Raw genomic sequence first — 57,671 nt, forward strand, 5'->3', positions numbered from 1 at the left:
GACGGAGCATTTCCTGTCCCAACGGTCCAGCAGCCGCCGCCGGTATCCCGACTGGTTGACGCGTGCCTTGATGAGCGCCAGCTTTTCAGTCGCCGAGATGTGCAGGCATTCGATTGCGGCGATCGCCTGCTCGTCCAGCTCCCATTCGCGCTGTTCCGCCGCTTCGCTTTCCTGTGCGGTGAATACTTCCGTTTCTGGGGAAAGCATCTGGCGGTGGCAGGCAATCGCATAGTCGCAGAACTGTCCGAACAAGTTTTCCAGAACTTGGTTGCCGGGGCTGCCTAGCGCGGCGAGTTCGACGCTGTACCACACGCCAGTCACCGAAACTTGTTGGCGCTTCAGGTCCGCTTCGAAGCCGCGTGAAGGTTGCGCAGCGACCGTCGCGGGCGTGGCCGCCCTATCCAGCGCAAACCGTGGCCCGCGGGAAAAACGCTTGTAGACCTCGGGGTACTCGTCATCTACCCAGACGCGCAAAAGAACCTTGGTTCGGATATCAGTCTTGTCAAGTTTGAACGCTATCAGATGGACGCCCGGCAACGGGCGGCTGATCTTGATCCAGTATGCGGAGCCCTCGTCTTGAATAGTCTCGCTGCGGACCCTTCGAGACCCCTCTTCACGGGGGAAGCGCTCCGCCAGCCCCCGTCCGGCCATCTGCCAGTCCGGATATGAAATCTCCGCAGCTTGTACCCAATCGTGCCAGGTGGATGGACGAGCTCCGTTCGCTACGGCTGCGCCGGTCCGCTGATTGCTAACGCCTGCTGGGCTGCCACCCGCATCCCGGTCTGAGTAGCGACTGATCATCTCGGCGGCGGACTCGGTCTTTTGGCAGAGCGCGGCGGTCCACTGGACTGAATGCCCTTTGCTGACCTTGCTGCCAGAAGCCTCCCACAGTGCACGGGCATCGAGATCAGTCAGTTGCGCCCGCCGCACATGAGCATATCCAAATACCGTGCTGTCGCCGTCCCGGTACTCATAGGGGCCTGTGATCTGAAAAACGCCGCGAAAACGGCCCAGGCCACTCGCGATGACGTAGTCACCTTCTTCCATCTCGGCATAGAAGTTCCATAAGCTGGGACCGCCCGTTTGTGAATTCGTCAGCATCGGGTGATCCTCACGAATCCAACGACCGATCTCGGATGCCTGGACAGGGCGCCGCAGCATCAGATCGCCCACGTTGTTCCATCCAATAGCGATGAGTCCCTGCACCACATTGGCCGCGAAGGCGGTCGCGGGGTCTTCATGGTGGGAAATTAACTTCCAGACTTGCATGGAAACTTCTTTATTCTGTCTGTCTATATGGGAAACCGCGACACGGGTGGCGCCCGTCGTATTACCGAAGCCTTGCCATGTATGGATGTTACGAGCGATTCTCGGGACAGTCGGAGGCCTAGCGAAGCGAACCCGTTCTTGCAGAATCCGCGCGTGCCAGGATCGACTTCGCGGGCCGAAAACGCCGCTTCACACAAGAGGTGCGGGATGACATGCACGTGGCCCAGGGGAGGCTGAGCGCGGCCTATAGATGAAGTGCTGGTGACCGTCATAGCGAGGCAACCACGAGCGGCCACCCCTAGGGCGATTTGCAGGTCCAGGGCACACCCGTCAAGGTAGTCGCCGGGGAGACCTTGCTTTTGCTTTTAACGGCGGCGTCGGTGAGCAGATTGCGGCGCATACATAAAGCCGCACTGCGCGAACCCGATCTTCGTATGAATACATGAACTACCTCCGGGTAGTCCAATTTCATGCCGCATCCCCGTTAGCTCTTAGAGCCGTGCTTTGGCCGCTAACTCGGCCACGGAAACACCGATGCCTGCGGCGATCTGAACAACGGTCATAACGCCAGGGTTTTGCATCCCTCTTTCGATGCTGCTCATGTAAGAGCGATCGATGTGACTGCGATGCGCGAGTTCTTCTTGCGAGATTCCATGCGCTTTGCGCAATGCCTTGATGGCGGTACCAAGCGCCAACAGCGCTGGGTCGAGCGCGTGTTTGGGCGAGGCAATTGGCATAGACAAAATGCTCTCGCCTTGTGTACGATCACACCACGGACGATCTTCCACATATTGATCTACTCTCCGCATGCATTGCGTTGCTTCCAGACCGGTTCTCGAGCTCAAAGGCAGCTTTGTTGCCCTATGACTCGCAGACACGCCGCCTCGCCTCTGCCAACGGCTCGACCTCTGCGGCTGCCGGTCTCGGTGACGCGCGCCCGATCGCGGCAACCCGCACCGGTCGTGCGCAGCCTGCCCGCGTCGCGCATCGGTGCGCAGGTGAGGGCACTTCGCGTGGCGGCCGATATGTCTGGCGGCGAGCTCGCGCAGGTGTCAGGGATTTCTGCCTCAATGCTCTCGCGCATCGAGCGGGGGCTGGTCTCGCCTTCGGTGGAGACTTTGGAGCGTCTCGCGCAAGGCTTACATGTGCCGATGTCGCGCCTCTTCGGCGACCAAGCGCGCCGCACGGATTTCTGCCACGTGCGAGCTGGACGTGGTGTTCTTGTCGACCGTATCGGCGCGGTGGCGGACTACCGCTACGAATTGCTGGGCCATCTGCTCTCAGGCAATCTGTTCGTCGAGCCGTACTTGGTCACGCTGCTGCCCGGTGCCGATCCCTATGTCACCTTTCAGCACCCGGGTTTGAAGTTCCTGTACTTCCTCTCCGGGGAGGTCAGCTACCGCTACGGCGCCAAGGTGGTCGAGGTGAGTGCAAGGGATTCGCTGTTGTTCGATGCGACGGCGCTGCATGGCATCGAGAACATCCATTTGGGGCCTGTTTCATATCTCTCGTTGGTTTTCACGTTTCGTCAGTAGGCTGCTCGCGGCGGTACTGGCATGCGGCGGAGCGAGGCGACTGCTAGCTCGCGTATTCGCTATGCGCCGCTTTCCCCATTTCTTCCGCCTTGCCCCGGTGTTCGACATGCCGAACACTGAGGATGCATGGAATGGTTTCGGCAATCGATGCTTTCTTGTTCGATGAAAGGGCTCGGAAATTTTGGAGATGACCATGCGAGACGCTCTGCTTAAGCGGGATGGATGACCCACACCGGCAGTCGGGAAGTAGCGGTACAGGACGACGTTGAACTTTGAGGGCAGAGTTCTTGCGCGGTGTTGAGGGCAGGATAGACTGCCGTCAGACATTGTTTACCGCAACGGCGTTGCAATGACCAAGACCTCTCGATCCAGCACCGTGATCAGCGCTCGTGTGTCGTCCGACACGAGGGCGCATTTCGCCGCGCTGGCCGCACGCCATCATCTCAGCGCGTCGCGTCTGCTTGCGAAGATGGTCGATGAAGTGCTCGAGACCAACGGCGCGATTGCGCGTGAATCGAGCGGGCCACGATCTGCAGGTGATTCAGATGGCGGCGTTGGCGCAACGGATCGCATCGCGCTGCGGCTTCGCCGCGGCGACCGAGCGCTCGCGGCGCAGCGAGCCAGTGCCCGAGGGATGAAGACCGGCAGCTACCTGTCCATGCTGATTCACAACCATGTCCGCGCGTCGGCGGTGCCGCCGCCGGACGAACTGGACCAGATCAGGGCAGTGGTCGGCCAGCTGGCGGCGCTTGGTCGACAGCTTCGCTTGTTCGGCATGCCGAACACTCCGACAGGGGCGACGACCTCTGAACTGGGCGATGCGATCACGCTGGTTCGTCGCGAGGTCGAACTGGCACGCGACGTCACGGCGGCCGTCGTGCGTCGCAATCTCATCAGCTGGGAGACTGGTCATGCCTAAGCAGGTCGTGCACGTAGGCCGAAGCAGCCGCGGCTCGGCGGGTGCATCGCGCGACATGGCGCTGGACATCGTGAGCTATGGCCGGCGGGGTCCGGGCGGCAGGCTGCGCCTCGGAACCGGCGATATCGCCCAAATCCAGCGCACGGTGGGCCGTACGCCCGAAGTGATGGTGAAAGTGTCCGGTGGGGGGCGTGACGTCGGCGGTGTCGAGGCCCATCTGCGCTACATCGGGCGGCACGGCAAGCTGCCACTGGAAACCGATGAGGGGCTGACGCAACAGGGCCGAGGCGCGGCCAGGGAGATCGCGACCGACTGGCAGCTTGCGCTTTGCAGAAGCCAGTACAAGCCGAAACCCGCTCAGGGGCAGAAAGACACACGCGCGAAGCTTGTCCACAACATCGTCCTGTCGATGCCCGCCGGCACGCCTGCGGACAAGGTGCTGGCTGCGGCGCGGGTGTTCGCGCGCGAGAACTTCGCGCTGCAGCATCGCTATGCCCTGGTACTGCACACGGACCAGCCGCACCCGCACGTGCATCTGGTCGTCAAGTGCGAGCACGAGTTCGAGCCGGGCAAGCGCCTGTACATCCGCAAGGACACGCTGCGCCAATGGCGCGAGCAGTTCGCCGCGCTGATGCGCGAGCAGGGTGTGGCGGCCAACGCGACGCCGCGACAGGTGCGAGGGCAGGTCCGCAAGCCGTACAGAGATGTGATCCATCATCGGCTCCGTGCGCTTCGAACGTTCGGGCAACTGCCGCCCAGCGATCGGGCCAAGCATCAGTCGCCGAAGACCTCGGCCTTCATGCGCGCCAAGCTGGAGCGCGTGCTCCAGTTACGCGTGCGGGGGCAGGGCGCCTTGGAGGATGGCCAGGAGGCGATGCAGAGCACCCGGCGCGACGTCGCGGCGGACTGGCGTGCAACAGCGGACGCACTTCGAAGACAGGGCGAAGGTGATCTCGCCGCCCAGGTGGATCACTTCGTCGCGTGCATGCCGCCCGTCCGGACCGATGCGCGACGCATGGCCGATCGTTGGCGGGAAGCGGAGAGACGTCGTGCGCTGGGGCGCGCAGATGCTAAATCGCCTGAGCCGCATGTCCGATGATCGTAGAGATCGTCGAGGCCAAGTGCGGTGGCAGTGGTTCGTGTGGTGGCGTAGCTTTACGCTGATCACCGCTGCCGTTCATTGGCAGCTCGCCCTTGGGTTCGGCGCAGTCATCCGTCGTGTGAGAGCAGCCACTGCTTCATTTGTCTCAATTGCTCTTCACGGGCTGCGACTGCCAGATCCAATGCTCGCTGGCCATGCCGGCTGACACTGAACGACTTGCTCACATTCTGACCATTGATGCGGGTTTGGGCTCGCCACATGGCGGGTTGACCATCCGATGTCCATCGAATGCACGTCACGCCGGCGATGCCAATGGGTGAGTCGACCCGTGGCTTGGCTGCCTGTACATAGCGCGGCGTTTGCAACTTCTCGGCTTCGATCTCATCGCGCCACTGCTTGGCGGTCTTCAGCGAAGCGCGAACTCCACCGTGCGTGCTGAACAGGAATACGCGGCGATGGCGTTGGCCCTGCCGAACGAGCGTGACTTCCCAGCGGTCGTCCATGCGCCAGATGCCGCGCATCGAAGGTGGGTTGGGTATTCCCTTGGGCATGGTCATACGCCTCCAATGGGCCGGTAGCAACTCGCGCCAAGCGAATGCGCGTAATTCAGAATCGAGGAACTGCCGGAGGATACTTTTTGCGCATCTCCTCGGGCGTGATAAATCTGGCGCTCGGTAATGCCGTACATCTTGGCCGGCTTGCGAATCAGTCCGGACATGGGGATGGTTAGCGACGGTGCTTGGCCGGCAGAAAGACCGAATCTGTTGTTCCCGGAATTCCAGGTAAGTTCGTGAATTCGCTCACACGCAATCCGGGCGTAGGCTGCTCCAGTACAGCCGTCAACGTGCAGACGATGTGCGGGATCGAGAGGTTCACTGAGGCACCGTCGCCGAGCGTCAGGCCCTCCTCTTCAACGACCACGTCATCCTGCTGCATCTCATCGAAGTACAAGCTCTTTGCCCCTGCAATGATCCGATCGCCGCGCGACCCAACACGCCAGCTGGCCTTCTCGGAAAAGAACACCTTGATCGTTGCACCCTCGACCCGAAAGTCATGAATGTCACAAGGCAGATCGGCTGCGTTGACCATATTGCAGAAGCAAACTGCACTCAAGACGGACAACTTCAGCGTCTGATTGCAAAGCCGTACTTTCAGCATTAGGGCTCTATCCTCCATTCGCCAGATGCCGCGCATCGCAACGAGGTTGGGTATGCCTTTGAGCATAGGAGTCAGGCTCGGAGCTTGTGTCAATGTACGTTGTGCTCAACGACCGCATGTGGCCCGTTCGCATCGCCAGATCAGATCACTTGCGGTCAGCGCCGCGCGTCGAATCGGGCTTGAGCATGACCAACGCCTCGCCGCCTTGCCGGTCATGCTGAAAAATGAACGGCTGACCGCCAACGACAATGGCCACCGGAAACCGGCTGGGCGCATGACCGCTGGAGAAGCGCGCGATGGCCGCTCCGAATTGCGACGAGAGCGTGCGATCGGCCTGCGAAGGCGTGGTGATCACGCACTCGACACGGGGCTTGATCTGAACACCCAAGCTGTTATCCCGGGTCATGCCCAAGCGGGCGGAGCCCAGATCGGAGAATTCAGTGATGCCGAAGGACTTTGCCGCGTCGGCCGCCCCACCAAAGCTTGGCGCCGTCTTCAGGCAGACGGTCTCGAACGCAATGACGGCTTGCGCAGAGGTTGCCGCGGTCGCCGACGCATCTGCAGTCGGCGGGCGCGAGGCGCAACCGACCAAAGCCAGCGTGGCGGCGATCAGGGCGCAATAGGAATTGGAATGTCTCATGGTGTTGCGTCAAAGATTCGCGGGTTCAGACGTCGAGTCACCGAGCGCCATTCACAGCGTGGCAGCAGGTGCAGCAGGTGGGGTTGCCGGCGTTGTCGGCACGGCACGCTTGATGCGCGGTGCCAGTTTCTGCAGCACGTCCACCGTCTTGAAGACGCCGTCACCCTCTGCATCGGGGTCGGTGCGCAACTCGATCAGGATCGAGCGGTCGGGCAGCACAGGCGCCACGTAGTAGCCCGGCGTGTAGATATAGACCGGTGGTTGGTACTTGGGCAGTGCCGGAGTCGGCATGCGAAACATCGGCGTGGCGCCGGCGGTGCGGTGCATGCTCGCGTCACGATTTGCGCTGCCGACCACGACATCGCCTTCCGGCGCTGGGCGGCTGGACACTGCGACGACTGTCAACTCCGTATTCAGGTCAACTCCGCCGAAGATGTCTTCTCCGGAAAGCACCGTGGCATCCACCTTGCCTTCGATGATCTTGAACGCGGGTGCCCCGGCGTCCTGGGCGACTTCAGCACCGCGGTAGAGCAAGAAGGCGTCTACCCAGCGGTGGGACGTGCGGTTGTTGCCCATGAATCGCACGCGGTAGACCTGGTCTGACAGTTTGCTGCTGGTGTAGCCGAAGGCTTTGCCGTCAGTGCCGGCCGCACGGTACGACGTGGGGCTGACGCAGCCGGCCAGCAGCGCAGCTGCGGCGAAGGTGACAAAGAGTTTGAGCATTGGGGTCTCGCTTTACCGATGGATTTCAAAAGCTCGCATTGAGATTGAAGCCGAGCGTGACCTTCGCAGTGCGATAGCCCTCGGGCTTGCTGATCGGCGCACCGACAAAGAAGTCGTAGCTCAGCTTGGTCCACTGGCCGCGCACGCCGATGACGGCACCGGCCAGATGGCGACCGAGCAAGTCCACAGTAGAGCGACCGCCGACCTGGCCATAGTCGGCGCCGACATAGAGCTCGGCACCGCTCTGCCCCACAGCCCAGCCGATGTCGTTGCGGATCAGCATGCCGCGTTCGCCCAACAGGCTGGTCTCGCCATCAAAGCCGCGCACCGTGTAGCGCCCGCCGATGGCGAAGCGGTCTTGCGGCGTGAGTGGCGTGCGGTTCCATTGAGCGCGGATCAGGCCGGAGTACCGCAGCTTCTGTTCACCGAGCTTGAATGGGGCGTTCAGGCTGATGTCGGCGGTGTAGAGCTTCAGGCGTGAGGTGCCCTCGCCGAACTCCTCTTCGGGCGCGATACGGGAACCGAAGCCGCCGGTACCACGCTTGTAGGCCAGCGTGCCCTCGAGCGTCGCTTCGCCGATGAACTCCTTGTGGTTCAGGCTGAACTCCCAGCCGCTGACCACGCGGTGCTGCACCTCGACTTCGGTGTCGTCCACGAAGTTGCGCGATTCACGGCGCCAGCCCTTGACGGCCACCGTGGTTTTGCGGCTCTGGTCGCGGTAGACCAGGCGCGAGAGCTTGATCTCGGCGTTGTTGGACTTGCCGGCGTACACGTAGTCCTGGTTCAGGCCGGCCACGCTCTGGTGGTACTGGCTGTTGGAGGCAGTGACGCCCAGGAGCCAGTAGCCGTACGGCAGCGAGTAGTGAACGGTCTGGCCTTCGGTGCCCTTGGCCGGGTCGCTGAAGACGTGGTTGTTGATGTTGTGGTTGGCGCTGACGTAGAACAGGTCGTTCAGGCCGAAGGGGTTGTCCAGGGACAGGGTCGTGCCGGCCTGGTAGCGGCCTGTGGCTTCGGTGCCGCTGTCGTCGAGGTTGAAGGTGACGCGCCACTTCTTGGATTGGACGTACTTGACGACGAGGTCGCTGTCGCCGGGTTTGGCGTTGGGGGCGGTCGAGGGCTCGATCTGGATGTCGGCTTCGGCGGTGGGTGCGCGCTTGAGGTTCTCCAGGCCCTGCTCGATGTCGCGTAGGTTCAGGAGATCGCCAGGACGTGCGGGAATGGCCGTGGCCAGCAAGGCCGAACTGCCGAGCAACGTCGAAGACGAATCAGGTGTCGTCCGAATGGCTGCGATGCGGCCGGGCACGAGCGACAGCGTCAAGGTGCCGGTTGAAAGATCCTGAGGTGCGGCGAGAACGCGAGTCGTGACGTAGCCGCGGGCGATAGCGGCTTGCTGTGCACGTGCAAGGACCATGTTGACGCCGGCCGTGCCGAGGCAGCGGCCGATGGGCGAGTCGTTGCCATCGGGGCCTGAAAGATCGGCGACGGCCCATTGGAAGGACTCGGATTGTTCGCCGACCAGCAGCACCCGGTCGATGCGAAAGCACGGCGATTCGGATTCGGGAATGCGTTGAGCCGGCGCAGGCGGTGCTGCCTGTGGACGCTGATCGACGGTGCGCTCGTTCTGCTCGCGCAGGGCGCGTTCGCGCTCCTGCTGGCGTTGCTGCTCAACGAAGGGTTGTGGCGTAGTAGGCGATTGCTGGGCCAACGTCACCAGTGGCGAAAAGACAAGGGCTGCGGCCACAGCCATGCGCGTGCGCCGATGCACGCCGATGGGATGGTTCATGATCAGCGCCTGAACTCGACCGCGCGGACCGCAGACGGCTTACCGGAAAAGCCGCTCACGGTGCCATCAGCACCGAAGAGGATGTCCACCGGCTCATCTTCCTGGGTCGTCCAGTACCGCCATGTGTTGGCGTTCAGATCCTTGGTGTCATTGCGCGACGGGTAGTTGAGCGCCATCAGCACTTGGGGCCGGGTCATGCCGACGACGACCTTGGCGGAGTAAACGGCCTTCTGCACCTCGGGGCTCCAGGTGGCGAGCGTCAGCTTGGGGTCGGTCGGGACAACGAGCTGGCGCATCCAGTTCTGCATGTCTTCCTTGCTGCGACCCGTGTCATCGCGCAGCGAGACGTAGTCCCCGCCGATGGTTCCGTAGGCGTACTTGTCGCGCTTCAGGGTGTCGATCACCACGGGCTCGCCGGCCGGCACGATGGCGCCGCCCAGCATGTTGGTGCTGCTGACCCAGTCGTAGCTGGGGCGCAGGTTGCAGCAGGTGTAACCGGTAATGGGTGGGGTGAGCTTGGTGGCGCAGCCGCCCAGCGCGGCCGCGGCCACGAGCAGAGACAGGCGTGCGCGCTGGCACACGGATTGGTGTGACGGGAACATATTCCTTTTTCTCCCTGAAGTTGCGAATGTTCTTATTGATGTGTGCGCCGCGAGAACTCAACAGCCCGGCGGGGCGCAACTGTCGCGATGCTCAAGACTCCGGCCAATAACGAACCTTTTCGTCCTTGTACCGATAGAACTTCGACTTCGGATGCAACGTCGACTCCTTCCAGCTGTTCATTGGCGACCAATCGAGGGGCGTGAGCTTGTCGCAGAACGCTCGCCATTCGGGAGACCAGCGGGCACTGCGATCCACCCAGAGGTCCGGGCGAATGCCGCCTCGATCAGGACCGAGGAATTCAGCCCGCTCAAGCAACTGATAGTCCAGCCACGGATCATTGGCCAAACGCTCGATAGTGGTGGGTTCGTAGAGCTCAGGAAGGTAGGGACGGACGTATGGGTAGCCCTCCCAGCTTTTCTCGACATCAATACGAAAAAAAGCCTCGCGCCGGTCGTACATGTCCTCCCTTTCCTTTTCGGTGTATCGACTTCCGACCAACGCAACCTCCAACGACTCGTCATCGTCCGTCAGTGTTACCCCACTGGGATTAGCCGCTCGAAAGCGTGAATACAAGAGTTCGAGCAGGTCAATCGGTAGATAAACCGTTCGCTTGGTTGGATAGCCCAAATCGTTGAGATGGAAAAACGGCCCTGTGTGATCCATCAAACTCCAACGCCGCCACGCGCGCCGTCCTCGCCCAACTCCGATTTCGGTCAAGGTATCGTGACCGAAGTAGTCGTGATTGATACTCATGGCGCCTTCCTGAAGTTGCTCATGGGCTGAAGCGGAATGAGTACCTTACCGAACTGATCAACTACCATGATGTTGCGATTGGTGAAATCGTAATTGCCGAAATTGTTGCGCAACTTGCCTTCCAGTTGCGCCACGTTCGCCCCGGAGGGCACCTGTACAGCGATGATTTCGCTCCCCCCGTCAGGCCCAATCGTCTTTTGCAAATCGTCTCGGACGTTCTTTTCGAACCCCTTCGCATTGGCAACTGATTTAACCTGCACCGTCGTCACATCCGCGGCGTTCGCTGCATTTTTTACCGTGATATCCGGGCCTATGGCATTCTGCCCATGCACCGTAATCGTCGTGCCCGGTGGATTGACCCTCGCAATGATCGACTCGGCAGCCGCATCGCTGAGCGGAATACCTCCCGTCTTGATCTGCTGCGAATGCTCGCTGACCAAGGCATTGACCTGCTCCCGCGTAGGAGGCGTTTGAACTAGTCCGGCATCCCGATTCGCATTGTTGTCAATGCGTTCGGCGTTTCGGCTGATGGCCGCCTGCCTCGCTACGGCCGCATCTTCCATCGCCCCGCTCAGATTCCGCGTCACGCTCCGAGCCACGCCTGCCAGCACCCCATCGGTTGCTAGTGCGATGTCAATGTTCATCGCCAGCCCTGTCATGATCTCGCTTCGAGTCGGAGGCACGCACGAGGAGGTTCGGGAGCACGTCAACTGGTAGTTCAGGTTGGCGGTGAAGTACACGTCCTTGACGAACTTCATTCCTCCCGTGTCGCCCTCCGATCTGAACTTCTCGTAAAGATCGGCCCAGGCCTTCTTGGCATCGGACAGCCCTTTGCTGTTCTCCTCGGAAGGCTCCTTCAGCACAGCCAGTTCAGCCCGATGAAGCTTGTCCAGGAGGTCCTGCTGTTCCAGGTCGATCCGGTCCCACTTGTCGACCACTGCCTTACAGTTGCCGACCTTCTTGCAGTCGGCCAGTTCCTTTTCCTTTTGGGCAACCTGCCTGCCGGTGAGGAAGTTGTTTGTGACCTCGTTGAACGCCCCCGCTGCTACCGCAGCGCCCCCCACAGCAGCCCCCACGGCTGTAGTCAAGCCCGCAACCACGAGCGTGCGACTCGTCTCACTCAGACCGAATTCTTCAGCAATTTGATTCACCAGTGGCGCGATCTGTGTACTCAGTACCGCCCCCGTGGCGCCAGCCGCACCACCCGTCAGTCCACCGATGACTGCATGGCCAGCCGCACGGCACATCCCGTCCGCACTCCAGCACTTGATGGCCTCCTGATCGCCACGCGCCTGTGCATCCCGGAGTTGCTCATTGGCGATGCCTGCCCAGAAGCCGGTCGCGACAGGGCCGAACTGCTGCGTGATCTGAGCCTGTGCCTGGACGTTCCGAACGATGGTCTGCGTGTTCCAGTCCCGCACCAGCGTGCCTGCGCTGGCGGTGTTGCCTGTCCTGACGCTTTGATCCCCCGCAATGCCGCTGATGCCCGATCGGGTCGTGCTGCGCTGATTGTTGCCGCTGTAGCTGCCCACCCCCGCGCCCCCCGGCTTGATGCCCGGCTGCGACAGCTGGTTCTGCGCTGCCTGCTGCTGCGGCGTGGCGTTGGGGTTGGTGGTCTGACCCACGCTTGCTGAACCGCTCACCGAGTAGCTGCTCCCGCTCGACTGGCTCACGTTCTGCAGGTCGCTCATGGTGAGCGCGCCGCCAGTGGTGAAGCTGTTCTTGCCTGCGTCGATGGCCGCCTGGGTACTCTCGATCACCGCACCGGTGAGATTCGTGTTGCCTTTGACGTCCACATCGAAGCCACCATCTCTGGCCTTGATGCCCGCCTGCGTGTTCGGACTGATGAAGACGCCATCCGCTTTGGCCCCAGCCGAGTTCGCGCTGACCGTGGCCACCGCCCCGTAGCAGATCGGCGGGATGCACAGGCTCACCCCGAAGCCACCGCTCGACTGCCGGCTCTGGCCCACGCTCACGTCCTGCAAGGTGGTGATGTTCAGGTCGCCGCCAACATCCGCCGTCACACGGTTGCCTTCGATGGTTGCCCCATTGAGCGTGAGGTTGCGGCCGCTGGAGACGTTCACCGCGTTGCCGCCGGAAACCTGGGTGGCGTTGTAGGTGGTCTCGTTCTGTTTGTCGCTGCCCTTGCCGTTCTGCACGCCCAGTTGGATGCTGAAGCCGGTCTGCGCGCCGGCGCCGAAGGTCACCCCCACACTGGTGCCATGGCTCGAGTTCTGGCCCGTCGTCACGCTTGTGTTCTTGCTGGCTTCCAGAATGATGTCGTTGTCCGCCGCCAGGTTGACGGTGTTGCCCGCCGCGATGGTGGAGCCGACAGCGTGGATGTTGGAGTCAGCGCCCGCGCCGGTGGCCACGATGTTGACGTTGTTGGCCCCCGTGACGCTGGAGCCCACGGCCGTCGTATTGGTAGTGAAGCTGGTGCCCTGGCTGGTGTTGCGGCTCGCGGTCACGCTCACGCCGTAGCTCAGCGTGCCCGCTTCGCTCATGCTGGTCAGGCTGGGGCCGTTGCCGCTCAACGCGCCAGCGAGCGTGCTGCCCGCGCCGTAGGCCTGCTGGCCCGCCATGGCGATGTTCAGAGCCCCCAGCGCCTGCATGCGGCCGTTGCCACTGGTGTCGTCCATCGCCCGCACGGTGTTCTTGACATTGCGCAGGCTGTCGGTGCTCAGTCCCATGAAGCTGGCGCTGCCGCCCAGCTTGCTGCTTGAGCTGCGCTGCATGCTCACGCTCTGCTCGGTGTTGTAGGCCTCGTTGATGGTGACGTTCTTCGCGAGGATGTTGACATCACCGCCCACCGATGGGCCTGCCTGCCCCGCAGCCAAGACACTGCTGGCCGTCTGGCGGTACTCGTTGCCGGCCACCACGGTCACGTTGCCTGTGAGACTGGCCACCTGGCTGGATTGCTGGGTGGTGCTGACGGTCGCCTTGGCTCCGAAGTCCTTGATGTTGCCCAGTCCAGGTGACGACCAGGAGCCGATGAAGCCGCTCTTGCCGTTCGCCGAGGAACTGCTGCTGAGTTCGGTGTTCTGGGCGCTCTCGATGGTGAGGTTGCGCCCGGCGATCATGGTGATGTCCTTGTCGGCCACGACGGTGGCCGCTTGCAGGGTGGTGTCGCGCCCGCTGATGGTCTGCAAGCTGCCAGCCGAGATGGTGGTGCCGACCGCCTGGGTCTTGATGTCGGCGCTGGCGCTGTTCCCCGAAAACTGGCGGTTGCCGTAGCCGCCGACAGGCCCCCCGGCATCGGAGGCAACGGCCCAAGCCTTGGACAAACCCGTGCTGCTGCTGCGCTGCTGGCTGGCATGCAGTTCCTGAGTGGTTCGATTGGCGGTCGTGAGGTTGATGTCGCGTCCGGCCGACAGGCTCATCGCATCCTGCGAACTCAGTTGCGCGGCTTGGAGATTGATGTCGTTGCTCGCCACCAGGGCCACGGTCTTGCCACTCAGGCTGCTGGACAGCACGTCCACGGTGCTCGAACTGTCCAAAGTGCTGGAACTGTTGCTCCTGAACAGGGACTTGGACGACTGTTGCGTGGCGGCGGCCACGCTGCTCGTAGACTGGCCTGCGGTGACGTTGATGTCGTTGCCCGCCGTAGCGACCAAAGCGCCGTTCACGCTCTGTACAGCGCCCGCACGGATGTTGATGTCGTTGCCGGCGGCCACCCGCACGTTGTCCTGGCCCTGGATGACTGAGCCCACTTCCCGGCTCTGCGACGAGATACCTGCAACGTTCTTGTTGGCGAACGAGATGGTGTATCCCTCGGTCACTGTGCCGAGGTTGACATCGTGTCCGGCACCGACGGCCACCGAGCCTGCGCTGACCATGGCCGCGCCGATCAGATTGACGTCGTGCCCCGCAGAGGCGATCAGTACGCCGCCAGGATTGGTGACGTAGATCCCGGCCACCCGGTCGATAGCCGTGTTTGCGCCGAGAGATCGCGTGGTGGTCTGTACATTGATATCTCCACCGGCCTTCAGGACAGCGGCATCGCGAGCTGTGATGCTGGAACCGATGTTGTTGATATTGCGGCTTGCTTCGATACTGACGTTGCCTCCCGCAATCCGCCCGCCATCGAGGTTGTTGACGTTGTCGGCGGTGATCGACACCAAAGACCTGCCAGCGATGGTTCCCTTGTTCGTCACATCGCCCGTGCTCTTGATCACTGTGGCGTCCGCGCTCAGCAACGCCCCCGAGCCGTCGATGTCGCCCGGCAGCACCCGCACATACACCTGAGGCACAAGTACCTTCTGCGTAGAGCCATCGGGCAAGGTGACTGTTTGCTCGACCAGCCAGACGATGTCGCTGGTGAGCTGAGCCATCTGCGCCGCGGACAATGCCACCCCGGGGCGAAGACCGTACTCCTTCGCAAAGGTCACTCCCGCATTCATCAGCCCGGCGTACTGGTCCTCGTCGTTGGCGAACCCGTCCAGATACCGGTAGCCCGTCAGTTGGGCGACTTGCTCGCGGATGAGTTTCTGCTCGTAGAAGCCGTCGCCCAGGCGCTTGAGGGTGTTGTTCGGATCGAGCCCGAAGCTGTTGAGCAGATAGTCGCTGCTGAGCCAGTTGCGATAGTTCGCAAACCGCGGGTCCGTCTCGATCAGGTAGTTGCCGCCGGCCTGCGTGCGGAACAGGCTCGCCTGCGGCACGTTCAGGTTTGGCGTGCTGGTGCGCACCACCGTCGGGACGGTCTGCGAGCTTCCAGCACTGGTGCTACCGGAAGCGCCGGCTTCAGTGCCGCCCGTGCCGACGACTGTGCCCACGTTGGCCGCCACCTCCACGATGGTTCCCGAGCTTGAACCACCGCTTGCACCACTGGCCCCGCCACCGGTCGCACTGCCGGACCCTTTGGCCGCGGTGCCGGCGTTGTAGCTGGTGGTCGCATTGAGGTTCGGCTGGTACTTGTAGGCGCCCAGTGCGATGCTCTGCGGCGCGAGCACGATGGGAATGTTGGTTCCCTGCACTTGGCCTTGATTGTTGATGACGCTCGCCAGACCCGACACATTGACCGAGCCAGTAATCTGGCTGGACTGGTAGTCGCTCGCGGTGATCGTTCCTCCCGCGAGCACCTGGCTGTCCTGGTTGTACAGGCGGCCATTGACCGTCATGTTGCCGCCCGCGATCAGATGCGCCGGATCGGCGTTGATCGCGGTGTCCGTGACCGTGGTGATGTTGTTGGTCCAGACGCCATAGCCCCCCATACCGACCAGTTCGCCCGTGTCCTTGCGGTAGACGAAACCGTTGACCGGATCGAGGTTGACTTCGGCGAGCGTGTACTGAGTCGTCCGACCAATGCCACTGCCCATCGGCGTGACGGGGGCCACGCCGACCACGACACTCGAGACCGAAGTGGGCGTGCCCAACTGGATGTGCACGTCGCGGTTGTTGACGTTGGCCATCGAAATGGACATGTTGCCCAGCGACTGGATGTCCGCGCTCAGGTTGTCCAGCGTGCCGCCCTGGCCAGTGGCCTTGCGGTTCGCGTCGAGCGCACCACCAATGGCCATGTTGTTGCTGCTGAAGATCAACGCATGTTCGCGGTTCGTGATGCTGGTCGCACCGATATCCAGATCACCGCGCGAAGCGATGGTCGCGGCGGTGGTCGTGCCACCGACGGTCTCGGTGTCGTTGACGAGGGTGCCGGCGCTGATCGAGACGGCATTGCCGTAGATGCGGCCCGTACCGATGTTGTTCAGCGTGCCCGTATTGACCTGCGTGTTGCCCTGGCTGTCGATCAGACCGCGGTTGTTCAGCGTGCCCCCGTTGACGATGGTGTTCGTGCCCGACATCTCGCCCGTGGCGGTGTTGTCGACCACATTGCCGTTGACCGTGAGCGTCTGACCTGCGAGCAGCTTGGCATTGTTGGTCAGGTGGCCGGTCGTGCCATAGGTGAGATTGCCGCTCACGCTGACATCGCGGTTGTTGACGATGTCCTGCGTCAGCGCCACGGACATGTCGCGCCCGCTGGTGAAAATCCCATCGTTGCTGAATTTCGCGGCGTCGATCTGGAGGCCGTTGCTGGCTGTGAGCGTACCCCCGGTGTTCACGACGTTGAGCGTCTTGGCGCTCGGGTTGGCGGCGTTCGGGTCGACCAGCTTGAGGGTATCGCCGGCCGAGAGCAGACCGCCTGCGGAATTGTCGATGGTCCCCCCACCGGTCACCGTGAGGTTCTGCGCGGCGCGCGCGGCGCCCGTCTGATTCCCGAGGTTGGTGGCGTTGATCGCGACGTTCGTTCCCTCGATGCCCTGATCCGTCCCGCTGGTGTTGGCGTTGTTGACAGTGGCGGCGTTCAGCGTCGCGGTGTCGCTGGAGCGAAACAGGCCGCCTACGTTCTGGATGTTGCCGGCATTGACCGTCAGCGCGCCGACAGATTGCGTCTGGCCGCCGCTGTTGTCGTAGGTCGCGCCGTTCGTGTTGATCGTGACCGCGGCCTGTCCGATGATCTGTCCGCCAGCGGTGTTCGACAGGCCCTGTGTGTTGGCCGTGAAGGCCCCCTTGGCGCCGATGAAGCCCGCGCTGCTGTTCACGGCGCCTGCGCTGAGCGTCAGCGTGTCGGCACTTGTGATGCCGCCTTGGCCGTTGGTGTAGCCCGATGCGTTGGTGTTGGTGAGCGCCTGGCCGTTCGTGTCGATGGCCATGACACCACCGCTTTGCACGAGGCCGGTGTCGTTGTTCAGCACACCGGACTTCACGTCGACGGTGGTGGTCGCGGCTATCGTTCCCTTGGCGCTGTTGTCAAGGGCGTTGCCATGCGTGTCGATAGACAGGCTGTTGCCGAAGACCTTGCCGCCGGCACTGCTCAGGCCACCATTGCTCAGCGTAGTCGTGCCACCGGCTTGCAGGGTGCCGCCGGTGTTGGTCGTGGTGCCCGTGGTCGTGACCGCCAGATTGCCGTTGACGGCGGCGGCCGTCCCGGCGCTGTTGTCCAGGCTGGCGGCGGTGACCGTGGTGTTGCCGTTGGCCGCGAGGGTGCCGCCCAGGTTCGTGGCCGCGCCTGTGATCGTCGCGTTCAGGTTGCCGACGGCCGTCAGGTTGCCAGCGTCGTTCTTGAGGCTGCCCGTCTGAACGGTGGCATTGCCGCCTGCAAGGATCTTGCCGCCCACAGAGTTGTCGAGCAGGTTGGCGACCGTGAGGTTCAGGTCGGATGTGCCCGCAGCTTGCAGCTTGCCGCCCTGGTTGGCCATGGAGCCTGCGTTGGCGGTGATGGCGCCATTGCTGGCAATGGTTCCGCCGTTGTTGGTCAGGGCTCCACCGACGTTGAGGGTCGTGGTGCCTGTGCCGGCCTGCACGATGCTGCCGCCGCTCTGGTTGCTCAGGGAGCCGGCCGACAGGTTGATCTGCTGGGCGGAGGTGCTGCCCCCGTCCTGGTTGAACGCGCCGGACAGATTGACGGCCAATGCGTCGTTGCCGGTGATCTCGCCATTCGCGCCGTTGAAGCTGCCGCCCGCGATGGTCAGCGTACCGTCGCCGGCATGGTCGATCTTGCCGGCCGTGTTCGTGATGGACGTGGCCTGGAGTATCAGGTCCTGGCCGTTGGTCGCGATCTGGCTGTTCGAGTTGTCGATGCTGCCGCTGACGGCAAGGACGGTCGCGCCGGTGCCGGTCTGGATGATCTGGCCACCATTGGTGTTGGCGATGTTCGAGACGTTGACCTGCAACTGCGCAGCATTGAGCTGGCCGGCGCTGTTCACCAGCGTCTGGCCGGGCTGTGTATTTGCCGTGATGGCGAGCGTGCCAGGGGTGGCGACAGTGGCGCCGCTGGTGGTCACGTTGCCTTGGGTGGCCGTGATCGCGATGTTGGATGCGCCGGTCTGGCTGCCGGAGAGGTCGACGGAAGCGCCCTTGAGCGTGGCGTTGCCGCCTGCGATGTTGGTGCCGGTGGAGGTCAGGGCCTGCGCGGCCGTGACATTCATGTCGCCTGTGCTTTGCAGGTTGCCATTGCTGCCGTCGAGGCTGCCGGTCTGGATCGCAAGAGTCCCGCCGCTGGCGATATGGCCGTCGGTGTTCAGAAGCTGCTGCGCGACACCGAGTTGGACGTTGCCGCTGGCTGAAGAAATGGTCCCCTGGCTGTTGTTCAGGGATTGGCCCGCGACGCTGAGGTTCTGGTTCGAGGTCAGAGTCCCCGACGTGTTCTGGATCGCGCCGGCGACGTTGGCCGTCAGCGCGCCGGTCGCTGAGATGGTGCCCCGCAGATTGTTGGCCACGCCGCCGACCGTGAGGTTCGCATTGCTGTCGCTGGTCAGCACGCCGTCCTGATTCGCGAAATCGCTGGACGTCGTGATGTCGAGGCTGCCAGCGTGCAGGGTCCCGGCGTTGTTGTTGAAGGTCCCGAGGTTGGCCGTGAAGGCACCAGAGACGTTCAGCGTGCCCCCTGTATTTTGGAAGCTCGGCTGGTTGAGCGACATGCTCGCCAAGCTCAGGGTCCCACCGTTGTTGACCAGGTTCGCGGTCTGCAGAGTGATCGGGCCACCTGCGTAAACCTTGCCACCGTCGTTGCGGATCGCACCTGCGGCGGTGAGGCTGCCAGGAGCAATCGGTGCGGGAGCAGGCGCTGGCGTGCCCGCTGTTGTCGTGCCGCCGGTCGATGCAGTGGTGCCGGTCGAGCCGCTTGAGCCCGAGCTTGGCGTGGTACCTGTGCCGGTGCTGCCGCTGCCAGTGCCGGCCGTCGGAGCCGGCGCAGGCTCGGGGCCGATCCATCCACCGTTCGCATTAGAGATGGTCGGTGCAGTCAACGACAGTGGCGCCATGCTGGTCTGGCGGATCGTCCCCTGGTTGATGATGTCGCTGCCCGTGCTGGCAAGCTGCACGCTCTGGCCTTCCAGCGTGCCGGTGTTCTCCAGCCGCCCAGACGCCGTGACGACCAGGCTTCCGGCGCTCGCGCCGATGTTCCCGGCGTTGCGCACGCCCAGGCCCGCTTCAGTTCCGACGAGAACGATCTTTCCGGCATACATGCCACCCAGCGCAGCCACGTCCAGGGCGAAGGTCGGTGCAGTTCCCGTGCCCGTCGTGGGGGTGATCTGGGTATGGTCGGCACTGATCTGGTTCGCACCCGTGACCACCTTGAGGTCGGTGGCGTAGATTGCCGCATTGAGTTGCACGGCACGTGCGAGGATTGCGGCGTAGTCCGTCGTTCTTGCATCGAGGCCTGCACCATCGACGGTGACAGTGCCGCCGCGCACGAGGAAGCTATCGAGACCACCAATGGCATTGAACTGCGGCGTCCCCGTGGTAAGCGTGGCCCGCGAGGCATTGATGAAGCCGCCGCCATCGACGCTGATGCCGGCCGGGTTAGCGATGATGATCTCGGCGCGCTGTCCGGCGACTTCCAGGTAGCCGCGAAGCTGGCTCGGATTACCGCCGTTCACTTCGTTCAGGATGATTCGTGCGGGACCCGTGGCCAGACTGGGGTTGGCTTGTATGTACCCCCCGAGCCGGGACTGCACATTGACCCGGCTGTTGTTCAGGATCGCGCCGTTGGTGCCGACATTGAACTGGTTGTAGACGTTGCGCGAGACCCCAGCCGCCGAAGGCGTCTGGATGTTGACGTAGGGCACGCCGTTGGGCGCCACCAGCACGGTAGGGCGCAGGTTGCCAGGGACATTCGGCGCGCCGACGATCTGCGCATGCGTCGATGTCGTCGCGAGCATGCCCGCCAATGCAGCACCGATCAGTACGGGCGCAAGGGCGGCCGCACCGGCCAGTGCACTGCCAGCCACCGTCGTCGCCTTGCTGGATCCCTTACCGGTGGACGAGGCTGTTTCCTGAACCACCATCCGCATGCCTCTGGCGGCATTGAAGACGATGCGATGCAAATGGCGATTCATGCCCGAGACTCCCTGAGAATTTTTTGAAGACTTTCGATGTTTTTGTATCAAAAAGCATCTGAGTTCGATTATCAGGGGGCAAAAGGCCTAAACGCATGGACGCCACATGTCGGCCCTGCGTACAAGATCACGAATAACGGGCCGGCAAATGTCAGGAATTCTTTGAATTAATTCTTAGGTATTCATATTTACCAAGATGGCAGCGGAGAGGTGTCGATTGCCTACTTGTCTACGCGAACCATTTCGGGAATGTGGTCGATCTTTCGTGGTCAGCGTCCAGACCACCTGACCTGATGGCGTAGAAGTCATGCGTGCACAGCACTGGCCGCCAGCGGTGTGGCAGCAAGTCGTTGATCTGGTGTCCGGCTGTGAGGAGATCGCTAGAGAGCGTCGCGCAGGTACTCCATCACCAATTCATGCGATTCGCAGAATACGAAGGAGTGATTAAAAGAGGCGATCGGCAAAGCAATACCGAGCTAGATCGAGGAGGACTCTGATGAACAAGCAGCGACTGATACTTGGCGCCTTCGTCGTTACCTGCGTCGCGGTACTTTTGGGGTGTGCAGCGGAGCCGAAGCTCACGTACACGTCTCTTCCGTCAGATGGCTATGTCGGCAAGGGCTTTCCCTTCGTCGTGCCGCGAACCGTGGTGAGGGTCGTTCCGACGATTAGCAAAGAGAACAAGGTTGAAAGCCTTGCCTTCACGCCCGTGCCGGTTGCGAAGTCATCAGACGGGATGAAGCAACTCCCGACGTTCGTGGCGACCGACAACTCGACCGGCTGGTCCTTCACGCCAACCACGGTTACATCGGTCGCCTACGCCGACGACCTCATTGTCAGTGCCATTGGCACGCAGGTTACCGACAACCGCAAGGAAGTGATTGATGTCATCGTGAGTGTCGCTGCCTTTGCAGGTGCATTTGCGGGTGGCGGGTGCAAGGAGCCGCGAGCGCCACTGAAGCCTTTCGTGATTGCAGGCGTGGATGGTGGCGGTTCGATAGCGGACAACGATTGTTGGGCGTATTCGATTGAAAAACAGAAACTTCAGCTTATTGGCCGCAAGGCGCATCCCGTGAGCGAACTGTCCTCTCAGAATGAAAAGGTCGCCTGGTTTCCGATTCCGGCATGTCAGGATTATCGAATTCGTGTATATCAGTGCGAGAAAACGACTTGCACGGATAAGTTGGACGGTTCAACAGCCTACGAGACAGTTCTTTCACTGTCCGATGGCCAGCAATATCAACGCATCCCTCTTTCCTCGAAGGGGAAGATTTCTCTGAGGCCGGATTTCTGTGGCGCCGATGTGACCAATGAGAGCGTTGCCACCAGCAACTATGGCTTGCTCAAACAGGTCATCACGGACGTGAAGGCGGAGAAGAAGAAATAGGGGGGCAAGCCATGGGAACGCCTCGTTGTCGAGTTGTTGCCGCGGTGCTCGGTCTTGTCGCAAGCATCACCCCGTCGGTGCATGCGCAAGAGCAGGCGAAGCCGCTGGTGCTGATTGAGCGAGTGGTCGACGCGAACTATCGGTCCGACGCGGTGGACTATGGTGCGCTACTTCGCTCGAATCTGACGAAGCCTTACATCGTCAAGCCTGGGGACAGTCTTCCAAATATCGTCAAAACCCGATTTTCTATTGGTCAAACGAAGACGCCGGAACTCTACGAGCATATGGCCGACCGGATTGAGGAGTTGAACGGACTTCAGAATCAGGGGGCGTTGCCTGCCGGCTTCAAGCTCGAACTGCCGGACATTCCGCCGTTGCAGTGGAAGGTGCCAGTAACTGCCAATCCGCAGTTCGGGGTTCCGAGAGTTCAGGTAGGCCCATCATTCGAGATTGTCCAATCGGGCAATGAGACGAAGTTCTGGGAGCGCGTGTACAAGCAGGGGAACTTCAACATCCCGATCACGGGCCTTTTGTCCGAGCCGCTGGTATCTCAATTGCGATGGACCAGCCCAGAAGTGGCGCAGGCCGAACTCAGCAGCGCCGGCGGCGCAAAGAAGATCATTGTCTGGGACCAGCCGTTGATTCTCAGCATGGCGGACAGCGGGGTAAAGCTGGGGGCTCCTGTCCTCCCGGACGACTCGAAGTTCGTGGGTGGTTTGTTGAAGCGAAAGCCACCTCCCAATGAAGTCGTTCTGTACGTTCTCGACGATTCCTGGCCTGATGGCGATGCCTTCTCGGAATCGAAGGAATTTCTCGTGGCCGCCATGGATGCGGTACGCAAGCGGTATCGGCTGGGAGTCGGCTTGCCGAACAGCCAGCTCAATGGAGCAGCCACGACGGACTTTCGACTGGGTGCTCAAGCGCACTCGGCCGCGATCAAGGCGTCGCTCAGTGACTTTAACGCTCTCACCAAGAAGGTTCGCGTCATCTATCTTCCGTTGTTTGTGGAGCAGAAATGGTCTCGCGAGCTGTGGATGGAACTCGCATTCTTGGTTGCTTGCGCCAACAGGATGAACAGCCAGTTGGGTCAGCAAGTCCCGAATGAGGCTCTTCGCACCGAGGCTCTCGCTTTCGCGACGGAAATCATCGACAGGGTGCCGAAAAAGGCTGTCGACGCGGTGGGACCGGCCCAACAAGGCCCTATCAGCGTGCTTCAGAAGTTTGCTCAGCTATACGCCCAGACGACAGGGGTGCCGTTCTTCGTCAACATGTCCTGGACGATCAAGGCCAGGCAGGTGGACTTCGGGCCGGATTCCGACGCCCTCGGTGTCTCACTGGCCGCGACGGGAAACGACAACTTGGACGTGATGGACGACGCGGTGTATCTCGCCTATCGCGCCAAAGCCTCGCCCGGCGATGTGCTCGCTGTGATGAACACCGATGGAGAAGGGAACCCAATGTGCCGAAGTGGGAAGTTGCCCTTGACCAGCAAGCTGCCGTTTTACGGGCTGGCTTATGACGGGCGAGTCGAGAAAACGGGAGGCTGCGGAACCAGCTTTTCAACGCCCAGAGTCGCTTGGTTGCTGGCGCTTAGGCAGGCCTACAACGCGCCACTGAAAGAGAGCGAATGGAGAGACTGGTATGCCTCGTATCAGCTCAATATAGTTGCTTTGCAAGGCTTGACTCAGACCACGAGTAAGCGCTACTGGCTGCCTGTGGCGAAGCTCTTTAATGGCCTCTAGTCGCGCCGCCAGGAGGCCCCGCAATGAACACCTCCGTGCTGCCACACGCTGGGGTATCAAACGATGATCTTGCCACCGCTGCGCGCCTGGCGATATCGGCGGTATGAGTCGCGACGAGAAAACTGAGGCAATACGCATTCATGAGTCATTTTCTAAAACTATCCACGCAGTCGACGCCTACGCCATGTGACTGCGGGCACAGAAAATTCTTGATGGGAGATCGGCTTTGAACGGAGAACAATTGCAACAGGAATCGGTCGAGGTCGTTGCTCAAGACGTCCTCGGCGCTTTCGATCTGGTCGAGCAGCAGGCTCGTCGAGGTCTTCAAGGCGATTCATACCTCTCCAGTGAGTCGATCGGCGTCATGAACCCGCTACGCGAAACCGCGGCGGTTCAGGCGCTCGAGCGCTTGAACAACGAGAAGGCCGTCGCCTTCCTCGCGTTGAGTCGCGAGCCGGCCATCGCCCGGGTCGTGATCCGTGATGAGTCCGGCTCCATGCAAACCTACTACGTCTGCCGGACCTCGCCGCCTGCAGGTATGGATGGCTTGCCGCTCATCTCCTACCGTTCGCCGATGGGGGCGATGGCCGCGCGCAGGGTCGGGGCCACCTTTGTCCGGCCGGACAAGCAGGAGGTCGAGCTACGCCAGCGAGCGCTACTGCGCCCCTTCAAGCAGGATGTCTGGGACTCGCGCGACAGCGTCTTCGAAAGCGAAGATTTCGCCACCGTGACCGTGCGCTCGTTGCGCGAACTGCTGGCGCCGGCAGCACTCGGGAGTGCGCTTGACGAGTTGCTGGCTGAGGAGGAAGCGGCCGAAAACGTGCTCGCCGGTCGACGCCGCAGCGTCATTGCCAAGATGGGCTTGCGCGATCAGCCAGTACTCGATGAGTACCAAGACGGCATCTTCCGTCTGCCGCTGGCCAGCCGACTGCTGATCCTCGGTCCGCCCGGCACTGGCAAAACAACGACGCTGATCCGCCGTTTGGGCCAGAAGTTGGACGTCGACGTGCTGGAGGAATCCGAGCGCGTGTTGATCCGTCGCATGGAGGAGGCCGGTGAGCTGTCGCATGCACAGAGTTGGCTGATGTTCACGCCCACGGACCTGTTGCGGCAGTATGTGAAGGAGGCTTTTGCACGCGAAGGTATTGCCGCATCCGAGCCGCGCATCAGCACCTGGGCCGATCATCGGCACGACTTGGCGCGCAGCCGCTTCGGCATTCTGCGTACCGCGACAGGCAGCGGTATTTTTGTGCTGAAAGATGCTGCGTTGACCTTGACCACCGCCGCGCGTGAGCGACCGACCGCTTGGTACGAGGACTTTGACCATTGGCAGAAAGCGGCATGGCTTGCTGCGACTCGGCAGGCTGCGGAAGACTTGCGTAGCGACGCCGATACGACGGTGTCTGCATTGGCGGTGCCTGCCTTGGAGTCGCTGGAAGGCATTGAACCCAAGAACGCCGGTGACGTGGTGGTCGCGTTGAGCCGTGGAACGCGTGTCCTGCAGGAGCGCGTCGCGGAAATGAAAGCCTATACGGACGGAAAGTTGAGGGACGCGTTGGTGCTTCAGGTGAATCGGAATCGGGATTTTCTGGACGAGTTGGCGCGCTTCATCGATACCCTGCAGGACGCAAGCGTTGACGCTGAAGAGGAAGACGAGGACGAGTCCGAGGACGACGAGGATACGGTCGAAGCCAAAACTGGTCGGGCTGCGGCAATGCAGGCCTACCAGCGCAGCCTGCGCGCCCTCGCGCGCGCGCGCGCGACGGGCAATTCGCTAAAGAAAGGCCGACGCAGCAGTCGCATCGTCGAATGGCTGGGCGACCGAGGACTCGCCGCACCGGATCTCGCGGCGGTCGGTCGCAGCCTCGTGCAGCAGTCGCGCGTGCGCAGGCTGCTGAACCCGGCCCGGTCGTTCATCAATGACGTGCCTCGCCGTTACCGGAGCTTCAGGCGCCAACGTCAGGCCGACGGTGGGTGGTATCAACCAACGGGTGGCTACTTGGCGACGGACCTGCACCCGCTGGAACTCGACATCGTGCTGTTGGGCGTTCTGCGCAATGCCTCGGCATTGCTGCTGAGACCTATAGTACAGCGCGAAATCGAGACAGCCGAATGGGCCGCGCTGCGCACGGTGCGCGGTGCGCAGCGACACCAGGTGCTTGTGGACGAGGCGACCGACTTTTCGCCCATCCAGCTGGGCTGCATGGCGGCGCTCGCCAATCCTCTGGGTTCTTCGTTCTTCGCCTGCGGCGACTTCAATCAGCGACTCACCACGTGGGGCAGTCGCAGCCTGGGCGACGTGTCTTGGGGCTGTCCGGGCTTGCGTGACGAGACAATCACGATCTCATACCGACAGAGCTCCCAACTCAACGAGTTGGCCAAGGGCATCGTGATGCTGGATGGCGGTGATGCCAGCGCAGTGGCGCTACCCGAAGGTATCGACAACGAGGGAGAGCAGCCGGTTTTGGTGGAGGGGCTGGCTTCGGCGGGCGATGTGGCGTCGTGGTTGGCACAGCGGATCCGTGAGATCGAGACTTTCGTGAAGAAGCTTCCCTCGATCGCCGTGCTGGTGATGAGCGAAGCTGAGGTGGAGCCATTGGCACAGGCGCTAAGTGAGCGTCTGGCGGACAACAACATCAAGGCCGTTCCATGCCGTGACGGACAGACCATAGGCAAAGAGAACGATGTCCGCGTGTTCGATATCCAGCACATCAAAGGACTGGAATTCGAGGCCGTATTCTTTGTGGGCGTAGACCGCTTGGCGACCGAGCGGCCGGAACTGTTCGACAAGTACTTGTATGTGGGTACGACACGCGCCGCTACATACCTGGGCATGAGCTGTGAAACGGTGTTTCCGCTCAGATTGGAGACGCTGCGACCGATGTTCGCGCCGAGTTGGTAGTGACAGGGGGAAGTTCGAGCGGCCTGACTGCCTCTGGAGCTCGACGGCGGGCGCCGCCGCGTGACTGATTTCAGAAGCTGCTGGTTGCCGGGCATTGGGGACTACGAGGCGCTTGGCCCCAGGTGGTGAGCATTAAGCTGACCATGACCTGCAATGAAGCTCAGCAGCAATTACGATCACGCCGGGGATATCGGCGCCATCTCAAGGGCTGGGGACGCTGTAGTCGCGATGTCTTGCTGGGCGACTGCACGCCCTTCATGGCAGGCCACACAATTGCCGCCCGATCATGCTTGGACAATGAGAGGCGCTGGTGGTTCGCGTCGCATGCAGCGTTCCTGCATTATCCGATACGCCTCTTCGATGCTGTGTCGATACTGGTCTGTTTCGAACAATGGCGCTTTCGTTCTTGCCAGACGCAGATGCTTTCTTTGGCGTTCGAGTTCATCGGGACCGGTGACGGTGTCACTGCCGAGCTGGAGTCAGTCCTCTTCCATAAATCCGAACTCTGTCAGAGCCGCCGGCATTCGCCCCATCGACCGCACCAAAACCGAACTCGGAACTCAGTGCTAGTGCCGGGCCCATCGCAAGGCTTGCGCGAGTTGCACCGCAGAGAAACCACGGACTTAAACCGGTGGCGCGTCCACGACACCGCCACGGGCCGTCATCTACTGATTCCGCAGGGCTCGCGCATGATCGCCCGGTGCGATGAATGGCCGTAAGGTGGTTGGTCTGAACGAACATTTTCGTCTCTGCTGCGATCGCCCGGGCCAGTGCGTGAAATGGCACGCAGACTGAGGGCTCCGCCGCAAGTTTCCGCGGACCTATTACAACTGCCAGTTGTCTGAAGTCATTATTCGTCGCACGCTCAACGCGAATCCATGCGGAAGACGATTCTGGGAGAGGGGCTTCCGCTGGGTTGGACAGCGATTGTCGAACTAGACGCAGTGTGGCGCTGCGCTCTGGCTTGGGCACCAGTTCTGCTTCTCTCCGGGCTCTTCAGGCGAGGAAATGCACCGTCGAAACGCACAACCGCGACTTGAAAGCACGGCTCCACTTCGAGGATTTGTCATGCATATCGAACCCCATGCCAATCGCCGCGACGTTGATCCTTCGACAGTGACAGGTCCTGCGTTCTTTCGCATGGCCGATGTGGTTCGCATCACCGCACTGAGTCGCACCACCGTGTACCGAAGAATTGCTGGAGGCAAGTTCCCCCCTCCTGTGCATCTGGGCGGGCGCGCTTGTGGTTGGCCGCGTGCGGCGATTCAGCGCTGGATCGATGATCCGGAGGGCTATGCGAATGCCTCACTCATGCACACGCGTCGAGTGACTTGAATGCACGGACGCGATCCGGTGCCGCGCGCTGCGCATGAAGGGTGCAGTCGCCCAAATCGTCTGCATCAAGGCATCGGCGTATCGCTCTGGAAGCCTCGACGGCGTTCGTGAGAGATGAACGCCTTGTCGAGGCGCGACTAGGCTGCCTTGAGTGCCAGGATTTGCGCGCTTGCGGCAAGTTGGCCCAGGTAGTCCGCCCAGCGCTGCATCATGTCCTTGCGCTTGTCCATGAACTCCGCGCGGTCGTAGGCCGTACCCAGCGGCCCGCTCTTGCCGTGGGCAAGCTGTGCCTCGATGGCGTCGGGCGAAATGCCGTGCAGTTGCTCTGCCATGACCGTGCGGGCCATTGCACGAAAGCCGTGGGCGGTCATTTCGTCATTGGTGTACCCCAGCCTTCGCAATGCGGCGTTCACGGTGTTTTCGCTCATGGGGCGTTCTCCGGTGCGGATGCTGGGGAACACGTATCGGCCATGTCCGGTCAATGGCTCAATTTCCTCCAGTGTCTGCAGTGCCTGCTTCGCCAGCGGCACGAAGTGGGGACGGCCGTTGAGCTTTTCATGGAGCCTGCGCTTCATGTCCTGCGCTGGGATGGTCAGCATTGCCTTTTCGAGGTCGATCCAGGCCCATTCCATCGCACGGATGTTGCCCGGGCGCTGGAAGAGCAGGGCGGACAGGAGGAGGGCGGCGCGGGTGATCGGCTGCCCGCTGTAGCCGTAGATGGCGCGCATCAGTTCGCCCACTTTCTGGGGCTCCAGGACAGCGGCCATGCTCTTGGTGAGCACGGGCCGGAGCGCCCCGTGCAGGTCGGGCGCCGGATTGCTCGCGCACCGGCCCGTCTGCACACCGTAGCGGAACACCTGTCCGGCGCACTGGCGCAGGGTGTGGGCCGTCTCGATGACGCCCCGGCCCTCGGTGCGCTTGAGCGCGTGCAGAAGATCCTTGGCCTGGATCGAGGCGATCGGCAGCTTGCCGATGTAGGGGAACAGGTCCTTGTCCATGATGCGCAGCCAGCGCTCCGAATAGGACGCGCTCCAGCTGCTGGCCTTGGTGGCGTGGAATTCCCGCGCCAACGCTTCGAACGTGTTGGCTGCTTCCACTGCTCGGGACAACTTCTCTGCGCGCTTCGCGAGGCCGGGATCGACGTTGTCTGCAAGCAGCTCGCGGGCCTTGTCGCGCCGCTGCCGGGCCTTCGCAAGCGACACCGCGGGGTAGACGCCCAAGGCCAGCGTCTTGGCCTTGCCGCTGAAGCGATAGTCCATGCGCCAGTATTTACCTGCGGCCTTGACGCGCAGGTACATGCCGCCACCGTCCGCGTAGCGCTCGCCGATCTTGGTGCCCTTGTGCTTCACTTGCCTCACGAAAGTGTCTGTCAGCATTGGGTTTTTCTCCTTGCTGTCGGTACCTGGTTTCGGCAGCAGGGCAAATACCTGCAGAAGTACCGACAAAGTACCGACAAGACATGCTATGCCGCGATCTATCGTGGAGCAAAGAAAAACCCGCTTCTCCTCGAAGGACAGCGGGTTTCAGGACGATTTGGAGAGGTTCGGGACTGGAAATTGGCCTGCCCGGAGGGGATCGAACCCCCGACAACCTGCTTAGAAGGCAGGTGCTCTATCCAACTGAGCTACGGGCAGATTTCAGGCTGGAGAGAAGCCAAGAAAATCAATGACTTAGGAGCTTTTTCTCTTAAGCAGCAGCGGCGGATTCTACCGAGTTCCACACCTTGGCTCGCTGCACTCCACGATCCAAAACGAAAAATGCACACAGCCCGCTGGTGACTGTGTGCATTTCATTTTTATGGTCGGGGCGAAAGGATTCGAACCTTCGACCCTCTGGTCCCAAACCAGATGCGCTACCAGGCTGCGCTACACCCCGACAAGCCTTCTATTCTAGCCCGGATATTGGCCGATCCCCGAAGTTTCTCAGTCAGCGTTTCTCGTACTGCGTCTTGCCGAAGAGAATTTCGCGTTCTTTATCGCCGGTGATCGGCTTGCGCAGGTCAGCCAGCACCTTCACGCCGCGCTGCACGGCTGGACGCGCTGCGATGCCGTCGAACCAGTCCTTCAGGCGCGGAAAGTCGGTGAGGGTGATGCCCTGGTTTTCCCAGCTGCGCAGCCACGGGAAGATGGCGATATCGGCAATCGAATAGCTCTTGCCGGCAATGAACTTGTTCTTCGACAACTGCTTGTCGATCACGCCGTAGAGGCGCTTGGCCTCGTTGCTGTAGCGGTCGATCGCATAGGCGACCTTCTCGGGCGCGTACAGGCGGAAGTGGTGCGCCTGGCCGAGCATCGGGCCGACGCCCCCCATCTGGAACATGAGCCACTGCAGCACGTCGTAGCGTTCACGGTCGCCGGTAGGCAGAAACTTGCCGGTCTTGCCCGCGAGGTAGACGAGGATGGCGCCCGATTCGAAGAGCGAGATCGGCTTGCCGTCCGGACCGTCGGGGTCGGTGATGGCGGGGATCTTGTTGTTCGGGCTGATCTGCAGGAAGTCGGGCGCGAACTGGTCGCCCTTGCCGATGTTCACGGGGTGCGCATGGTAGGGCAGGCCGCACTCCTCCAGCATGATGTGAATCTTGTGGCCGTTCGGCGTGGGCCACGAATAGACCTCGATGGGCGATGCAGGCATGTTGTCTGGCACTCCGGTGGATTTGATGCGAGCCCGGCAGCTTATACGTGCGAGTTCAAACGCGTGCAGGCGCGGGAATTCATTCGCAATCTGCCCGACGGGATCTCAGCCGACCTGTTTCTCGTGTGCGTTGCACCACATCCAGTCTTCGCCGGGTTCGAGCGACTGGATGACGGGGTGGCCTTCGGCGTGCGAATGCCTAGTTGCGTGGCGGTTCTTCGACGAATCGCAGCAACCCACGTGGCCGCAGTGCACGCAGAGGCGAAGGTGGACCCAGGTGTCGCCGGTCTTCAGGCAGTCTTCGCAGCCGCGTTGGCCGTGCTGGATATGAGGCTGCGCGATCTCCGCGGGCACGTGGTCGCAGGGTTTGATGGGCAACGTCGGGCTCCTTTGTCTTGACGATGGATTGATTGGGGGCGCGCTTCAGGCGACGGCCGAGGCCTGCGACAGGTGCTGATGAATCAGCGCGACCGCGGCCGCGCCCTCACCGATGGCGCCGCCCACACGCTTGACCGAGCCCGAGCGCACGTCGCCCACGGCGAACACGCCCGATACGCTCGATTCGAGCGCCGTGGACGGCCGCGCCGGAAAGCCGCTGCTGGCGGCGGTGCCCGTCAGCACGAAGCCGTGCTTGTCGACCGCCACTCCGCAGCCGTCGAGCCACGAAGTCTCAGGCTCTGCGCCGACGAACAGGAAGATGTTGCGTGCCGCGCAGTCATGTTCGTTGCCCGAGGTGTGACAACGCCATGTCGCGCCAGTGAGGCCTTCGTCGGAGCCGCCATGCAGGCGTACGAGCTCGGTGTGCGGCTGCAGCGAGATGTTCGGCGTGGCCTCGATGCGGTCGATCAGGTAGCGCGACATGCTGGCCGCCAGCGACGGCCCGCGCACCAGCACGTTGACCTTGGCTGCGTGGCGCGACAGGAACACGGCGGCCTGGCCGGCCGAGTTGCCGCCGCCGACCAGCGCCACTTCTTGCTGCGAGCAGATCTTTGCCTCGATGGCCGAGGCCCAGTACCAGACGCCGCGGCCTTCGAATTCGGCGAGGCGAGGAACATCGGGGCGGCGGTAGCGTGCGCCGCTGGCGATGACCACCGTGCGCGCATGGATCGTGCGGCCGTCGGCCAGCGCAATGGCAAGGCTTTCAAGTGGGTTGTCGCGCGAGCAGTCGAGCGACACGACCTTGGCCGGAATCAGCATCTCGACGCCGAACTTCTGCGCCTGCACGAACGCGCGCCCCGCCAGCGCCTGTCCCGAGATGCCGGTCGGAAAGCCCAGGTAGTTCTCGATGCGCGCGCTGGCGCCGGCCTGGCCGCCGAAGGCGCGGCAGTCGAGCACGATCACGCGCAGGCCTTCCGAGGCCGCGTAAACAGCGGTCGCCAGGCCGGCCGGCCCGGCGCCGACAACGGCCACGTCGAACAACTCGTTGCGCTCGGCGGTGTCGACCATGCCGAGGCAGCGCGCCAGCGCCTCGTCGGCCGGGTTGACCAGCACCGAGCCGTCAGGGCACACGGCCAGCAGTTTGCTGGCGCCGTACTGCGCGAGCAGCGCGGCCGCGTCGGGGTCTTCGGCTGCGTCGACCAGGTGATATGGATAGCCGTTGCGGCGAAGGAAGTTTTCCAGCCGAGCCATGTCGGGTGACTGGGGCTGCCCGATCAGAACCGGGCCGCTGGCGCCGGATTCGATCAGCGCCACGCGCCGCAGGATCAGCGCGCGGGTGATGCGCTCGCCCAAGTCGGCTTCGGCCACCAGCAGCGCACGCAGTTGCGCGGGCGATACGAGCAGCGCTTCGACGTCTTCGTCGGCATGGCCATCGACCAGGGCAGGGCGGCCGCTCAACTGGCCGACTTCGGCCAGGAATTCACCTGGCCCTTGTCGCACGATCGGCACCACATGACCAAGGCCGTCGCGTTGCGTGACGGCGACAACGCCTTTGAGCAGCACGAACATGCCGGGGCCGGTTTCGCCTGCTGTAAATAGTCTGGTGCCGCGTGCGAATTGCTGAACACTGCCAAAGCGTGCAATGCGCGCAATCTCAGTGTCACTGAGGACGGGGAAAGTCTGGTGAAGGCGGCTGCTGTCGGTGCCGGTTGCGTTGGTGGTGGCCATAGGTGGAGCTCCATTTCGCGAATCCACCGCATTAGACGACGAAGCGGCGCCAAGCGGTTTGCAGGCGTTTCACAGGCGGCTTTGGGCTGTAACAACGTCACGTGCCTGCAATGTTCCTGACATGCCCGCTTCATCGCAGGTGCGGAGACTCCCTCGGCAGAAAGGGTTCCCCATGAAAGAACTGCCCAACCCGACGTTTCCGCTTTCGCAGATCGGGCTGCGCGCGGCCTTGTGGCCCGCTCCTGCAACCGGTGTGTCTACCGCTGTTGCTGCTGCCCGCACATCGGTGCCTCAGGCGCCCGCTGTCATCCTGCCGCCGGCCGTCGAGTCCAAGCAAGGCATCACCGTGGGCTGGGCCCGCCACCTTGACGACGTGCGCGCTGCCCAACGCCTTCGCTACGACGTGTTCGTCGGCGAAATGGGCGCCCGGGTTTCGTCGCCGCTGGCCGGCCACGACATCGACCTGTTCGACGACTTCTGCGAACACCTGCTGGTGCGCGACGAACTGACCGGGCAGGTCATCGGCACCTATCGCGTGCTCACACCCGCCCAGGCCCGCCGCGTGGGCAGCACCTACAGCGATACTGAATTCGACCTCACCCGCCTGCGCGACCTGCGCGAGCGTATGGTCGAGTTGGGCCGCAGCTGCGTGCATCCCGACCACCGCCAGGGCGGCGTCATCCTCGCACTCTGGGGCGCGCTGGCGGGCTTCATGCACCGCAACAAACTGGACACGATGATTGGTTGCGCGAGCATTCCGATGTCACACAACGGTGTCACGAACGGTGACGCCGCGGCCAGCATCTGGCGCCAGGTGTCGGCCAAGCACATGGCACCAATCCAGTATCAGGTGCAGCCCCGCCTGCCGTTGCCGGTCGAGCGGCTCGACAGCACGCTCGACGTGGAGCCGCCGGCGCTCATCAAGGGCTACCTGCGCCTGGGTGCGAAGGTGCTCGGCGCGCCCGCCTGGGATCCGGATTTCAACGCCGCCGACCTGCCGATGCTGATGCGCATCGACGATCTGCCGGCGCGCTACCGCAAGCACTTCCTGGGCGCATGAAGCCGGCGGCCGACCGGCCCGAAACCGGGCCGCCCGCTTCTACGCTTGGCGCTGCCAGCCAGCACGCGGCTGGCTCAGAGGCGTCACGGGATAGTCATGGAACTGTCACAAGAGGGGCTGACACTGTCATATTTCAGCCTACGTGTTCTCCTGTGCCGCTTGCTCCAGAATCAGTGCCCATGTCACTCGCCTCCGCAGATCCGTCGCTTGACGTTGCGGCACCAACGTTCACATTGCTGGACCGCGACCACAGCATTCTTTCGTTCAACGAGCGTGTGCTCGACTGGGCGCATCGCAAAGAGGTGCCGCTGATCGAGCGGTTGCGCTATCTGTGCATCGTTTCGTCGAACCTCGATGAATTCTTCGAGGTCCGCGCCGCGCCGCACCTGATCGCGGGCAGCGCTGGGGACCACAAGGGCACTTACACGGTCGAGTCGTTCGAACGGCTGGCCGAGGCGGCCCACAAGCTCGTGGCGCGCCAGTACGCGCTGTACAACGACGAGCTGATGCCAACTTTTGCGACGCACGGCATCCGCATCATTTCGCATGGCGAGCGCAATCCGGCGCAGCGCAAGTGGGTCAGCGAGTATTTCGAGCGCGAAGTGCGCCCGCTGCTGATTCCGGTCGGGCTCGACCCGGCGCATCCGTTCCCGCAGGTGGCCAACAAGTCGCTCAACTTCATCGTGAGACTGGGTGGCAAGGACGCCTTCGGCCGCGAAAACCCGATCCAGATCGTCAAGCTGCCGCGAGTTCTGCCACGTCTGATCAAGATGCCGGCCAAGGTGTCGGATGGCAAGACGCTGTTCGTGGCACTGTCTAGCGTGGTGCGCGCGCATCTCGCGAGCATGTTCCCCGGGCGCGAGGTGGGCGATTTCTCGCAGTTCCGCGTTACCCGGCATTCCGACCTTGCGGTGGACGAGGAAGACGTCAAGAATCTGCGCACCGCGTTGCGCCAGGGGCTGCAGCACAGGCACTATGGCCAGGCCGTGCGGCTGGAGGTGTCGGCGAGCTGCGCCGAGTCTCTTGCGAGTTTCCTGCTGGCGCAGTTCAACCTGCCGCCCGAGGCGCTGTACCGCGTGCATGGCCCGGTCAACCTGGCCCGGCTCACGCAACTGGCCGACCTGCTCGACGAGCCGCAACTGCGCTTTCCGCCGTATCCGGCTTCCTACCCCGTTGCTCTGTCGCCCGGGCAGTCGTTCTTCGAGCGGCTGCAGCGCGGCGATGTGCTGATTCACCAGCCCTTCGAAAGCTTCGAGGGCGTGCTGGCCTTCCTGCGCGAAGCGGTGCTCGACCCGCAGGTGCTGGCGATCAAGCAGACCATCTACCGCACGGGCGCCGATTCGGAAATGATGGATCTGCTGCGCGAAGCCGTGCGCCGCGGCAAGGAAGTCACGGTAGTGGTGGAGCTGAAGGCTCGCTTCGACGAAGAGGCCAACATCAACTGGGCTGAAATGCTCGAATCGATCGGCGCGCAGGTGGTGTACGGCGTGGTCGGCCTGAAGACCCACGCCAAGATGCTGCTGGTGACGCGGCGCGAGGGCAAGCAATTGCGCCGCTACGGCCATCTGTCCACGGGCAACTACAACCCGCGCACTGCCAGGCTCTACACCGACATCAGCCACCTTACGGCCGATCCGATGCTGACGGCCGACATGGAAGCCGTGTTCGTGCATCTGGCGAGCCAGAGCCGCTTGCCCAAGCTCAACCGCATGTGGCTGGCGCCGTTCGACCTGCACAAGAACATCGTGGCGCAGATCGATGCGCTGGGCCTGGCCGCAGCGGCCGGCCAGTCGACGCGCATCGTCGCCAAGATGAACGCGCTGACCGACGACGAGATCATCGCCTCGCTGGTCCGTGCGGGGCAGAAGGGCGTGAAGATCGATCTGATCGTGCGCGGCGCATGCACGCTGCCCGCGCAGGTGCCGGGGCTCACCGACAACATCCGCGTGCGCTCGGTGATCGGCCGCTTCCTGGAGCATTCGCGGGTCTTCTATTTCCGCAATGGCGAGGATGAATCGCTGTACCTGTCGAGCGCCGACTGGATGAACCGGAACATGATGCGGCGCATCGAGCTGGCGTGGCCTGTAACGGACCCGGGACTGCGCCAGCGGCTGATCGACGAGTGCCTGGTGGCCTACCTGCACGACGGGCGCGACGCCTGGGATCTGGGCGCGGACGGCATCTACACGCGCGTCGATCACGATACGCATTCGGGCGAGGCAGGCGCATCGCCCGTCGTCGAGGCCCACGGTGCGCAGGCCGCGCTCATGAACCGCTACGCATCCAGAGGGCATCTCAGAGATGCATCCAGCAACTGAAGATCGAAAGACGATGACCATGGACTTGATCTTCTGGCGTCACGCCGAAGCCGAGGACTGGACCGAGGGTTGCGACGACATGCAGCGCTCCCTCACCGCGCGCGGCGAAAAGCAGGCCAAGCGGATGGCCACTTGGCTGGACCGTCAGTTGCCGGACGGCACGCGCATCATCTGCAGCCCCGCGCGGCGCTGCGAACAGACTGCGCTGGCGCTGGGTCGCAAATACAAGCTGCGCTCGGAGCTCGCGCCCGACACAACGGCAGAGGCGCTGCTTGGTGCAGCCGGCTGGCCCAACGGCAAGTCGGTGGTGCTGATGATCGGCCACCAGCCATCGGTGGGGCAGGCTATCTCCCTGCTGCTGGGCCTCAAGCAGGACAGCTGCCCGGTTCGCAAGGGAGCGCTGTGGTGGATTCGCACGCGCGAGCGCGACGGCGATGTGCAGACCGTCGTTGTGACGGTGCAGTCGCCGGAACTGCTCTAACTAACTAATGGGGCGGCTGGCTCAGCAGCCGCTGAGCTCGACGCGCCAACTGCTGATCTTCTGCCAGGCCAGCACTTCTTCGCGCAGGAGGTGCGCCGATTGCGGAAACGCCTCGGCCCAGTCCGGGGCACAAACAATGGTGAAGGCCCGTGCGCCCAGCGCCGCGAGGTGCAGCGCCTGCGGATCAGGGTCGCGGCGCGCGTGGCACAGGATCACCGCGAGCCGAAGTGACAGCAACTGCATCACGAAGGTCTCATCATCCAGCGATGCTTCGAGCTTGCGCAGCTTGCCGCGCTGGCCCAGCACCAACTGGCCGAGCGCGTGCATCTCGTTCACCGCAAAGCCGGGCGCGTCGGTGTTGTCGAGGATGTAGGCGCCGTGCTTGTGATAGTCGCTGTGTGAGATCAGCGTGCCGATCTCGTGCAACTGCGCCGCCCAGCCCAGCTTGCGCAAGGCCCGGCCAGCCCGGCTTGATGTACTGCCGCCGCGCGCGGCGGGGGAGAGCTGCACGAACAGCGCAGCGGCCGTTTCGCCCACGCGCTTGGCCTGTGCCGTGTCGACGGTGAAGCGATTGGCCAGCCGCGCCACCGTGGCGGTGCGCATGTCGGCCACGCTTTCGTCGCGTTCCAGCAATTCATAGAGCACGCCGTGGCGCAGGGCGCCCTGGGCGACTTTCATTTCCTGGATGCCGAGCAGGTCGAACACCGCGCGTAGCACGCTCACACCGCCGCCGATGACGGCCTTGCGGTCTTCCCGCATGCCGTCGATGCGCAGCTTGTCGGCGCTGCCGGCCTTGAGCAGGCGGTCGAGCAGCCAGTCGAGGCCTTCGCGCGTGACGAGGCCGGGCTCGCCACCCGCCGCGGCCAGCACATCGCCGACGGCGCCGATGGTGCCGGAAGCGCCGTAGGCCACGTCCCACTGGTCGCGGGTGTAAGTGGCGAGGGCGTCGTCGAGCACGGCCTTGGCAGCCACTTCGGCCGCGCGAAAGGCGCTGGCGGTAAACAGGCCTTCGCCGAAGTGTTTCATCGACCAGGCGACGCTGCCGACCCGGTACGACTCCATGCGGTCGGCCTCGAGGGCGTGGCCGATGATCATTTCGGTGGAGCGCCCGCCGATGTCGACCACCAGCCGGCGCTCGCTGTCGGAGGCGTCGGTGTGCGGCAGCATGTGCGCCACGCCCTGATATATGAGGCGGGCCTCTTCCCGGCCCGGGATCACGTCGATGCCGAAGCCCAGAATGGTGCGTGCGCGCAACAGGAATTCTTCGCGGTTGCGCGCTTCGCGCAGCGTTTGCGTGGCCACGGCCCGAACCTGCGAGCGTTTGAAGCCGGCCAGGCGTTCGCCGAAACGCGCGAGCGCGTCCCAGCCGCGCTGCATGGCCTCGGCCGTGAGGTTGCGTGCGCTGTCCAGGCCGTTGCCCTGGCGAACCGTCTCCTTGAGATATTCGGTGCGGTGGATCTGGCCGTGATCGACCTGTCCGATTTCGAGCCTGAAGCTGTTCGAGCCCAGGTCGACTGCTGCGAGGCGAGTGCCGTTTTGCATGTGGTTCTGAAGAAGAAGGCGGTGTCTTTGTGTTTGATCGTAGCGCCGTGACAGGGCGCGCCACCTCTCGGATCGCGCAATGGCGAGGTTTGGAAGGCTAGGCGCGGCGCATGACGGTTATGTGACAGCGTCACACGAACCACCGGGGGAATAAAGGCATTTTCCCTCGACAGAGGGGTGTCACACCGATGTCACACAAGCTTTCTAGAGTCCGTCCAAGCCCGAAAAAGGGACTACTTCTTACTTCTAAAGGAAGCTTCATGAAAACGACGTTCAAATTTGCAACAGCCGGCCTGGTGGCCGCGGTGTTCTCCATTCCCGCCTTTGCACAAGACGTGACCGGCGCTGGTGCCAGCTTCCCGGCACCGCTGTACGCCAAGTGGGCCTCTGACTTCAACAAGGCCACCGGCGTCAAGATCAACTACCAGTCGGTCGGCTCGGGCGCCGGCATCAAGCAGATCGAAGCCAAGACCGTCGACTTCGGCGCTTCGGACGCTCCCCTGAAGGACGACGAACTGCAGGCCAAGGGCCTGATGCAGTTCCCCACCGTCATCGGTGGCGTGATTCCCGTGGTCAACATCCAGGGCATCAAGCCCGGCGAGCTGAAGCTCAACGGCCAGGTTCTGGGCGACATCTACCTCGGCAAGATCACCAAGTGGAACGACCCCGCCATCAAGGCACTGAACGGTTCGCTGGCCCTGCCTGACGCCGCCATCGCCCCGGTTCGCCGTGCCGACGGTTCGGGCACCAGCTTCCTGTTCACCAACTACCTGAGCAAGGTCAACGCCGAGTGGAAGACCAAGGTCGGCGAAGGCACGGCCGTGAACTGGCCCACCGGCGCGGGCGGCAAGGGCAACGAAGGCGTCGCCGCTTTCGTGAACCGCCTGCCCAACTCGATCGGCTACGTCGAGTACGCCTACGTGAAGCAGAACAAGATGACGTACGCCCAACTGCAGAACGCCGCCGGCACCTTCGTGTCGCCCGACGACTCGGCATTCAAGGCCGCCGCCGCTGGTGCTGAATGGAGCAAGAGCTTCTACCAGGTGCTGACCAACCAGGCCGGCAAGGACGCATGGCCCATCACCGGCGCCACCTTCATCCTGATGCACAAGGTGCAGGACAAGCCCGCCAACGCGACTACCGTGCTCAAGTTCTTCGACTGGGCCTACAAGAGCGGCGACAAGACGGCCGATGATCTCGACTACGTGCCGATGCCTGACGCCGTGAAGGCCACCATCGCCAAGGCATGGGGTGATGTGAAGGATGCGTCGGGCAAGGCCGTCGCGTTCAAGTAACTCTACCCATCAGTCCAGGACGGCGCGCCCATGAGCAATTCTTCGCTCCAGGACGCGCCGCTTTCGTCTTTGCCGGAGCGACCAGTGTCATCCACCTTTCCCGCCGCCACCACCTCTCTCGACCTCGCGGCCGAGCGCGGTCGTGCTACTGCACCCCCGCCGCCCGTGAAGGCTCCGCGCTCCGGCCCGATGGCTGACCGGCTGTTCGGCTGGGCCGCCAAGGGCGCCGCGCTGCTGACGCTCGCGATGCTCATCGGCATCCTGTTGTCGCTGGTTGTCGGCGCCTGGCCCGCCATTTCGAAGTACGGCCTCGGCTTTCTCACGAGCAGCGTGTGGGATCCGGTCAAGGAGGAGTACGGCGGCCTGGTCATGATCTACGGCACGCTGGCCACTTCGATCATCGCGCTGGTGATCGCGGTGCCGGTGAGCTTCGGCATTGCGCTCTTCCTGACGGAACTCTCGCCCAACTGGCTCAAGCGCCCGCTGGGCACGGCCATTGAACTGCTGGCGGCGGTGCCTTCCATCGTCTACGGCATGTGGGGCCTGCTGGTGTTCGGCCCGATCCTTTCCACCTGGGTGCAGCAGCCGCTGCAGAAGCTGCTCAGCGGCGTGCCGTACCTCGGCGCGCTGGTGTCTGGCCCGCCCGTGGGCATCGGTATCCTGTCGGCCGGCATCATCCTCGCGATCATGATCATTCCGTTCATCGCTTCGGTGATGCGCGACGTGTTCGAAGTGACGCCGCCGCTGCTGAAAGAGTCGGCCTACGGCCTCGGCTCCACCACCTGGGAAGTCGTTTCCAAGGTCGTGCTGCCTTACACCAAGGCCGGCGTGATCGGCGGCATCATGCTCGGCCTCGGCCGGGCGCTGGGTGAAACGATGGCGGTCACGTTCGTGATCGGCAACATGAACCAGCTCAACTCCCTTTCCGTGTTCGAGGCTGCCAACAGCATCACCTCGGCACTCGCCAACGAATTCGCCGAAGCCGGCGCGGGCCTGCATCAGGCCGCGCTGATGTACCTCGGCCTCGTGCTGTTCTTCATCACCTTCGTCGTGCTGTCGCTCTCCAAGATGCTGCTGGCCAAGATGAAGAAGAGCGAAGGAACCAAATCGTGAGCACCGCCCAGAATCTTCTCGCGGCCAAGGCATTGGCCGAAACGCGCCAGGCCAAGTTTGCCTCGCGCAACCGCGTCAACAAGATCGCGCTCACGCTGTCGCTCGCCGCGATGGCCTTCGGCGTGTTCTGGCTGGTCTGGATCCTTTGGGAAACGTTGCGTCAGGGCGTGGGCGGCCTCGCCCTCGCCACCTTCACCGAAATGACGCCGCCGCCAAACGAGGCGGGCGGTATCGCGAATGCGATCTTCGGCTCGTTCGTGATGGTGATGCTGGCCACCTGCGTGGGTACGCCCATCGGCATCATGGCCGGCATCTATCTGGCCGAATACAACCCCAAGGGCTGGCTCGCCTCGGTCACGCGCTTCGTCAACGACATCCTGTTGTCGGCGCCGTCGATCGTGATCGGCCTGTTCGTGTATGCCGTGGTGGTGGCCTATTTCAAGACCTTCTCGGGTCTGGCCGGTGCGATTGCACTGGCGCTGATCGTGATTCCGGTCGTGATCCGCACCACCGAGAACATGCTGCAGCTGGTGCCGCCTGGCCTGCGCGAAGCGGCCTACGCGCTCGGCACGCCGAAGTGGAAGGTCATCCTCAGCATCACGCTGCGCGCTGCCCGCGCCGGCGTGGTCACCGGTGTGCTGCTGGCCGTGGCTCGCATCGCCGGCGAGACCGCGCCGCTGCTCTTCACCGCACTGAACAATCAGTTCTGGACCGCTGACGTGAGCCAGCCAATGGCCAGCCTGCCGGTCACGATCTTCAAGTTCGCGATGAGCCCGTACGAGAACTGGCAACAGCTGGCATGGGCCGGCGTGTTCCTGATCACTGTCGCCGTGCTCGCCCTCAACATCCTGGCGCGGGTCCTGACGCGCAACAAACACTGAACCCAGCAGAAGAAGACAACATGCCAAATACCGTTGCACAACCGTCGCGCTCGAAGATCTCGGTCAAGGACCTGAATTTCTACTACGGCAAGTTCCACGCGCTCAAGGGCATCAACCTCGAGATTCCCGAGAACAAGGTCACGGCCTTCATCGGCCCGTCGGGCTGCGGCAAGTCGACCCTGCTGCGCACCTTCAACCGCATGTTCGAGCTATATCCGGAGCAGCGCGCCGAAGGCACCATCGCCCTCGATGGCGAGAACCTGCTCACGTCGAAGCAAGACGTGGCACTGATTCGCGCCAAGGTCGGCATGGTGTTCCAGAAGCCCACGCCGTTCCCGATGTCGATCTACGACAACATCGCCTTTGGCGTGAAGCTGTTCGAGAACCTCTCGGCCAGTGAAATGGACGACCGCGTTGAATGGGCCCTGAAGAAGGCCGCGCTGTGGACCGAAGTGCGCGACAAGCTGCAGCAAAGCGGCTCGGGCCTCTCCGGCGGGCAGCAGCAGCGCCTGTGCATTGCGCGCGGCATCGCGATCAAGCCCGAAGTGCTGCTGCTCGACGAACCCTGCTCGGCGCTCGACCCGATCTCGACCGCGAAGATCGAGGAACTGATCGCCGAACTCAAGAATGAGTACACGGTGGTCATCGTGACGCATAACATGCAGCAGGCCGCCCGCTGCAGCGACTACACCGCCTACATGTACCTCGGCGATCTGATCGAGTTCGGCGCCACCGAGCAGATGTTCTTCAAGCCGCAGCGCAAGGAGACCGAGGACTACATCACCGGCCGCTTCGGTTGAAGTCAAAGGAGACAACATGACCGAGAAACACCTTTCCAGCCAGTTCGACAGCGAACTCAACGGCGTCTCGTCGCGCGTGATGGAGCTCGGCGGCATGGTCGAGTCGCAGATTCACCAGGCCGTGTACGCGCTGCTGCAGTTCGACGTCGAAGCGGCCGACCGCGTGATGGAGACCGAGCAGCGCGTCAACGCGATGGAAATCGACATCGACCGCGAGCTGTCTTCGATCATTGCGCGCCGCCAGCCCACGGCGCGCGACCTGCGCCTGCTGATCGCCATCAGCAAGACCACCGCCAACCTCGAGCGCGTGGGTGACGAGGCCAACAAGATTGCGCGCATGGTCAAGTCGATCATCGAGAGCGGTTCGGCCCGGCAATTGCCCACGACCGAACTGCGTATCGCGGCCGACCTGGCCTCGGGCCTGCTGCGCAAGGCGCTCGACGCATTCGCGCGGCTCGACACCTCCGCAGCGTTGTCCATCCTCAAGGACGACGACCTGATCGACAAGGAGTTCGACGGTTTCGTGCGCAAGCTGGTCACCTACATGATGGAAGACCCGCGCACGATCTCCGCCAGCCTGGACCTGCTGTTCCTGGCAAAGGCCATCGAACGCATTGGCGACCACGCCAAGAACATCGCCGAATTCATCATCTACATCGTCAAGGGCGCCGATGTGCGGCACACTTCGATGCAGGAAATCGAGTCCGCGCTGCAGTAACAACAGCGGCAAGACTCCCAAGAAAGCATGAAGAAACCCCGTGTCCTTATCGTCGAAGACGAGTCCTCGATCGCCGAGCTGATCGCCGTCAACCTGCGCCACAACGGCTTCGAGCCGATCTGGTCGGAAGATGGTGCTGCGGCCCAGCGTGAGATCGACGCCTTCCTGCCGGATCTGATCCTGCTCGACTGGATGCTGCCCGGCCAAAGTGGCCTGCAGCTCGCGCGCCAGTGGCGCAAGGACCCGCGCACCAAGGCCATCCCGATCCTGATGCTGACCGCGCGCGGCGACGAACCCGACAAGGTTGCTGGCCTCGACGCAGGCGCCGACGACTACATCACCAAGCCGTTCTCGACCCAGGAAATGCTGGCTCGCATCCGTGCGGTGCTGCGCCGCCGGGCACCGGAAGTGGTCACGGAGCGCGTCGAGATCGGCGAACTCGCACTCGACACCTCCACGCACCGCGTGACCTGGCAGGGCGGTGCCCTGAAGGTCGGGCCGACCGAGTTCAAGCTGCTGGCCTATCTGATGCAGCATGCCGAGCGTGTGCACAGCCGTGCTCAGCTGCTCGACAAGGTATGGGGCGACCACGTCTACATCGAAGAGCGCACGGTCGACGTGCACGTCAAGCGCCTGCGCGAATCGCTGGGTGCGGCTGCGCCGATGGTCGAAACCGTCCGCGGAGCGGGCTACCGCCTGACCGCCCAAGTCACGGTTTGACCGCCGTGGCACCCTTTGGCCGCGGGCGCGGATAATCGCCCGCCATGCCTTTTCGAATTGCTACATTTTTAATAGCGTCCCTCTTAATAGGAGCGGGCGCTATCGTCATTTTTGGATGGAAGTTCGGGTGGCTGGGCGCCTGGCTGGGTGCGGTACTCTGGCTGGGGCTCGATGCCTGGCGCGCCGAGCGGCTGATGCGGGTGTTGCGCAACGATGCCGCCGGCCTGCCGTCGCGCGGGTCCGGCGTGTGGGGTGAGTTGTCCGAGCGCATCCGCAAGCTGCTGCGCGACCGCGAGCAGCAGACCCGGCAGGCCGAAGACCGGCTGCAGGAATTCCTCGCCGCCATCCAGGCGTCGCCCAATGGCGTGGTGCTGCTCGACGAGCAGGGCCGCATTGAATGGTGCAACCAGACGGCGGCCAGCCAGTTCGGTATCGACGCGGAACGCGATCTGGCACAGCACCTCGCCAACCTCGTGCGCGATCCGGCTTTCGTGGCCTACCTCGCGTCCTGGAACTACAGCCGCGACGTGGTCATCGACGCCTCCGGACTCGGCCATGGGCATCAGCGCGGTCATCCGGTGCGGTTGTCGGTGCAGGTGCATCCCTATGCCGGCAATCGCCGCATGCTGCTGACGCGTGACATCACGGCGCTGGAGCAGGCCGAGGCGATGCGGCGCGATTTCGTGGCCAACGTGTCGCATGAAATCCGCACGCCGCTGACGGTGCTGGCGGGCTTCGTCGAGACGCTGCAGAACCTGCCGCTCGATGCGGAGGAGCGCACGCGCTATCTGTCGCTGATGGGGCAGCAATCGCACCGCATGGAGACGCTGGTGAACGACCTGCTGACGCTGTCGCGGCTGGAGGGCAGCGCGGCACCTTCGGGCAACCAGTGGATCCGCACTCGTGCGTTGCTCGCACAGTGCGAAGACGAGGGGCGAGGGCTGTCGGGTCGTCTGACGCCACAGGGGCATCGACTGTCGTTCACGGTCGACGCGGAGTCTGAGCTGTCGGGCGCGCCGACCGAACTGCAGAGCGCGATGTCGAACCTGCTGAGCAACGCCATCCGCTACACGCCCGGCGGCGGCGAGGTGGCCGTGAGCTGGCGGACACTGCCCGACGGGCGCGGCGAATACGCCGTGAAGGACACCGGCCCCGGCATCGCCGCTGAGCACATTCCGCGGTTGACCGAGCGCTTCTACCGCATCGACCGCAGCCGCTCGCGCGAGACTGGGGGCACGGGACTGGGACTGGCGATCGTCAAGCACATCGCCCAGCGGCACGGTGCCGAACTGCGTATCGAAAGCACGGTGGGCAAGGGCTCCCGCTTTGCTCTGTTGTTTCCGGCAGCGCGCGTGCGGGAAGCGCGAGTGCTGGCCAAGTAGGCGTGGCTTATCTCGCGCGCTGGCGCATCGTCCAGCGCAGCAGTGCACCGAACAGCAGGGCCGTCAGGGCCAGTGCGGCGGCGCTCATGATCCAGAACGCCAGCGGTGACTGCATGGCCGCCCAGGGGCCCAGACCGTGGTACGCGAGCAGATAGCTTCCGCCAAGGCCCAGTCCCCACAACATCGCGCAATAGATCACCAGCGGCGCCAGCGTGACCCGGTAGCACCGCAGCACGAACACGCAGAAGGTCTGCACCGCATCCGCGAAGTGATACAGGGCAACGGCCAGCAGCAGTGCGCCGGCCATCGCGATCACGGCCGGGTTGTCGGAATACACGTTGGCGAGCTCGTAGCGCAGCACGGCCATGGCGGTGGCATAGAACAGTGCACACAGCGCCGTCAGTTCGAAGCCCAGGCGGCAAGCGTGGCGAGCCTTGGCTGCGTCCCCGGCGCCGAGCCAGAAGCTTACGCGCGCGCTGGTCGCGATGGCCAGCGACAGTGGGGTCATGTAGGCCACGGCCAGCAGGTTCGACGCGATCTGGTGCGCCGCCGCGGCTGCGGTGCCGAGGCGTGCGATGAACAAGGCCATCAGCGTGAACGAGGTCACTTCGACCAGTACCGCCAGGCCGCCTGGCACGCCGAGCCGCGCGAACTTGCGGATCTGCTGCCAGTCGGGCGCCTCAAGGCGCTTCCAGAGCCCGTAGTCGCGGTAGAACGGACGGTTGCGCAGCAGCCAGATGGCGCAGCCGAGCATCGCCCAGTTCACGCACAGCGTGGCCCAGCCGCAGCCCACGAGGCCCATGGCCGGCAGGCCCGCGCCGCCGAAAGTGAACCAGATCGACAACGGCAGCTTCACGACCAGCGAGCCCAACTGCAGCCACGTCACGAGTTGGGGCCTGCCCAGGCTCTGGTTGAGCGTGCTGAACAGGCGGAAGAGCAGAGCCGGCGCCAGCGCAAAGGCCAGCACCGCGAGATAGGCTTCGACTTCGCCGCGCATTTCCGGCGGCACCTGGGTCCATCGCAGGGCTGCGCCCGGCAGCAGCAGGATCGTCATGCCGACCACAACGGCAATCGCGGCGAGGTATAGCGATTGCCGCACCGAGCGGCCCACCTCGCCGCCGCGGCCGCCGCCATGTAGTTCGGCCCAGACCGGCAGCAGAGCTTGCAGCACGCCCATCAGCGAGACGTATACGCTGACGAAGATGGCGGCGCCGACCGAGAGGGCGGCCAGCGCGTGCTCGGAGTAGCGGCCCGCGATGATGGTGTCGGTCACGCCGAAAGCCATCACGGCCAGCTGGCCCACGAGCACCGTGCCCGCGTGCCGCGCGATCAGAGCCCGTTCGCTCCTCACTGCGGCGTGATCTTCTGGTAGAGCAAGAGGTCGTCGGCCGCGCTGCTGGGGCGGCGCAGCGTGCCGGCAAAGCGCCACTGGTCGAAGGGAATGATGGTGTGCAGGCGCTCGATGGTTTCGGGGCTTGCGAGCAGCCACGGGCAGTCAGTGCCCAGCAGCAGCGGCTGCACGTTGAAGTTGCCGTGGTGGCGCAGCGCCGCAATGTGCGGACGGCTCAGCGCGAGCTCGGCGATGCAGCTCGGCTGGCCGACGCGTTCAGCCACGGCGCGCACTTGCGGCGCGAAGCTGCGTGCGTAGTCGATGGGCGGAAGCCACAGCGTCATCAGCAGCATCCAGCACAGTGCCGTGCCGCCGGCTGGCAGCACCAGAGTCTTCCAGAGCGCAGCGCGGTGCCGCCCCGTGCGCCAGCGCACCAGCCAGCACCAGGCGATGGTCGCAGCCACGGCGAGCGCCACGGCAATGGGAGAGAGCTCGGGCACGAAGCCGGGCACCAGTCGCGTGACGCTGGCGGCCGGCTTGGGTGGAACGCCGGTCTGCATGGCGATCCAGTAGATCCAGCCCAGCACGGCGAGGCCGCTGAAGAACAGCACGTTGAACCAGTCGATCAGAGCTGCAGCGCTGCGCCGGAAGGTGGGCAGGGCGAATGCGGCGAGCGTGGCGAAGGCGGGCAGAGCCAGCAGCAGCGAACGGTCGGAGTAGTCGGTGGTCCAGGTGGCGGCCAGCGGCACCAGCGCGAACCAGAAGGGCAGCGCGACGTGGCGCGACGTGAGCTGGCGCCGCCAGCGCCACAGCGTCCAGATGGCGAGCGGCCAGACCGGCCAGGTGAACCACAGCAGCAGCTTTGCCTGGCTGCGCACGTCGCCGATCAGCGAACCGCCGACCACGGTGATCTTCCATGTCGGCAGCTTCAGGCTGAACACGAGCACCGCCGCCAGCACCGTGATGCCGATCATCGTGAGGAGGGCACCTCGTGTGTAGCCGGGGCCGTTGTCTTCGTTGTTGTCGGCGTTTTCGCGTTTGGACTGCGCGGCGAGCCGGCGTTCATACGCGATGTACAGCGCGCTGCCGATGGCCAGCGCGAGCCCGACGGTGGGCGCGCCGCTCAGCGTAATGCCGATGGTGCCCACGGTCAGCGCGATCACCGGGCCGGTGCGGCGGTAGGGCAGTGCGGCCACGCCATAGAACAGGTGCGAGGCGAAGAACAGCTGCGCCAGTGCGGGGGTGGTCTCGTGGCCGAGTTGGGCGAGGCCGAGGCAGGCGATCAGCGCCAGCAGGCCGCCGTCGGCGATGGCGCGTGCGTAGTCGGTCGGCCGGGCCTCGCCGCCGAAGGCAAAAGCCACGGGCTGGGCGCGCGCCGTGCGGGCCAGGTAGTACACGGCGTACCAGGTGGCGGTGAAGGCGCCCCAGAGGAGGAACGCGAACGCAACGCGCACGGCCAAGTCGGGGTTCAGCCACGACGGGGCGATCTTGATGGCCAGGGCGCCGATCCAGTAAGGGATCAGGGCGGGTGTTTCCGGGCGCAGGCCCAGCAGCATGGGGTCGAACCAGCGTGCGATGCCTTCGGTGCTGCGAGCCAGTTCGGACATGTAGCCGAAGGCCGTGATGTCGGCGCTCTTCCAGGGACCCCGGCCAACCAGGCCCGGCAGCAGGTAGGCCGCGCACAGCAGAAGCAATGCGATGCGCGGCAGCCGGCGCACGGCGCTCTGGGCAACGATCGCGGGAGTGGGCAGGTTCAAGTGGCGGAAAAAGGCAGGATTCAGAAAGAAAAAGGGCAGCGCGGTAAACCGGGCTGCCCTCGACGCAAAAGCGCGTGCCTTACTTCGAAGCAGCGCCGGTGGTCTTGCCGAAGCGGTTGCGGAACTTCTCGACGCGGCCGCCCATGTTGTCGACCGACTTCTGCGTGCCGGTGTAGAACGGGTGCGATTCGCTCGTGGTGTCGAGCTTGAACAGCGGCAGTTCGCGACCGTCGTCGGTCTTGCCCATTTCCTTGGTGTTCGCGCACGAACGGGTCACGAACTTGAAGCCGTTCGACATGTCGACGAACAGAACTTCGCGGTAATTCGGGTGGATGCCTTCTTTTGCCATGGTCTTTCCTTTTGCGCTGTTGGAATCAATGCGCGGTCGATGCGAGAGCCACGTGCCGGACGAAGCTGCCCAGCCGCACTTTTCGCGGAGCCCATGATTATCGCATACTGCCCCATTTCCGAGCAAACCGGGCCTCCCCCATGACCTCTGCGCTTCTTCGTGTCGGCCTCGTTGGCTATGGTTTTGCCGGCCAGACCTTCCACGCGCCCGTGCTTTCGGCCGTTCCGGGGCTCGAATTGGCGGCTGTGGCTAGTTCGCAGCCGCACAGGGTGCACGCCGACTGGCCCGGTGTTGCCGTGGTGCCGGACGTAGCGACGCTCGTGGCCCGCTCCGACATCGACCTGGTTGTGGTGGCAACGCCCAACGCCCAGCACTATCCGGTCGCCAGAGCGGCGCTGGAGGCCGGCAAGCACGTGGTAGTGGACAAGCCTTTCACGCTCGATGTGGCCGAGGCGAGGGCGCTTGAATTGTTGTCTAAGCGCAACAATCGTGTCCTGGCGGTCTACCAGAACCGGCGTTTCGATGCCGATTTCCTGACCCTCAAGGATGTTCTGGCGTCCGGTGAGCTGGGCCGCCCGGTGTACCTGGAGTCGCATTTCGACCGCTTCCGGCCCCAGGTAAAGGAGCGCTGGCGCGAGCAGGCCGTGCCGGGTTCGGGCCTTTGGGTGGACCTTGGTGCTCATCTGGTCGACCAGGTGGTGCAACTGTTCGGCCGGCCTGACACGGTTCAGCTCGACACTGCGGTCCTGCGCGATGGCGCCGTGGTCGAGGACTACTTTCATGCCGTGCTGCGGTACGACAGTGGGCCGCACGCGCCGCTGCGCGTGGTGCTGCATTCGACGACGCTGGCGGCGCATGCGGCACCGCGCTACATCGTCCACGGCACGCGCGGCAGCTACGTCAAGTACGGCGTCGATACGCAGGAAGATGCGCTGCGCGCCGGGCAGCGGCCGCCGTCCGAAGGGTGGGGCGCAGATCCGCTCGATGGCGAGCTCACGCTGATTGGCAGTGATGGAGCATCCAGCAAGCGCAACATTCCCACCCGCGCCGGCAACTATGTCGACTACTACGTCGCTGTGCGCGACGCCATCCTCGGCCGCGGCTCGAACCCCGTGCCGCCCGAGCAGGCTGTCGCACTGATGGAACTGCTTGACCTCGGCCGCCAGAGCGCCCTCGAAGGCCGCGCCCTGCATGCAGGGCGCCCATGAAAAAAGCGCGTTGACCCGTTAGGGCCAACGCGCTTTTGCGGGAGAGCGTGATGCTCAGCCGCCGCGACGCATCATGTCGAAGAACTCGACATTGGTCTTCGTCGCCTTCATGTTCTTGAGCATCAGCTCCATCGACTCGATCTCGTCCATGTTGTACATGAGCTGACGCAGGATGCGGGTCTTCTGCAAGATCTCGGGCGCCAGCAGCAGTTCTTCGCGGCGCGTGCCGCTGCGATTGAGCTGGATCGAGGGGAACACGCGCTTTTCGTACAGGCGGCGGTCGAGGTGGATTTCGGAGTTGCCGGTGCCCTTGAACTCTTCGAAGATCACTTCGTCCATGCGGCTGCCGGTATCGATCAGCGCGGTGCCGATGATGGTCAGCGAGCCGCCTTCTTCCACGTTCCGCGCGGCGCCCAGGAAGCGCTTGGGGCGCTGCAGCGCGTTGGAATCGACACCGCCCGTCAGCACCTTGCCCGACGAGGGCACGACGTTGTTGTAGGCGCGGGCCAGGCGGGTGATCGAGTCGAGCAGGATCACCACGTCCTTCTTGAGTTCGACCAGGCGCTTGGCGCGCTCGATCACCATTTCGGCGACGTGCACGTGGCGCGCAGCGGGCTCGTCGAAGGTCGAAGCAATGACTTCACCCTTCACCGTGCGCTGCATTTCGGTCACTTCTTCAGGGCGCTCGTCGACGAGCAGCACCATCATGTGAACGTCGGGGTAGTTGGCACTGATCGCGTGGGCGATGTGCTGCATCATCACCGTCTTGCCGCTCTTGGGCGGCGCCACGAGCAGGGCGCGCTGGCCTTTGCCGATGGGGGCGATGATGTCGATGATGCGGCCCGTGATGTTCTCTTCGCCCTTGACGCCGTCGCGTTCCAGCTTCATCTGCTCCTTGGGGAACAGCGGCGTCAGGTTTTCGAACATCACCTTGTGCTTGTTCTGCTCCGGCGGGCCGTCGTTGACCTTGTCGAGCTTGGTCAGTGCGAAGTAGCGCTCGCCGTCCTTGGGCGTGCGCACTTCGCCTTCGATCATGTCGCCGGTGTGCAGGTTGAAGCGACGCACCTGGCTGGGCGAGATGTAGATGTCGTCCGTGCTGGCCGTGAAGCTGGTGTCGGGGCTGCGCAGGAAGCCGAAGCCGTCGGGCAGTATTTCGAGCACACCGTCGGCGAAGACCTGCTCGCCGGCTTTTGCGCGCTTCTTGATGATCGCGAACATCAGCTCCTGCTTGCGCATGCGGCCGACGTTTTCGATCTCAAGCGCTTCAGCCTGCTTGAGGACTTCAGACACGTGGAGTGCCTTGAGTTCGTTTAAGTGCATGGAATGACCCCTCGCGGGGTAATCGAACGGAAAACGGGGGGAGGTTGGGTGTGAAGCGAGAACTGCCTCACCAACCGGGGAACTCGAACCGGTTGCCTGAATGAAAGGGCCGGTGATCTGTGGGAGATTATGACAGGAAAAACGCGCCGGCCAACGCATTGCGCGCTGGCCGGTTGAAATGTCGCTTAAGCGAGTTGCTGGTCGATGAAGGCCGTGAGTTGCGCCTTGCTCATGGCGCCGACCTTGGTGGCGGCCAGCTGGCCGTCCTTGAACAGCATCAGCGTGGGGATGCCGCGAATGCCGAACTTGGCGGGGATGTCGCGGTTCTCGTCCACGTTCAGCTTGGCGATCTGCAGCTTGCCTTCGTAGGTGGCCGACACTTCGTCCAGGATGGGGGCGATCATCTTGCAGGGGCCGCACCATTCGGCCCAGTAGTCGACCAGCACGGGCTGGCTGGACTTGAGCACGTCGGCCTCGAAGGAGGAATCGGAGATGTGTTTGATGAGTTCGCTGGCCATGTGATGGATCCTTGTGCGCAGAGAGTTTCGGTGCAGCTAAAGTGCTGGTCATTGTGACAGAAACCAAGGGGTGGCGTGCCTTGCAGGGCCGCTATGGCGGCGATAGCCAAAGCCCTTGCGTGTCACGTCCACGCGCTCTCCAACCCCTCGATAGAACATGAACGAAGGCCACCCCGTCCAGGCCCTGTGGTGCGATCCCGCCGACGGCGTCGTCGCGCGGATCGTCCGCGCGCTCGCCGAGCGCCAGCTGCATGCCGCCCGTACCGTGGTGCTGGTGCCCTATGCGCAGCTGATGGGCGTGGCGCGCGCCATGTGGGCGCGATGTGGCAGCCCCGGCTTCGTGCCGCGCTTCGAAACCACCCACAACTGGGCCCGCAGCGCGGGCGGTTTCGTGCCGACCGGCTACGACATCGCGCATGACATGGCGCGCGACCTTGTCACGGCCCAGGCGCTGCTGTCGCAGGCCGGTTTCAACGCCGAGCGCTTCGCCTTGGCCGGCCGCGTCGTCGAACTGGCGTATCAACTGGCGCCCCTCGCCGCTGCCGTGACGCCCGAGGAGCGGGGCGGCGAATGGGCGCAGCACGCGGCGAGCGTGGCCGAGGCGGGCAGCGAATCGGAGTGGTTCCGCATAGAAAGCGCGCTGATCCGCATCGCCGTCGCGTGGACCTCGACCTCGGGCTACGCAACCGACGTGCTCCGGCGCGACAGCACCCGCGCGCAGGTCGATGCGCTGATCGTGCTCGAGGGCTTCCAGACCGATCCGCTCACGCAATCTCTCTGCAAGCTGTGGGGCGACCATGCCCTTCATCTCTCGCTCGTGCCCTCCGGTGTGCTGGCGCAACCCTGTGCCTCGCACGTCGCCCTCGACCCCGAAGACGAGGCAGAACTCGCCGCCGCCTGCGTGCTGCGCCACCTCGCCGAAGACCGCGCACCGGTCGCCCTGGTCGCGACCGACCGTGCCCTCACGCGCCGCATCAGCGCCCAGTTGAGCGCGCAAGGCGTCGTCACGCACGACGAAACCGGCTGGAAGCTCTCGACCACGCGCGCCGCCGCCACGCTGATGAGCGCGCTGCGCGCCTGCGCCCACGACGCCGCCAGCGACCAGGTGCTCGAATGGCTCAAGAGCGGCGTCGACGGTGACGCACCGACCGTACAGCTGCTCGAAGCACGTCTGCGCCGTGAAGGCCAGCGCGACTGGTCGGCGTGGTGTGCATTCATGGCACGCAGCGAGAAACCACAAGACGCCACGCTGCTGTCCTTCACCGAGGCCATCGAAGAGCGCCGAGCGCCCATGACCCGCTCGCGCCCCTTGGCCGAATGGCTGCACGCGCTGCGCGAACTGCTGGAGGCCAGCGGCCAATGGGCGTTGCTCGACGAAGACCTCGCCGGCGGCAAAGTGATCGGCGCCCTGTGGCTCGATGCCGGCGCGCACGGCGACGACGACGAATTCCCCGGTGGCCGTCACACGCTGGCCGAATTCACCGCCTGGGTCCGCGACGTGCTGGAAGACGCGAGCTTCGTGCCCCCCGCTGGCGACCAGGCGCCGAAGGTCGTGGTGCTGCCGCTATACCAACTGCTGGGCCGCGCGTTCGGCGCGGTGGTCATTCCCGGTTGCGACGACCGCCGCCTACCCGCATCGCCCGAGCCGCCCGGCAACTGGAGCGCGGCGCAGCGCCTCGAACTGGGCCTGCCGTCGCGCGAAACGCTCGAAGCTGCACAGCGTGCGGCCTGGGCTGCGGCCTTGCACAACCCGTCGTGCGAGTTGATCTGGCGCCAATCTGATGCCAGCGGCGAGCCGGTGCGGCCCAGCCCACTCGTACAGGCGCTGCAGCTCGACCACGCGCTGCAGCCATCGGCCGACCCGCGCACGCCGCGCGAGGTGGCAGTGCAGCCAACAAAGTATCCGACCCCCTCGGGCGCGCTCCTGCCGCTGGAGAACATCTCCACCAGCGTGTACGAAGACCTGCGGCGCTGCCCCTACCGTTTTTTCGCGCTGCGGCAACTGGGCCTGCGCAGCGCAGACGAACTCGACGCCGAGATCGACAAGCGCGACTTCGGCAACTGGTTGCATGCCGTGCTCGGCCACTTCCACGAGGCGCTGGCCGCAACCCCGACGCAGGATGCGCAGGAACGCACCGCCCTCATCGAAGAGGCGGCCCGGCGGTCGATGCACGAGCTCAGCCTCTCCGAGGCCGAGTTCCTGCCTTTCGCTGCGGCATGGCCCGCAGTGCGCGACGGCTATCTCGGCTGGCTCACCGGGCACGAGGCGGCCGGAGCCGTCTTCGCCGAAGCCGAGCCGTGGAAAGAGCAGCCGCTGGGCAACCTGCGGCTGATCGGCCGGCTCGACCGCATCGACCGCATGCCCGACGGCCAAGCCTTCGTGATCGACTACAAGACCGAGTCGGCAGCCGTCAGCAAGGAGCGCGTGAAAGACCCGACCGAAGACACGCAGCTGGCCTTCTACGCCGCGCTGGTGGCCGACGACACCTTGCGCGCGGCCTACGTCAACGTGGGCGAGAAATCCTCCGGCACGCAGACCGTCGAGCAGCCTGCCGTCGTGGAAGCCAGGGACGCACTGGTGGCCGGCATCATCCATGACTTCACGCGCATCGCGCAGGGTGCGGCGCTACCGCCACTGGGGGAGGGCGCTGTCTGCGACTACTGCGCGGCCCGCGGCCTCTGCCGCAAGGACTTCTGGGAGGCGTCGAAATGAACGGCGCAGCCTACGAGCACAACGGCCAGCACGTCACGCGCGAGGCCTTCTACACCGTCGCATGCGACCCGCGCCGCTCGGTTGCCGTCGAGGCCTGCGCCGGCGCAGGCAAGACCTGGATGCTGGTGTCGCGCATCCTGCGTGCGCTGCTCGAAGAGGGCGAATCCGCCTGCGAGCCGCACGAGATCCTGGCCATCACCTTCACGAAGAAGGCGGCCGGTGAAATGCGCGAGCGGCTCGACCAGTGGCTCGAAGACTTCGCCGAACGAACACCGGAAGAGCTGGTCAGCCAGCTCGTGATGCGCGGCGTCGAGCCTGCAGCCGCGCTGGCTGCCGTGCCGCGCCTGAAAGGCCTCTACCGACGCTTGCTCGAAGGCGGCCGGCCGGTGCAGTTCCGCACCTTCCACGCCTGGTTCGCGGGTCTGCTGCGCAACGCGCCGCTCGCGGTGCTGCGCGAGCTGGGCCTGCCCTCGAACTACGAACTGCTCGAAGACGACGCCGAGGCGCGCGGGCACACATGGCGGCCATTCTTCGAGGCCGTGACCGCCGACAAGAACGCGCTGGCCGACTACTACGCCGTCGTCGCCACGCACGGCCGCTCGCAGACGGCCAAGGCCTTGAGCGAGGCGCTGTCGAAGCGTGTCGAATTCTCTCTGGCCGATGCAGAGAACGCCGTGCTGCATTTCAGCGTGTTCTATCCATCGCTCGAGGGCCTGGCTGACCCGACCGAGGCCTTGCGGGGCGAGCAGGTTCGCCAGCGTTGGCTCGACCGCGCCGCTGCGCTCGGCCGCGAGAGCAACAAGACGCCGCAGAAGGCGGCCGAAGCCATCATCGACGTGTTCGGCACGGGCGAACCCTCCGGCGATTCGCTGGCTGCCGCGCTCGCGCACCTGCGCAAGAACTTCTTCGTGGCGACCGAGGACCGCCTCAACAAGAATCTGCAGAAATTCCCTGCCGCGCAAGAGGCCGAGGTCGAGCTGCAGGTGCTTTGCGGCGCACAGGCCCAACACGCCGCATGGCTCTACCAGCAGCGCATGACACGGCTCACACGCATCCTGATCGCGGCCTTTGCCGATGTGAAGCGTGCCCACGGCTGGGTCGACATGAACGACGTCGAGCAGGCTGCGCAGCTTCTGCTCGGCCAGTCGGCCCTGTCGGGCTGGGTGCAGGAGCGGCTCGATGCGCGCATCGCGCACCTGCTGATCGACGAGTTCCAGGACACCAACCCGCTGCAATGGCAGGCGCTCTACGGCTGGCTCAGCGCGTACACGGGCGCTCAGGGCCGCGCGCCGCGCGTGTTCATCGTGGGCGACCCGAAGCAGAGCATCTACCGCTTCCGTCGGGCCGAGCCGCAGGTGTTTATCGCCGCCAAGAAGTTCGTGCGCGAAGGGCTCGACGGCGAGCTGCTGAACTGTGACCACACCCACCGCAATGCGCGAGCCGTGGTCGGGCTGGTCAACGCAGCGATGCTGGCCGCGCAGGAGGCCGGCGAGTTCGACGGCTACCGCGCCCACACTACCGAGCGCGGCGACGAAGGCGAACTGCTCAAGCTGCCGGCCATCGACCGTGATGCGCTCGGCGATACGGCCGAAGCAGCGCCGGCCGACGACGGCATGCTCCACTGGCGCGACAGCCTCGTCACGCCGCGCGTGCTGCCCGAAGAGCAATTGCTGCAGAAAGAATGCGAACAGGCCGCGCAATGGGTGGCGCAGCGCATCGCCGACGGCACGCCGCCGCGGCAGATCATGGTTCTGGCGCGCAGGCGCAGCCGGCTCTCGGCCATGCAGGACGCGCTGCGCCAGCGCCACATCCCCGTGCAGCAGCCCGAGAAAAACGACCTGCACGACGCGCCCGAAGTGCAGGACGTGGTCGCGCTGATCGACGCGCTGGTGTCGCCCGCGCACGATCTTTCGCTGGCGCGGGCGCTGAAGTCGCCGGTGTTCGGCATCGACGACGAGGCGCTGGTCCAGCTCGCGCTGCGCCAGCGCGAGCGCGGCGCGGTGAGCTGGTTCGCGTTGATCCAGAAGGACGAGAGCCTGCCGCCAGCGTTGATCGAAGTGGGCCCGAAGCTCAAGAAATGGCAGCGCTGGCTGATGACTCTGCCGCCCCACGACGCGCTCGACGCGATCTTTCACGACGGCGACCTGCTCGCGAAATTCGGCGCCGCGGTTCCGGCCGCGATGCGCCAGAGCGCGCTGGCCAATCTGCGCGGCGTGTTGTCCGCGTCGCTCGACATCGATGGCGCGCGTTTCGCCACGCCGTATGCACTGGTGCGCGCGCTGCGTGCGGGCGGCGTTCGCGCCCCGACAGTAGCAGCGCCCGATGCGGTGCAATTGCTGACCGTGCACGGCGCGAAGGGGCTGGAAGCCGACACCGTGCTCATGCTCGATTGCGACGCGCCGCCACCGCGCGCCCAGACCATGGGCGTGCTCGTCGAATGGAAGGGCAGCGACAGCGCACCGACGCGCTTCGTGTTCCTCGCAAGCGAGAAGACGCCGCCGGCCTGCGCCGCAACGCTGCTCGAAGAAGAGCAACGCGCGCGCCACCGCGAAGAACTCAATGGCCTTTATGTGGCCACCACGCGGGCGCGCGAGCGGCTGGTGCTGTCGTCGGTGCGTCCGGCGCGTGCCAACGAAGGCAGCTGGTGGACGCGGCTGGAGCCCCTGTGCGAGCCCACCGAGGCCGACGAGCCGCTGGTCGCGCTGCCGACCGAGACCGGCGCGGCCAGCTTCTCGATGAAGCACATGCCGGTAGCGCCTGCACCCACCGAACAACCGTCTGCAAAGAAGGCTGCCAACACCACGATCGATGTACGAGCCGCCGCTTTCGGCCAGGCCATGCACCGGCTGCTCGAATGGGCGGTGCCGGGCGAGCCGTTGCCAGCGGCCCACGTGCGTGCCGCAGCCCGCGAATTCATGCTCGACGCCCAGCAGGCACGCGGTGCCGCCGCGCTGGCCCAGCGCATCCGCGCGGGCGAAGGGGCGTGGGTGTGGGACGATCGCAGGGTCGACTGGCATGGCAACGAAGTCACGCTGGTGCATGAAGGCGAAACCTTGCGCATCGACCGTCTGGTGCGCGAGCGCGACGGCGGCGCCTGGTGGATCCTCGACTACAAATCCGCGGCGCGCCCCGAACGGGACGCCGCGCTGATCGCACAGATGCAGCGCTACCGCGCGGCAGTGCAACATGCCTATCCCGGTGCCACGGTGCGCGTCGCGTTCCTCACCGGGCAGGGCGAACTGGTAAATCTCGAATGACTGTTTCCCCTACCGTCGCCGTCATCGGCGGCGGACCTGCCGGCCTGATGGCGGCTGAAGTCTTGAGCGCCTCCGGTGCGCAAGTGCACGTCTATGACGCGATGCCTTCGGTGGGCCGCAAGTTTTTGCTGGCCGGCCGCGGCGGGCTGAATCTCACGCATTCGGAGCCCTCCGATGTGTTCATGAGCCGCTTCGGCGAGCGCCGCGCGCAGCTGGAGCCGATGCTTGCGCAGTTCGGGCCGCAGCAGGTGCGCGAATGGGCGACCGGCCTTGGAATCGAAACCTTTGTCGGCACGTCGGGGCGTGTGTTTCCGACCGACATGAAGGCCGCGCCGTTGCTGCGTGCGTGGCTGCATCGGCTGCGTGCGGCGGGTGTGCAGTTTCATATGCGGCATCGCTGGGTGGGCGATGGGCCGTTCGATGCGGCGGCGTTGCGATTCGTCACTCCGGTCGGCGAGGTCACGGCGAAGGCCGACGCCGTGGTGCTG

Annotated in this window: 41 protein-coding genes and 2 tRNA genes (2 of these 43 running past the window's edge); 21 read left to right on the forward strand and 22 right to left on the reverse strand. The window is 64.0% G+C overall.

Annotated elements, in window-relative coordinates:
• Together ACZYSP_RS17445 and ACZYSP_RS17450 are read right to left on the reverse strand one after the other, a co-directional pair.
• Window positions 1-1,269 carry the 5' portion of an HNH endonuclease gene (locus tag ACZYSP_RS17445; RefSeq protein WP_489015512.1) on the reverse strand. Its footprint begins 324 nt before the window's first position, so only the first 1,269 of its 1,593 coding nucleotides appear in the window; the start codon lies at window positions 1,267-1,269; its stop codon lies beyond the left edge, outside the window.
• A gap of 491 nt (window positions 1,270-1,760) precedes the next feature.
• Window positions 1,761-2,078: a helix-turn-helix domain-containing protein gene (locus tag ACZYSP_RS17450; protein ID WP_489015514.1), complete on the reverse strand. Its 318-nt coding sequence runs from the start codon at window positions 2,076-2,078 to the stop codon at window positions 1,761-1,763.
• Between the two features lie 153 nt (window positions 2,079-2,231).
• On the opposite strand from ACZYSP_RS17450, the gene ACZYSP_RS17455 reads away from it, so the two are divergent.
• The 3 genes from ACZYSP_RS17455 to ACZYSP_RS17465 all read left to right on the forward strand — a co-directional run bounded on the left by ACZYSP_RS17455 (window position 2,232) and on the right by ACZYSP_RS17465 (window position 4,822).
• On the forward strand, window positions 2,232-2,804 hold the full coding sequence (locus ACZYSP_RS17455) for a helix-turn-helix domain-containing protein (RefSeq protein WP_489015516.1): 573 nt from the start codon (window positions 2,232-2,234) through the stop codon (window positions 2,802-2,804).
• A 349-nt stretch (window positions 2,805-3,153) separates the two neighbouring features.
• The gene (locus tag ACZYSP_RS17460; protein ID WP_489015518.1) at window positions 3,154-3,723 is read left to right on the forward strand and encodes a hypothetical protein; all 570 of its coding nucleotides are present in this window, start codon (window positions 3,154-3,156) and stop codon (window positions 3,721-3,723) included.
• Window positions 3,716-4,822: a relaxase/mobilization nuclease domain-containing protein gene (locus ACZYSP_RS17465; RefSeq protein WP_489015520.1), complete on the forward strand. Its 1,107-nt coding sequence runs from the start codon at window positions 3,716-3,718 to the stop codon at window positions 4,820-4,822. The genes ACZYSP_RS17460 and ACZYSP_RS17465 overlap by 8 nt, the downstream gene beginning before the upstream one ends.
• Window positions 4,823-4,932: 110 nt before the next feature.
• On the opposite strand, the gene ACZYSP_RS17470 is transcribed toward ACZYSP_RS17465, so the two are convergent.
• The 8 genes from ACZYSP_RS17470 to ACZYSP_RS17505 all read right to left on the reverse strand — a co-directional run bounded on the left by ACZYSP_RS17470 (window position 4,933) and on the right by ACZYSP_RS17505 (window position 20,318).
• The gene (locus ACZYSP_RS17470) at window positions 4,933-5,382 is read right to left on the reverse strand and encodes a hypothetical protein (RefSeq protein ID WP_489015522.1); all 450 of its coding nucleotides are present in this window, start codon (window positions 5,380-5,382) and stop codon (window positions 4,933-4,935) included.
• Window positions 5,383-5,551: 169 nt separating this feature from the next.
• Window positions 5,552-6,049: a hypothetical protein gene (locus ACZYSP_RS17475; RefSeq protein ID WP_489015524.1), complete on the reverse strand. Its 498-nt coding sequence runs from the start codon at window positions 6,047-6,049 to the stop codon at window positions 5,552-5,554.
• A gap of 79 nt (window positions 6,050-6,128) precedes the next feature.
• Window positions 6,129-6,623, reverse strand: coding sequence for a hypothetical protein (locus ACZYSP_RS17480; protein WP_489015526.1), 495 nt, complete (start codon window positions 6,621-6,623; stop codon window positions 6,129-6,131).
• A gap of 51 nt (window positions 6,624-6,674) precedes the next feature.
• A complete protein-coding gene (locus ACZYSP_RS17485; protein WP_489015528.1) occupies window positions 6,675-7,346 on the reverse strand; it encodes a CC0125/CC1285 family lipoprotein in 672 nt (223 codons plus the stop codon).
• Between the two features lie 25 nt (window positions 7,347-7,371).
• Window positions 7,372-9,093 carry a ShlB/FhaC/HecB family hemolysin secretion/activation protein gene (locus ACZYSP_RS17490; RefSeq protein ID WP_489015610.1) on the reverse strand — a complete coding sequence of 574 codons (1,722 nt, stop codon included), beginning with the start codon at window positions 9,091-9,093 and terminating at the stop codon, window positions 7,372-7,374.
• A 38-nt stretch (window positions 9,094-9,131) separates the two neighbouring features.
• Window positions 9,132-9,731, reverse strand: a complete 600-nt coding sequence (locus ACZYSP_RS17495) for a hypothetical protein (protein WP_489015530.1) — start codon at window positions 9,729-9,731, stop codon at window positions 9,132-9,134.
• A gap of 91 nt (window positions 9,732-9,822) precedes the next feature.
• Window positions 9,823-10,485, reverse strand: coding sequence for a hypothetical protein (locus ACZYSP_RS17500; protein ID WP_489015532.1), 663 nt, complete (start codon window positions 10,483-10,485; stop codon window positions 9,823-9,825).
• Window positions 10,482-20,318: a hemagglutinin repeat-containing protein gene (locus tag ACZYSP_RS17505; protein ID WP_489015534.1), complete on the reverse strand. Its 9,837-nt coding sequence runs from the start codon at window positions 20,316-20,318 to the stop codon at window positions 10,482-10,484. Before ACZYSP_RS17505 ends, ACZYSP_RS17500 begins: the two co-directional genes overlap by 4 nt.
• A gap of 496 nt (window positions 20,319-20,814) precedes the next feature.
• Here ACZYSP_RS17505 and ACZYSP_RS17510 point away from each other — a divergent pair, with 496 nt between their 5' ends.
• The 4 genes from ACZYSP_RS17510 to ACZYSP_RS17525 all read left to right on the forward strand — a co-directional run bounded on the left by ACZYSP_RS17510 (window position 20,815) and on the right by ACZYSP_RS17525 (window position 27,684).
• Window positions 20,815-21,705 (forward strand): hypothetical protein, encoded by an 891-nt coding sequence (locus tag ACZYSP_RS17510; protein ID WP_489015536.1) that lies wholly within the window; start codon window positions 20,815-20,817, stop codon window positions 21,703-21,705.
• 11 nt (window positions 21,706-21,716) lie between these two features.
• Window positions 21,717-23,447, forward strand: coding sequence for a S8/S53 family peptidase (locus ACZYSP_RS17515; RefSeq protein ID WP_489015538.1), 1,731 nt, complete (start codon window positions 21,717-21,719; stop codon window positions 23,445-23,447).
• A 226-nt stretch (window positions 23,448-23,673) separates the two neighbouring features.
• Complete coding sequence (locus ACZYSP_RS17520) at window positions 23,674-26,349, forward strand: ATP-binding domain-containing protein (RefSeq protein WP_489015540.1); 2,676 nt, start codon at window positions 23,674-23,676, stop codon at window positions 26,347-26,349.
• A gap of 1,068 nt (window positions 26,350-27,417) precedes the next feature.
• Window positions 27,418-27,684: a helix-turn-helix transcriptional regulator gene (locus ACZYSP_RS17525; protein ID WP_489015544.1), complete on the forward strand. Its 267-nt coding sequence runs from the start codon at window positions 27,418-27,420 to the stop codon at window positions 27,682-27,684.
• A 137-nt stretch (window positions 27,685-27,821) separates the two neighbouring features.
• Here ACZYSP_RS17525 and ACZYSP_RS17530 read toward each other — a convergent pair whose 3' ends face one another.
• The 6 genes from ACZYSP_RS17530 to ACZYSP_RS17555 form a co-directional block, all read right to left on the reverse strand.
• The gene (locus ACZYSP_RS17530) at window positions 27,822-29,060 is read right to left on the reverse strand and encodes a tyrosine-type recombinase/integrase (protein WP_489015548.1); all 1,239 of its coding nucleotides are present in this window, start codon (window positions 29,058-29,060) and stop codon (window positions 27,822-27,824) included.
• A 181-nt stretch (window positions 29,061-29,241) separates the two neighbouring features.
• Window positions 29,242-29,318 (reverse strand) — tRNA-Arg (locus ACZYSP_RS17535).
• Between the two features lie 164 nt (window positions 29,319-29,482).
• Window positions 29,483-29,559, reverse strand: a tRNA-Pro gene (locus tag ACZYSP_RS17540).
• Window positions 29,560-29,610: 51 nt separating this feature from the next.
• Window positions 29,611-30,315, reverse strand: coding sequence for a glutathione binding-like protein (locus ACZYSP_RS17545; protein WP_489015550.1), 705 nt, complete (start codon window positions 30,313-30,315; stop codon window positions 29,611-29,613).
• A gap of 105 nt (window positions 30,316-30,420) precedes the next feature.
• A complete protein-coding gene (locus ACZYSP_RS17550; protein ID WP_307613974.1) occupies window positions 30,421-30,693 on the reverse strand; it encodes a UBP-type zinc finger domain-containing protein in 273 nt (90 codons plus the stop codon).
• A gap of 45 nt (window positions 30,694-30,738) precedes the next feature.
• Window positions 30,739-32,421, reverse strand: a complete 1,683-nt coding sequence (locus ACZYSP_RS17555) for an FAD-dependent oxidoreductase (protein WP_426392783.1) — start codon at window positions 32,419-32,421, stop codon at window positions 30,739-30,741.
• A 172-nt stretch (window positions 32,422-32,593) separates the two neighbouring features.
• Here ACZYSP_RS17555 and ACZYSP_RS17560 point away from each other — a divergent pair, with 172 nt between their 5' ends.
• The 3 genes from ACZYSP_RS17560 to ACZYSP_RS17570 are packed head-to-tail and all read left to right on the forward strand — an operon-like array spanning window position 32,594 to window position 36,280.
• Window positions 32,594-33,481, forward strand: coding sequence for a GNAT family N-acetyltransferase (locus ACZYSP_RS17560; protein ID WP_093174123.1), 888 nt, complete (start codon window positions 32,594-32,596; stop codon window positions 33,479-33,481).
• Window positions 33,478-35,799 carry a polyphosphate kinase 1 gene (gene ppk1 / locus ACZYSP_RS17565; RefSeq protein ID WP_489015553.1) on the forward strand — a complete coding sequence of 774 codons (2,322 nt, stop codon included), beginning with the start codon at window positions 33,478-33,480 and terminating at the stop codon, window positions 35,797-35,799. The genes ACZYSP_RS17560 and ppk1 overlap by 4 nt, the downstream gene beginning before the upstream one ends.
• A gap of 19 nt (window positions 35,800-35,818) precedes the next feature.
• Window positions 35,819-36,280: a SixA phosphatase family protein gene (locus ACZYSP_RS17570; protein ID WP_176928784.1), complete on the forward strand. Its 462-nt coding sequence runs from the start codon at window positions 35,819-35,821 to the stop codon at window positions 36,278-36,280.
• A 21-nt stretch (window positions 36,281-36,301) separates the two neighbouring features.
• Here ACZYSP_RS17570 and ACZYSP_RS17575 read toward each other — a convergent pair whose 3' ends face one another.
• The gene (locus ACZYSP_RS17575; RefSeq protein ID WP_093054313.1) at window positions 36,302-37,822 is read right to left on the reverse strand and encodes a Ppx/GppA phosphatase family protein; all 1,521 of its coding nucleotides are present in this window, start codon (window positions 37,820-37,822) and stop codon (window positions 36,302-36,304) included.
• Between the two features lie 260 nt (window positions 37,823-38,082).
• On the opposite strand from ACZYSP_RS17575, the gene pstS reads away from it, so the two are divergent.
• The 7 genes from pstS to phoR are packed head-to-tail and all read left to right on the forward strand — an operon-like array spanning window position 38,083 to window position 44,731.
• Window positions 38,083-39,117 (forward strand): phosphate ABC transporter substrate-binding protein PstS, encoded by a 1,035-nt coding sequence (pstS, locus tag ACZYSP_RS17580; RefSeq protein ID WP_093054315.1) that lies wholly within the window; start codon window positions 38,083-38,085, stop codon window positions 39,115-39,117.
• A gap of 30 nt (window positions 39,118-39,147) precedes the next feature.
• Window positions 39,148-40,230 (forward strand): phosphate ABC transporter permease subunit PstC, encoded by a 1,083-nt coding sequence (pstC, locus tag ACZYSP_RS17585; RefSeq protein ID WP_093054317.1) that lies wholly within the window; start codon window positions 39,148-39,150, stop codon window positions 40,228-40,230.
• The gene (gene pstA / locus ACZYSP_RS17590; RefSeq protein ID WP_093075052.1) at window positions 40,227-41,111 is read left to right on the forward strand and encodes a phosphate ABC transporter permease PstA; all 885 of its coding nucleotides are present in this window, start codon (window positions 40,227-40,229) and stop codon (window positions 41,109-41,111) included. The genes pstC and pstA overlap by 4 nt, the downstream gene beginning before the upstream one ends.
• A 20-nt stretch (window positions 41,112-41,131) precedes the next feature.
• The gene (pstB, locus tag ACZYSP_RS17595) at window positions 41,132-41,911 is read left to right on the forward strand and encodes a phosphate ABC transporter ATP-binding protein PstB (protein ID WP_021007056.1); all 780 of its coding nucleotides are present in this window, start codon (window positions 41,132-41,134) and stop codon (window positions 41,909-41,911) included.
• 16 nt (window positions 41,912-41,927) lie between these two features.
• Window positions 41,928-42,629: a phosphate signaling complex protein PhoU gene (gene phoU, locus ACZYSP_RS17600; protein ID WP_093054321.1), complete on the forward strand. Its 702-nt coding sequence runs from the start codon at window positions 41,928-41,930 to the stop codon at window positions 42,627-42,629.
• A gap of 27 nt (window positions 42,630-42,656) precedes the next feature.
• Window positions 42,657-43,349 (forward strand): phosphate regulon transcriptional regulator PhoB, encoded by a 693-nt coding sequence (gene phoB, locus ACZYSP_RS17605; protein ID WP_007836652.1) that lies wholly within the window; start codon window positions 42,657-42,659, stop codon window positions 43,347-43,349.
• A 44-nt stretch (window positions 43,350-43,393) separates the two neighbouring features.
• Window positions 43,394-44,731, forward strand: a complete 1,338-nt coding sequence (gene phoR, locus ACZYSP_RS17610; protein WP_176928775.1) for a phosphate regulon sensor histidine kinase PhoR — start codon at window positions 43,394-43,396, stop codon at window positions 44,729-44,731.
• 7 nt (window positions 44,732-44,738) lie between these two features.
• Here phoR and ACZYSP_RS17615 read toward each other — a convergent pair whose 3' ends face one another.
• The 3 genes from ACZYSP_RS17615 to ACZYSP_RS17625 form a co-directional block, all read right to left on the reverse strand.
• The gene (locus tag ACZYSP_RS17615; protein WP_489015559.1) at window positions 44,739-46,082 is read right to left on the reverse strand and encodes an MATE family efflux transporter; all 1,344 of its coding nucleotides are present in this window, start codon (window positions 46,080-46,082) and stop codon (window positions 44,739-44,741) included.
• A complete protein-coding gene (locus ACZYSP_RS17620; protein ID WP_489015561.1) occupies window positions 46,079-47,818 on the reverse strand; it encodes a hypothetical protein in 1,740 nt (579 codons plus the stop codon). The genes ACZYSP_RS17615 and ACZYSP_RS17620 overlap by 4 nt, the downstream gene beginning before the upstream one ends.
• 79 nt (window positions 47,819-47,897) lie before the next feature.
• Window positions 47,898-48,167, reverse strand: coding sequence for a type B 50S ribosomal protein L31 (locus tag ACZYSP_RS17625; protein WP_019653042.1), 270 nt, complete (start codon window positions 48,165-48,167; stop codon window positions 47,898-47,900).
• Between the two features lie 140 nt (window positions 48,168-48,307).
• Between ACZYSP_RS17625 and ACZYSP_RS17630 the strand changes: the two genes are divergently transcribed.
• Window positions 48,308-49,375, forward strand: a complete 1,068-nt coding sequence (locus ACZYSP_RS17630) for an oxidoreductase (RefSeq protein WP_489015564.1) — start codon at window positions 48,308-48,310, stop codon at window positions 49,373-49,375.
• A 54-nt stretch (window positions 49,376-49,429) separates the two neighbouring features.
• Here the strand turns inward: ACZYSP_RS17630 and rho are convergent, their stop codons facing one another.
• Entirely contained in the window at window positions 49,430-50,695 is a 1,266-nt protein-coding gene (gene rho / locus ACZYSP_RS17635; RefSeq protein ID WP_013540932.1) for a transcription termination factor Rho, read from the reverse strand.
• A gap of 185 nt (window positions 50,696-50,880) precedes the next feature.
• A complete protein-coding gene (gene trxA, locus ACZYSP_RS17640) occupies window positions 50,881-51,213 on the reverse strand; it encodes a thioredoxin TrxA (RefSeq protein WP_042578306.1) in 333 nt (110 codons plus the stop codon).
• Window positions 51,214-51,370: 157 nt separating this feature from the next.
• Between trxA and ACZYSP_RS17645 the strand changes: the two genes are divergently transcribed.
• The 3 genes in view from ACZYSP_RS17645 to ACZYSP_RS17655 are tightly spaced (each overlapping or abutting the next) and all read left to right on the forward strand, a layout consistent with a single transcriptional unit that may run on beyond the window.
• Window positions 51,371-53,926, forward strand: a complete 2,556-nt coding sequence (locus tag ACZYSP_RS17645) for a PD-(D/E)XK nuclease family protein (protein ID WP_489015567.1) — start codon at window positions 51,371-51,373, stop codon at window positions 53,924-53,926.
• Complete coding sequence (locus ACZYSP_RS17650) at window positions 53,923-57,183, forward strand: UvrD-helicase domain-containing protein (RefSeq protein WP_489015569.1); 3,261 nt, start codon at window positions 53,923-53,925, stop codon at window positions 57,181-57,183. Before ACZYSP_RS17645 ends, ACZYSP_RS17650 begins: the two co-directional genes overlap by 4 nt.
• On the forward strand, window positions 57,180-57,671 hold the 5' portion of the coding sequence (locus tag ACZYSP_RS17655; protein WP_489015571.1) for a TIGR03862 family flavoprotein. The gene runs 747 nt beyond the window's last position; 492 of the gene's 1,239 nt are visible here — the first part of the coding sequence; it begins with the start codon at window positions 57,180-57,182; its stop codon lies off the right edge, out of view. The genes ACZYSP_RS17650 and ACZYSP_RS17655 overlap by 4 nt, the downstream gene beginning before the upstream one ends.

The organism is Variovorax sp. F042 (genome assembly GCF_057814215.1).

Excerpts from the sequence above, each read along its gene's own strand:
- ACZYSP_RS17450 (WP_489015514.1), bottom strand. The coding sequence starts at position 2,078 with ATGCGGAGAGTAGATCAATATGTGGAAGATCGTCCGTGGTGTGATCGT.
- ACZYSP_RS17460 (WP_489015518.1), top strand. The coding sequence starts at position 3,154 with ATGACCAAGACCTCTCGATCCAGCACCGTGATCAGCGCTCGTGTGTCG.
- ACZYSP_RS17465 (WP_489015520.1), top strand. The coding sequence starts at position 3,716 with ATGCCTAAGCAGGTCGTGCACGTAGGCCGAAGCAGCCGCGGCTCGGCG.
- ACZYSP_RS17470 (WP_489015522.1), bottom strand. The coding sequence starts at position 5,382 with ATGACCATGCCCAAGGGAATACCCAACCCACCTTCGATGCGCGGCATC.
- ACZYSP_RS17475 (WP_489015524.1), bottom strand. The coding sequence starts at position 6,049 with ATGCTCAAAGGCATACCCAACCTCGTTGCGATGCGCGGCATCTGGCGA.
- ACZYSP_RS17480 (WP_489015526.1), bottom strand. The coding sequence starts at position 6,623 with ATGAGACATTCCAATTCCTATTGCGCCCTGATCGCCGCCACGCTGGCT.
- ACZYSP_RS17485 (WP_489015528.1), bottom strand. The coding sequence starts at position 7,346 with ATGCTCAAACTCTTTGTCACCTTCGCCGCAGCTGCGCTGCTGGCCGGC.
- ACZYSP_RS17490 (WP_489015610.1), bottom strand. The coding sequence starts at position 9,093 with ATGGCTGTGGCCGCAGCCCTTGTCTTTTCGCCACTGGTGACGTTGGCC.
- ACZYSP_RS17495 (WP_489015530.1), bottom strand. The coding sequence starts at position 9,731 with ATGTTCCCGTCACACCAATCCGTGTGCCAGCGCGCACGCCTGTCTCTG.
- ACZYSP_RS17500 (WP_489015532.1), bottom strand. The coding sequence starts at position 10,485 with ATGAGTATCAATCACGACTACTTCGGTCACGATACCTTGACCGAAATC.
- ACZYSP_RS17505 (WP_489015534.1), bottom strand. The coding sequence starts at position 20,318 with ATGAATCGCCATTTGCATCGCATCGTCTTCAATGCCGCCAGAGGCATG.
- ACZYSP_RS17510 (WP_489015536.1), top strand. The coding sequence starts at position 20,815 with ATGAACAAGCAGCGACTGATACTTGGCGCCTTCGTCGTTACCTGCGTC.
- ACZYSP_RS17515 (WP_489015538.1), top strand. The coding sequence starts at position 21,717 with ATGGGAACGCCTCGTTGTCGAGTTGTTGCCGCGGTGCTCGGTCTTGTC.
- ACZYSP_RS17525 (WP_489015544.1), top strand. The coding sequence starts at position 27,418 with ATGCATATCGAACCCCATGCCAATCGCCGCGACGTTGATCCTTCGACA.
- ACZYSP_RS17530 (WP_489015548.1), bottom strand. The coding sequence starts at position 29,060 with ATGCTGACAGACACTTTCGTGAGGCAAGTGAAGCACAAGGGCACCAAG.
- ACZYSP_RS17545 (WP_489015550.1), bottom strand. The coding sequence starts at position 30,315 with ATGCCTGCATCGCCCATCGAGGTCTATTCGTGGCCCACGCCGAACGGC.
- ACZYSP_RS17555 (WP_426392783.1), bottom strand. The coding sequence starts at position 32,421 with ATGGCCACCACCAACGCAACCGGCACCGACAGCAGCCGCCTTCACCAG.
- ACZYSP_RS17560 (WP_093174123.1), top strand. The coding sequence starts at position 32,594 with ATGAAAGAACTGCCCAACCCGACGTTTCCGCTTTCGCAGATCGGGCTG.
- ppk1 (WP_489015553.1), top strand. The coding sequence starts at position 33,478 with ATGAAGCCGGCGGCCGACCGGCCCGAAACCGGGCCGCCCGCTTCTACG.
- ACZYSP_RS17570 (WP_176928784.1), top strand. The coding sequence starts at position 35,819 with ATGGACTTGATCTTCTGGCGTCACGCCGAAGCCGAGGACTGGACCGAG.
- ACZYSP_RS17575 (WP_093054313.1), bottom strand. The coding sequence starts at position 37,822 with ATGCAAAACGGCACTCGCCTCGCAGCAGTCGACCTGGGCTCGAACAGC.
- pstS (WP_093054315.1), top strand. The coding sequence starts at position 38,083 with ATGAAAACGACGTTCAAATTTGCAACAGCCGGCCTGGTGGCCGCGGTG.
- pstC (WP_093054317.1), top strand. The coding sequence starts at position 39,148 with ATGAGCAATTCTTCGCTCCAGGACGCGCCGCTTTCGTCTTTGCCGGAG.
- pstB (WP_021007056.1), top strand. The coding sequence starts at position 41,132 with ATGCCAAATACCGTTGCACAACCGTCGCGCTCGAAGATCTCGGTCAAG.
- phoU (WP_093054321.1), top strand. The coding sequence starts at position 41,928 with ATGACCGAGAAACACCTTTCCAGCCAGTTCGACAGCGAACTCAACGGC.
- phoB (WP_007836652.1), top strand. The coding sequence starts at position 42,657 with ATGAAGAAACCCCGTGTCCTTATCGTCGAAGACGAGTCCTCGATCGCC.
- phoR (WP_176928775.1), top strand. The coding sequence starts at position 43,394 with ATGCCTTTTCGAATTGCTACATTTTTAATAGCGTCCCTCTTAATAGGA.
- ACZYSP_RS17625 (WP_019653042.1), bottom strand. The coding sequence starts at position 48,167 with ATGGCAAAAGAAGGCATCCACCCGAATTACCGCGAAGTTCTGTTCGTC.
- ACZYSP_RS17630 (WP_489015564.1), top strand. The coding sequence starts at position 48,308 with ATGACCTCTGCGCTTCTTCGTGTCGGCCTCGTTGGCTATGGTTTTGCC.
- rho (WP_013540932.1), bottom strand. The coding sequence starts at position 50,695 with ATGCACTTAAACGAACTCAAGGCACTCCACGTGTCTGAAGTCCTCAAG.
- trxA (WP_042578306.1), bottom strand. The coding sequence starts at position 51,213 with ATGGCCAGCGAACTCATCAAACACATCTCCGATTCCTCCTTCGAGGCC.
- ACZYSP_RS17645 (WP_489015567.1), top strand. The coding sequence starts at position 51,371 with ATGAACGAAGGCCACCCCGTCCAGGCCCTGTGGTGCGATCCCGCCGAC.
- ACZYSP_RS17650 (WP_489015569.1), top strand. The coding sequence starts at position 53,923 with ATGAACGGCGCAGCCTACGAGCACAACGGCCAGCACGTCACGCGCGAG.